Source organism: Frankia sp. RB5 (assembly GCF_059816245.1).
Map to the genome: position 1 here is coordinate 1 of NZ_JCBATA010000065.1, position 44,758 is coordinate 44,758.

Below are 44,758 nucleotides of genomic sequence, written 5' to 3' on the forward strand. Positions count from 1 at the left end.
CTTCGGGCTCGCCTTCGGCTTCGGGCTCGCCTTCGGCTTCGGGCTCGCCTTCGGCTTCGGGCTCGCCTTCGGCTTCGGGCTCGCCTTCGGCTTCGGGCTCGCCTTCGGCTTCGGGCTCGCCTTCGGCCCCGAGCCCAGCTTCGGGCCTGGGCTTGCCTTCGGCTTCGGGCCGGGGTCGGCTTGGGGGGTGGGGGTCAGCTTGGGGGTGGCCGCCGGAGGTGTCAGATGAGTGACGACCTGCGCCAGCCCGAAGGACTGGTGGGGTTGTGGCCTGGGTCGCTTATGGGTGATCTTTGTGGCCGCCTTGCGAGGGCGTCTTCAACCTCTCGTCAGCATGGCGCGGCCGTTCGTTGCCTGCGCCGACTTGGTGCCGCGGGTGGACGTCTGTCGCTGAGCCGGTATCCACGGCCTCGGTGAAGGGCGTTGCCACGGAGGGTTGAGCGGTTATGTGCCGTGCGTGGGAAAAGGTTGTTCTGAGTCGTTGTTTAGGGACGAAACGGGCGCCGCACCCTGCGGAACGAAGCAGTTTCCCCTCAGCCCCGCAACGCCGGCGAGCGACCTCACGCACAGCGACCTGGCGCGCGAATCGATGATCACCGATGGTGTCTGCCTCGACCGGAAGGCCGAGCATGGGGCGGACTTCCCGTGGGTGGGAAGCGTGTGCGGGGGACGGCGGCACCGTGTCGCGAACTCAGCGCTTCCTGTCCGATCTGTCCCCCAGTTCGCGATACGGACCGGCGTGACGTTGCCACAAGGCTGCCACGATCCGCTGCGGGACGGCGACCGCGGAGATCACGATCCCATGCGCGGGCTACTGGGCGGGGGCCAGGCCGAGGGGGGGTTGGGTGGGGCATTTCTGCAGGATCTGGCGCATGGCGGTGGCCTCGGCCGCCACCACCCACAGGTGGTAGCGGGACTTGAGTCCGATCTGGCGGGCGATGTAGGGGCACTGGGCACCGGGGCTCGGTGGAAGCCACTCGGAGGCGTCCTGGTCGCTCTTACGCTGGTTGGTGGGGCCGTCGACAGCCAGCAGGTTCTCCGGGTCGTTCGCGAACTGCAGGCGCTGGGCGTCGGTCCAGTCCAACGCGCCGGTTCGCCAGGCGTCCGCCAGCGGGACGACGTGGTCGATCTGCACCGCCGAGGCGTTGCGGGAGCGGTCGAAGCGGATGATCCGCGTCGTGTATGGGTCGGTGAGCTGGCCGGTCAGCACGGTGCAGTGGTCCGACCTGCGTAGCGTCGTGCTCCGCATGTCCCGGGTCAGGATGTCGTTGCGGGTGTCGCAGCCGTTGTGGTCGACATCCGACCAGGGCGTTCCGAAGGCGTCGCGCCTGTACTTCGGCGAGTTGTCCTCGACGCGGACGGGCAGCGTCGCGAGCAGCGCCAGGGCCGTCCCCGAACCGCCGGACGAGCCCGCTGTCAGTCCCGTTTCCGCCCCGGCCCCCGCCTCGCCGCCGGCGTTGCCCGAGCCCGCCTGGTCGCCGAGGCTGTCGCAGCCCGTCAGCGTCAGGCTCAGCGCCAGCAGTACCAGCATCGCGGCAAACCCGATGGCGCCCACCGGCCTGCCGCGGCCCGATCCACCGCTCGTACCCACGACCGCGCCTCGCGCCTGACGCCTGCCTCGCACCTGACCCCTGCCCTGGTGATCCGCTACTGCCCTGGTGATCCGCTACCGGCGGGCGACCACGCAGCCGACCCGCCCTGTGCCCCTTCGGGCAAACAGTCACGTTAGCGGCCTGTCATGCGTCTTGTGCTGCGGGCACGCTGGCACGGAGGATGATTTGCCGCGAAACATCGGACTGTAGCGGCACAATCCCCTACAGTGTGCTCCCATGTTTGGATCCGCCAGCGCCCAGGCCGGTGCGATCGCCACCGACATCGCCCCGGCGGTGTCGGCGCGGCCGCTGCGGCGGGACGCGGAACTCAACCGCGCCCGCATCCTCGAGGCCGCGCGGGAGCTGTTCGTCGAACGTGGGGTCGACGTCGGCGTGGAGGAGATCGCCCGCCGCGCCGGGGTCGGGATGGGCACCCTGTACCGGCGTTTCTCCAACAAGGACGCGCTGGTCGAGGCGATCCTGCTGGCCGCGGCGGACGGCATCCGGGACCTGGCGGTGGAGGTCGCCGCGGCGGAGCCGCCCGAGCGTGCCCTGCGGGTCTACCTGTCCCGGGTCCTGCTGGCCGATCCCTGCCATCGGCTGTTCCTGACACCGCGGATGTGGCAGGGCGCCGCTGGGCGGGCGCTGGTCGCCGAGGTGCTCCCGCTGGTGGCGGAGATGCTGCGGTCGGCGCAGCGGGCCGGCTCCGTGCGCGCCGACGTGGTGGTCGCGGACCTGCTCGTCCTGATGTGGTCCCTGCGTACGGTGACGGAGTTCACCGAGACGGTGGCGCCGGGTTCGTGGTGGCGGTCCCTGGAGATCGCGCTGGCGGGCTTCCGGCCGGATGACCGCAACGGCGAGCTGCCGGCACCATCCGCGGCGTTCGCCGCCCTGGCGGAGGACACGGCGGCCCGGGAGGGACCGGCGCCGATCGGCTGAGGCCGGGGCGCGGCGGCGGGGTCAGCGGACGGAGATCTTCACCCCGGGGCTCTGAGGGCTCTCGTGCAGCTCGAGGACCTGGGGCACGGCGTCCTGGGGAACGTCGAAGACCAGGGTGCCCTGTTTCGTGTCCCCGGGGTCGATCGCGTCCCACAGGTCCTCGTGCCGTTTGAAACGGGCCAGGAAGTTCGCCTCGTGTCGCTCGCCGCGGTTGTCCCACAGCAGCTGGGCCGTGTTGTCCAGGGCGACGCTCGTGCCGCTGGTGTTGCGCACCGTCACGCGAGCCTGGCAGAACCGCCCGTTCGCCCGCAGCGCCAGCAGGCCGTCGCCGATCTGGGTCGCCGAGCAGTCGAGACCGGCCACGACGAACTGCAGCCCGCCGTCGGTCACCGTGCTGCCGAAGCCCGCCATGGTGCTGGGTTGCGCGGAGCCCGGGGCGGTCGTCGACGCCGCGCCGGTGCCGCCGGACTGCGAGCCGGCGTGCTGGCCGTCGTCGCCCCGGTCCGGCAGGAGGACGACGATCGCGATGCCGATGATCGCTGCCAGCAGGACTCCGGCGATCAGGGCGAGCTGTCGGCGGTCCGGTCCGCGGCGCGCCGGCGCCGGCTGCGCGTAGGGCGGATACCCGGCACCCGTCGCGCCACCGGGGACCGGCCCCGGACCGGGCATTGGTAGCGGTCCGGTCCCCGGGGCGCCCTGGCCCCCCGGGGCGATCCACGGTCCGGCCGCGCCGCGGGGGCGTCCTCCCGGCGGCCCGGCGTCCCGGGGCCCGGCCGGGCTCGGTACGCCGGTCGGCCCGCGCGCGCCGAGCGGTCCCGGACCCGCCGTCGCCGGGCGCCCCGCGTAGGGCGCCTGACCAGGCCCGCCGACGGGAGCACCCCGACCACCGGTCGGATCGACGCCCGGCGGATAGGGCACGCCGCGGGGACGCGCCGCGCCCGGAGGGGCACCCGCCGCGGCGCCGCCGGGGCCCAAGGCCGTGCGGCCGGGTCCCAGAGTGGTGCCGCCCGGGCCGCGGTTGCCTCCTGGCCCGAGGGTGCTCCCCGCGCCGAGCGTGGTGCCAGGCCCGAGGGCGGCACCCGGGCCCATCGGGGCGCCGCCCGGCGGACCGGGGCGGGCCATGCCGGGCGAGCGGCCCGGTGGGCCGGCCTGCTCGGGCCGGGCGGGGGGAACGGCGCCGCCGTTCCACGGCGGGCGGCGCGCCGGTGCCGAGGTGGCCGGGCCGATCCGGGTCGGCGCGGGGCGGGGCACCTCTCCGGTGCGGCTGAGCAGCTCCTCGACCTGGCCGATCGCCGGGCCGTGGGAGCCGCCGCCGCGGGCCGGCGGCTGGGCGATGAGCCGCAGCAGCAGCTCCCGGGCGCTCGGCCGGTCGTCGGGGTGTTTCGCGAGGGCGGCGCTCACCAGGCTGACCAGCGGTTCGCGCAGGCCACCCAGATCAGGCGGGGCCCCGACGATGCGCATGCCGAGATCGATGTCCGAGCCGTCGCCGAACGGGTGCCGGCCGGTGCCGGCGTAGGCGATGAGGATGCCCCAGGCGAACACGTCCGCCTCCGGGCCGATCGGCTGGCCGTGGACCTGCTCGGGCGCCATCCAGCCCGCGGAGCCGAAACCCCAGGCCGTCGGTTTGGCCTTCGCGCCGTCGAGGGCCTGGGCGATGCCGAAGTCGATCACCCGGGGGCCGGACAGCGACAACATCACGTTGCTGGGCTTGAGGTCGCGGTGGACGAGCCCGGCGCTGTGGATGGCGGTCAGCGCCGTCGCCACGCCGACGGCGAGGCCCGTCAGCGTCGACGAGGCGAGCGGCCCCTGGTCGACCTGCTCGTCCAGCCGGACCCCGTCGATGAACTCGGTGACCAGGTAGGGCGCGGGTGCGTTGGGGTCGGCGTCGAGGACCTCGGCGGTGCAGAAGGGGGCGACCCGGCGCGCGGCCTCGACCTCGGCCCGGAACCTGCGCCGGAACTCCTCGTCGGCCGCCAGGTCAGGCCGGATGACCTTGACGGCGACCCGTCGGTCGGCGGCGTTACGAGCGAGATAGACGGTGCCCATCCCACCCACGCCCAGGCGGCTGATCAGGGTGTAGGGGCCGATGGACCGCGGCTCGTGGGGGTTGAGCGGGTCGCCCGGCTCGCGGCGGCGGGGAGTACGGCCCGCGGCGTCGTCGACCATGGTCAGCACCGTACGGTTGTGATCACGATCGCTGCCCACTGCTCGTCACACGAATGCCTCTCAGCTCCTGATCTGACCCAGGGTCCTGCCGCCGCCGTCACCGTCCATGCCGACGTTCCGCGCTGTCTCTGTCGTTCGCAGTCTGCCGCACGATCGGTGCTGCCCGGCACGCGCGGGCACCTCGGCGGGCGCTTGGGTCGGCAGAACGACAATGTGTTGCGGTCGCGGGTCACCTGCGGTCCGAAATGGGGCATCGTAGGTGGATGGACGTGGGCGGCGTGGGCGCGGAGTCCGAATGCTCCACGGCGGGCGCGGCGGTGGGCGGTTGACCGGCGACGACGGCGTCGGCGCCCGGCGGGTCGACGGCCCGTGGCTGCTGTGTCCATGGTGTGACGGGCCGGTCCCCCTGACCCACCTCGTCGCCTCGGACGACGAGCCAGGCGCGCAGGTGGCCGTGTGCACCGGCTGCGGCCGCCGGGTGAGCTTCCTGCCGCCGACACCGCCGTGAGCGCCGGCTCCCGGGCGCCTACGCCTCCAGCTCATTCGCCACGGCATGCACGACCTTGGCGACCCGCTGCGCGATGCGCCGGTCCGGGTAGCGCCCGCGGCGCAGGTCACGCTGTACGTCGTCCAGCACCTTGATCATGTCCTCGACCATGCTGTGCAGCTCGTCCGGGCTGCGCCGGGCCGCCTGTGCGGCCGCCTTGGAGACGGACGGCGGCGCGGACAGCAGCCGGACCGACAACGCCTGGTCCCCCCGCCGACCGGCGGCGACGCCGAACTCCACCCGGTCGCCGGGCTTGAGCCGGTCGACACCGGGCGGAAGCGCGGCCTTGTGCACGAAGACATCGCCGCCGTCGTCACGGCTGAGAAAGCCGAAGCCCTTGTCGACGTCGAACCACTTGACTTTGCCGGTGGGCACGGGCGACCTCGTTCTGAGTAACGACAGGACAACGCGACGAAAGCGCGGGGAATCCCAGGCTATCCGCCGACCGCACCACGCGTGGGCCTTCGGTAGCGATCGGCTGTCGGACAGACCTCGCCCGTGACCGTCGCCGCGCCCGTGTTATCGCCGCGAGACCGCGGGCATGCCTGGTCCTGACCCTGGGCCGGGCATCCGGCCCCTCCCCGATGACAGGAGGCGAACCGATGGCGATTCCCGAGCACGACGACGTGCGTATCCCGGAGGACTTCCGTACCCGGGACGACCTCGAAGCGGCCGAGCGCGGCCGGGCCCGGGACGAGGCGGTGCTCGGCGCCGACAGCGGCCCGGACGACCCGCGGGCGCGTCGAGCCGCCGACGGGCTCACCGTCAGCGAGCGTGACGCGGCGAGCTACCGCGAGCACGTGGAACGAGGCGCCAACCAGCAGGGCGAGGGCGCCCCGATCGTCTGAGCACCGCAGCCCGAGGCGGGCGCGGGCGGCGGCCCGCGGCGGTGACCATCGCCGCCGGTGACCATCGCCGCCGGTGACCGCCGGCGTCAGCGGTGTCGCCGTCAGCGGTTGTCGTCGCCGGTGGTCGTCATCGACGTGGTCAGCGGCGCCGCGCCGCCTCGGCGGCCAGCCACGGCGGGAACTGGTGGAGATCGGCGAGCACGATGGCCGCGCCGGCGGCGCGCAGCTCGTCCGCCGCGTGCGGGCCGGTGGCGACGCCGACGGCGAGGGCGCCGCCGTGGCGTGCCCCGAGCATGTCGCCGGCGTGGTCGCCGACGAACACGTCGACCTGGTGCGCGAGCACGGAGACGCCCTTGGTGTCGGCGAACCGGTCGCCCTCGATCACGTCGGCGTGGATGCCGATGTGCCGCAGGCTCGCCCGGGCGAGCGCGGTGGCCTTGGCGGTCACGACGACCACCCGCCCGGACAGGGCACGAACGGCGGCGACCGCCTCGGTGGCGCCGGGCATCGGTGCGGAGGCGGGCAGCGCGTGCACCGCGTACAGCTGGCGGTAGCGGGCCGCGGCGGCGGGCACGTCGGCGGCCGGGAACCAGTTGGCGAGTTCCGTCTCCAGCGGCGGACCGAGCCGGGAGACGACGAGCTCGGCGTCGACCGCCACGCCGGTCTCGGCGGACAGCGCGGCGAGGCTCGCCCGGATGCCGTCGCGCGCGTCCAACAGGGTCAGGTCGAGGTCGAAGCCGATCACCGGGGACGCCGCGCGCCAGGACACCACCGTCCGAGCCTAGGCGCCGGCGCAGGGAGCCGGTGGGCGGTCGGCAATAGTTCCGCGCGGCACCGCGGTGGTGTCCGCCGCACTGGCCGCCGCCGCGGGCAGCATGGCCACGACCGCGAGCCCGCCGTGAGACCGACCGCTGTGAGACCGACCGCCGCGCCGGCCGGGAAAGCGCACCCGCCGGGCCGCCGGGCCGGTAGTGTCCGCGGATGTGACCAGGGTTGTGGTGGATGTGATGCTCAAGCCGGAGATCCTCGACCCCCAGGGGCAGGCCGTGCTCAGCGCGCTGCCCCGGCTCGGGGTGAGCGGGATCGTCGGCGTCCGCCAGGGCAAGCGGTTCGAGCTGGAGCTGGCGGACGGCGTCGAGGCCGATGGCGCGGTCCTCGCGCGGGTGGAGCACCTCGCCGCGACGCTGCTGGCGAACCCGGTGATCGAGGACTATCAGGTGCGGGTCGAGGAGCCGGCGGCAGAGGCCGCCGGCTGACCGGCACCGGTCACAGGACGGTGGGGGCGCTGCCGGCCTCGCTGATCATCGGTCGGCCGCGGGCCGCCCAGGCCACCATCCCGTCGGTCAGGTTGCGAACCTGCCAGCCACCCTGCGCGAGGTAGGTGGTGACGGCCGCGGAGCGGCGCCCGGATCGGCACACGACCACGACGTCCTGCTCGCGGGGAACCTCGTCGAGCCGGGCGGCGAGCTCGCCCATGGGGATGTGCAGCGCGCCGGCGATGTGACCGGCGGACCACTCGTCGGGCTCGCGGACGTCCACAAGCAGGGGTGCGCCGGCCGCGGACAGGTCGGCAGGCAGGTCGTCGACGTTGACGGCCGGGATCTGGTCAGAACTCACGCCACCATCCTGCCACCTACTTGAGCAGTCGGGACAGTCTGCGGTCGGCGAGGGGGCGCCCGCCGGTCTGGCAGGTCGGGCAGTACTGCAGCGACCGGTCGGCGAACGACACCTCGCGGATCGTGTCGCCGCAGCGCGGGCAGGGCAGCCCGGTTCGGCCGTGCACGGACAGGTTGGCCTTCTTCTCCGCCTTCAGCTCGCCCGCGCCAAGACCGCGCGCCGTGTCGCGGGCCTCGGTGAGCACACCGACGAGCCCCTCGTGCAGCGTCGCCACCTCCGCGGGGCCCAGGCCGCCGGCCGGCCGGAACGGGGACAGGTGCGCCGCCCACAGCGCCTCGTCGGAGTAGGCGTTGCCGACGCCCGCGATCCGCGACTGGTCGGTGAGCACCCCCTTGAGCTGGCCTCGGCCCGCCGCCGTGAGGATCTCCGCCAGTGCTGCCACCGTGAACTCGGGGGCGAACGGGTCGACGCCGAGCCGGGCGATCCCCGGCACCTCCGCCGGCTCGCGGACCAGGTAGACGGCCAGCCGCTTCTGGGTGCCGGCCTCGGTGAGGTCGAAGCCGCCGCGGTCGTCGAACACCACCCGCAGCGCGAGCGGACCGCGGCCCGGCCGGGCCGGCGCGGAGGGCTGGGTCTCCCGCCAGCGCAGCCAGCCGGCGCGGGCCAGGTGGGTGACGAGGTCGATCCGTTCCCCGTCCGGGGTGGCGAACACGAGGTCGAGGAACTTGCCGTGCCGTTCCACCGCGGCCAGCGTGGCCCCGCGCAGCGCCGACGGCGGCGGGTCGAACGTCTTCAGGGCACTGACGGCGACGGGTTCGACCCGCTCGACGACCCGGCCGAGCGCCGTGTCACGCAGGAAGGCGGCGAGCGCGTCGACCTCCGGCAGCTCCGGCATGACCGCAGTGTCGCAGCTCAGATGCCCTGGCGCCTACCGCCAGGACCGCGGGTCCCGCCAGCGACCCGGGACGCCGCCGAGACACGGACCTCGCCGCCGCGCGCCGCCCGCGGGTGGTCGGGTCAGCGCAGGGGCTGGGCGAGGCGGGGGACGAGGTCGGCGTCGGCGGCCTGGGTAAGCAGCGTCTCGATGGCGGAGAAGCCCTCGTCACCGAGGTCGAGGCTGAACTCGTTCACGTACAGCTTGATGTGCGCGTCGACGACGTCCGGTGCCAGCTCCTGGGAGTGGGCGAGGACGTAGTCGGCGCTGGCGGCCGGATCCGCGAACGCGGCGGCGACGCTGGCCCGCACCGCGGCGGACAGCGCGGCGCCGTCCAGCTCGCGACGGGCGAGGATCGCGCCGAGCGGGATCGGCAGCGAGGTCCGTGCCTCCCACCAGTCGCCGAGGTCCGCGAGCGCGGTCAGGCCGTACGACGGGTAGGTGAAGCGCGACTCGTGGATGACCAGGCCGGCGTCGTACCGCCCGTCGCGGACCGCCGGCATGATCTTTTCGAACGGCAGCACGTCGATGCTCGCGACGCCCTGGTCGACCGCCCACAGGCGGAAGAGCAGGTAGGCGGTGGTGCGGGTGCCGGGGATGGCGACGCGGGCGCCGCGCAGGTCGGCGCGCCCGGCGGTGAGCACCAGCGGGCCGCAGCCCCGGCCGAGCGCGCCGCCGGCGGTGAGCAGCTGGTAGTCGGCGAGCAGCCACGGCAGCGCGGCGTAGGACACCTTGACGAGGTCGTCGCGCCGCTGCGCGGCCCGCCCGTTGAGCACGTCGATGTCGGCGAAGGTGACCTCGACGGCGGGCGCGCCCGGTACCAGCCCGTGCGCGAGGGCGTGGAAGGCGAACGTGTCGTTGGGGCAGGGGGAGATCGCCAGCGACAGCGCGCCCCAGCCCGCGGCCGCCGTCGTCTCCGCCGCGTCGCCCGCGTCGCCTGCCTGGTGTCCGCTCATCCGTGCCCCTTCCCGGGCCGTGTCGGTCAGTGCGCGCCTCCGCTGCCGTTCACGGTGGCGCCGCCGCCGGAGGACGCCACCGGCTCGGCGGCGACGAGACCCTCGGGGTGGGCGACCAGCGCCGCCGCGGCGGTGCGCAGGCTCGCGAGCGCCGCCGGCAGGTTCCAGCCGGCCCGGTCCCGACGGCCCACCGGGTTGCTGACGGCCCGGATCTCCGCGGCGGCCACGCCGAACGCCCGCGCGGCCAGGGCCACGGAGTATCCCTCCATCGCCTCGGCGACCGGATCGAGCCACTCGGTGAGCGCGGCGGCCCGCCGCTCGGTCCCGGTCACGGTCGACACGCTGGCCACGGTACCCGTGACGATGCGCCGGCCGGTCGCCTCGAGCACCGTCCCCAGCCGGGACACCAGCTCCGGCTCGGGGCGGGCGGTGGACGAGCCGAGCCCCAGGTCATCGAGGGTGAGGAAGGCGGCGTCGGCCACGGGCCGGCCGTCGCCCGCGCGGTGGGTCGGCGCGCCGCCGCTGTGGAAGCCGAGGTTGCGGTCCATCTCGCTGACGCGGCCGACGGGCTGCGGCGGCTCCTCGTCGAGGCCGGACTCGGCGCCCAGGTCCGCGGCGATCATCCGATCGGCGATGACGAGGTCGCCGATCTCCGCCCAGCCGCGGAAGCCACCGGCGACACCCATGGTGAGTACCAGGTCGAACGGCTGGCCGGCCGCGTTCGCCACGGTCAGCGCCGTCGCGGCGCCGGCGGCGGCGGCGGGGCCGCCGGTGCCGGCGGCGAGGACCGTGACTGGCCCGCGCCGCCGGCCCACATACGGGCCGAGCGTGGAGGTGGTGAGCAGCTGGCGGTCCCAGTCCGGGGACACCAGGTTGCCGGGTCCGGCCGGCAGCCGGGTCCGGCCTCGGGACCAGCTGCCCATCAACCCCGCGCACACCGCGTCCGCCTCCGCGGTCACCGCGGTGACGATCAGGGTGCGGCTCACGACCGGGTCCGGATCATCGTGTGGAGTGTCCTCCTCGGCCGTCCTGCGCTGATAGTCGTGCTGCGCTGTCGGTCGATCTGCCCGAATGCCACCGCGCCGGACGGCCAGGTAACGGCACGGGGTTTTCTATGTGGTGCAAATCGGACTAGTTGCCGGACCATAGCATCACGGGCGACGCTGCGTGGCGCCGATGGCGGTGCGCGGCCCCCCGTGCGCGTTGCGTGGGCTGCACACGGGACAACGGGGGTACTCGCGTTGATATGCCCGCAAGGCCCAGCCCACAGGTGTCGGACCGGCGCGCGCCACGCCCGGAGGTTACCGCCGCCGACCCTGCCCGGCTCAGCCCCGGTGTCGCCGGCCCAGTCCGCGGCGCCCGCGGGGCGCGCCCGGCAGTGTGGCGTCTGGCCCGGCGGCCTCGGGCACGGTCCGCCCCGGCGGCGTCGGTTGAGCCGGGGGCGCCGGGTCCTCGAGGGTCGCCGGGACGGCCTCGGGTGCGGCCCGCCACGGCTGGGAGGGCGGCATCGGGCTGGCGACGGCGACCGCGGGATCACTCCACACCGCCGGCATGGCGGCCTGCCCGACGAGCGGGTATCCGCTCTGGCCGGCCGGCGGTCCCTGCTGCCAGTCGGGCGCGGCGGCCTGCGCAGGGGTGTGGGCGCGCACCCGGGCGGCCAGCCGGGCCCGGCGCAGGGAGCCGGCCTGGAGGAACAGGGTGGCGCACACGGCGGCCGCCGCCAGCGCGAATCCCACTGTCCCGGGCATCTCGACGAGCCCGATCGCGCCGCCGGCGACCCACGCGAGCTGCAGCGCCGTCTCGGACCGCGCGAACGCCGAGTTACGGGTCGCCTCGGGGATGTCGCGCTGGACGATCGCGTCCAGCGCCAGCTTGCCCATCGACCCGGCCATGCTGGCCAGCAGCGCCGCGACCAGCGAGGTGAGCCGGGTGTAGGTGACGGCGGCCCCCAGGCAGCCGCCGGCGGCCATCACCAGGGCGAGCATGAGGATGCCCTCCGGCCGGCGCCGGCCGAGCCGCCCGCCGATGAACACCCCAAGCCCGCTGCCGACGCCCGCCGCGACCGCCAGACCACCGAGCCACAGGTTGTTGCCACCCTTGGTGCGCAACAGGAACGCCAGGTAGAAGGTGAGGAAACCGACAAGACCCCGCAGGACGAGGGTGGCCCGCAGCGCGAGCGGCAGCGCTCCGAGCGCCCCCCGCAGCCGGGCGCGCAGGCCCGGCCGGCCATCGCCGGCGACCGCGGCGCGCAGCGGCAGCTCACCGGCGGCCGAGTCGACGTGCCCCGGCAGGTTGAAGGCCAGCAGCACGCCGGCCATGTAGACGACCGCGCACAGCCGCAGCACCCATGGATAGCCGACGAAGGGGGCGTTCGCGATCCCCAGCCCCACCGGCGCCATGATCGCCCCAGCGATGATGTTCACCAGGGAGATACGCGAGTTGACCTTGACGAGGGTGATCTCGGGCGGCGCGACCCGCGGCGTCACCGCGCTGCGGGCGACGCCGAAGCCGCGGGAGAGCACCAACAGGCCAAGTGCCAGCGGGTAGACGGCCAGCCCGTCCAGCGCCCCGGCGAGCTGCCAGGCGAGCAGGCCGCGACCCAGGCACAGCGCGGCGAGCGCGGTGCGCCGCCCGTGCGCGACCCGGTCCAGCAGCGGCCCGATGACCGGCGCCAGCAGCGCGAACGGCACCATCGTGATGAGCAGGTAGAGCGCGACCTTCGACCGGGCCTCGGCGGAGGGCACCGAGAAGAACAGCGAGCCGGCGAGGGCCACGGTGACGAGCGCGTCACCGGCGGCGTTGACGAAGGACAGTTCGGTGAGCGAGGACAGCCCGGTCCGGCCGGAGTCGTCGCCGCGCACGCGTGACCGCAGGCCGCGCAGGTTGCCCGAGATGGCTCTGCCCACGTTCACCATGCCGAGTGTCCTCGTCCCTGGCCTCGCTGTCCCTGGCCTGCGCTGTCCCTGGCCTGCGCTGTCTCTGGCCTGTGCTCCTGCGACCACGTCGGGCGGTGCGGGTGTCCGTGGGAGAGAATACGTTGCGTGGATGCTCCAGAGCTTCGTTCCGCCACGACCGAGCTGCCCCGGGAGGAGGCGGCCGACACCTCGCCGGCCGACATGTCGCCGGGGGAGGCCTCGGCCGTGGGCGTGATGCCGGCCACGCGGTCGCGGGCCGGCCGGACGGTCCGGGAACCGGTGGCCGACCCAACCTGCGCCGCCGCGGTGGACTTGGCGCGGGCGGCCGCGATCGTCGAAGCCGGGGACGAGGCGGCGGTTGGTGAGCATCTCGGCTGCGACGCCGAGGGCGACCGCATAGTGCTGCACCGGTTCGCCTGCCGATCCGCGTCCTACCCGGGCTGGACGTGGACGGTCGTGGTGACGCGCGCCTCGCGGGTGCGCAAGGTCACGGTCGATGATGTGGTGCTCATGCCGGGTGACGGGGCGTTGCTGGCCCCGGCCTGGGTTCCGTGGTCGGAGCGGCTGCGGCCGGGTGACGTCGGCGTCGGCGATCTGCTGCCGACGGCGATCGACGATCCGCGCCTCACGTTGCGGGCGGAGGATGTCGAGGAGCTCGTCGACACCGACAACTTCGTCGAGCTCGGGCTCGGCCGGCCCCGGGTGCTGTCCGCCGCCGGCCGGGAGGAAGCCGTCGAACGCTGGTACGCGGGTGACGCGGGGCCGTCCGCCTCGATCGCCAAGGTCGCGCCGGCGTCCTGCCTGACCTGCGGTTTCCATGTGCGTCTCGCCGGTGCGCTGGGCCGGTTGTTCGGGGTCTGCGCCAACGAGCTCGCCCCCGACGACGGCCGGGTCACCGCCATCGACCATGGCTGCGGCGCGCACTCGGAGGCGCTGGTGGCGCCGTCGGCCCACCCGGAGTCGGTGGTGTTCGACGAGGACCCGTCCGACCTCGAGCCGACGGACGTCGAGCTGGTCGCGGTGACGGCCCATCCGCCGGGCTCGGTGTCCGACACCGAGCCCGACGAGCAGTCCGCCGACGCCATCGGTCCGGAGCCCTACGGCCACTCCTGAATCACCCCCGCCCCGCGCCGCCGCCGCCCCGCCGACCGCCCGGCGAGGCGGCAAGGCGTCAGCGTCGACCAGAAGGCCGAGGACGGGGCGGACTTCCCGTGGAGGGGAAGTGTGCGCGGCGGACGGCGGCGCCGTGTCGCGAACACGGCGTGTCGTGTCGGGTTTGTCCCCCAGTTCGCGACACGGGCCGCAGTGAAACTGCCATCACGCTGCCACGGCCCGCCGCGCGACGCGACAACCAGGAAGATCGCAACCCGAGACGGCGACCTAGCGGACCTGGCCGAACAGGGCGGGCAGGGTGCCCTCGTGCGCGGTGCGCAGCTCGGCGAGGCCGACGTCGAACGCGCCCGCGACGTCGAGCGTGTCGCCGTCGACGGATCCGATCCGCCGCCACGGCAGCCCGCGGGCCGTGCACAGGTCGACGAACCGCGCCTCCTCGGCGGGGGGCACGGCGACGACCGCGCGCCCCGCGGACTCGCTGAACAGCTCGACGAACAGGTCGTCCGACCCGGTGCCCAGCTCGATCCGCGCGCCCTGGCCGCCGCGCAGGCAGGACTCCACCAGCGCCTGCGCGAGGCCGCCGTCGGACAGGTCATGCGCCGCGCGCAGCATCCCCTCGCGGGAGCCGGCGACGAGGATCTCGCCAAGCAGCTGCTCACGGGCGAGGTCGACCGCCGGCGGCGTCCCACCGAGGTGACGGTGGGTCACCCAGGCCCATTCCGAGCCGCCGAACTCGTCGGCGGTCTCGCCGAGCAGGATCAGCGTGTCGCCCGCGGTGCTGAAACCGATCGGGGTGCGCCGGGCGACGTCGTCGAACAGGCCGAGCACGCCAATGACCGGCGTCGGGTGGATCGGCGTGGCGCCGGTCTGGTTGTAGAACGAGACGTTGCCGCCGGTGACCGGCAGGCCGAGGCGCCGGCAGCCGTCGGCGAGCCCCGCGCAGGCCTCGGCGAACTGCCACATCACCTCCGGGTCCTCGGGGGAGCCGAAGTTCAGGCAGTTGGTGACGGCGATCGGGACGGCGCCGGCGGCGCTGACGTTGCGGCACGCCTCGGCGAGTGCCAGCTGCGCGCCGGCGAACGGGTCAAGACGGGCGTAGCGGCCGTTGCCGTCGGTGGCCAGCGCGATCCCGAGGCCGGTGGACTCCGACAGCCGCAGGACGCCCGCGTCCTCCGGCTGGGCGAGCACCGTGTTCGCCTGGACGTACCGGTCGTACTGGTCGGTGACCCAGGCCCGGGAGCACAGGTTCGGCGACGCGACCATCCGCAGCAGCGTCTCGCGCAGCTCGGTGCCGGTGGCCGGGCGGGCCAACCGGGCGGCGCTCGGCGTGTCGGCCCGGACGAGGTCGAGGTCGGCGGGGCGGCGCAGCGGGCGCTCGTAGACGGGTCCGTCGTCGGCCAGGGAGCCGGGCGGCACGTCCACGACCACCTCGCCGTGCCAGCGCACGACGAGCCGGCCGGTGTCGGTGACCGTGCCGATCCGGGTCGCGAGCACCCCCCAGCGCTCGGCGAGCGCGAGCACCTCGGGCAGCACGGCCGGGGTGACGATCGCGAGCATCCGCTCCTGCGACTCGCTGGCCAGCACCTCCGGCGCGCTCATCGACGCCTCGCGCAGCGGGACGAGGTCGAGGTCGACGTCCATGCCGCCGGGCTGGCCGGTGGCGAGGCCGGCGGCCGTGGTCTCGGTGAGAGCGCAGGTCAGGCCGGCGCCGCCGAGGTCCTGGATGCCGGTGACGAGGCCGCGGTCGAACAGCTCCAGGCAGCTCTCGATGAGGATCTTCTCGGTGAACGGGTCGCCGACCTGCACCGACGGGCGCCGCGCCGGGCCGCCGCCCTCGTCGAAGGTGGCCGACGCCAGCACCGACACCCCGCCGATGCCGTCCCGCCCGGTCTTCGCGCCGAGCAGGACCACCGCGTTGCCGACCCCGGTCGCCGCGGACGTCTGCACCCGCCCGACCGGCATCACCCCGACGCACAGCGCGTTGACCAGTGGATTTCCGGCGTAGGTGGGGTCGAAGACGACCTCGCCGCCGATGTTCGGCAGACCGAGGCAGTTGCCGTAGCCGCCGACGCCGGCGACGATCCCGGGCAGCGTCCGCGCCGTGTCGGGCGCGTCCGCGTCACCGAAGCGCAGCGGGTCGAGCACGGCGATCGGCCGCGCGCCCATCGTCAGGATGTCGCGGACGATGCCGCCGACGCCGGTGGCGGCGCCCTGGTAGGGCTCGACGAAGCTCGGGTGGTTGTGCGACTCGATCTTGAAGGTGACGGCCAGGCCCTCGCCGACGTCGACGACGCCCGCGTTCTCGCCCATGCCGACCAGCAGCCGGTCAGTGGACGGCGTGTCCCGGAACTGCCGCAGATGGACCTTGGAGGACTTGTAGGAGCAGTGCTCGCTCCACATCACCGAGTACATCGCGAGCTCGGCGTCGCTGGGGCGGCGGCCGAGGGTGGCGACGATCCGGGCGTACTCGTCGTCGGTCAGGCCCAGTTCGCGGTAGGGCTGCTCGGCGGGGCCGGTGCCCACCGTCGTCTCGGGGGTGGCCGCCGGGGCGGTCGGGTTGCCGGTCACCCCCCCATCCTCGCGGATTTCGCCAGCGTGTGGCCCCGGTGCCCGGATCGGCGGCGCGCGCGTGGCGTAGGCCACGCCTGCGCGCTGCCGACGCCGGCCCGTCCACCGCGCCGGTCCGGCCCGCCTCGCCGCTGCCGCGAGGCGGGCCGGACCCGGCGCCGGCTCAGCTCAGCAGGCCCTTGTCCTTGAGGAAGTCCTTCGCGACGTCGGCCGGCTTCTGGCGCTGCGCGTCGACCTTCTTGTTGAGCTGGGCCAGGTCGGCGGTGGTCAGCGCCGGGGCCAGCGCGTTCAGCGCGGCGGAGACCTTCGGCGTGAGCGACTTCGTGGTCACGATCGGCACGAGGTTGTCGGCGTTCTGGAGCTTCTTGTCGTCGGTCAGGGCCACGAGGTCGTAGTCGGTGACGGTGGCGTCGGTGGTGAGGACGAGACCGAGCTGGGCGGTGCCGTCCTTGACCGCGGCCTTCGTCTGCGGGGTGTCCACGCCGGTCCGCACGATCTCACTGACCTTGATGCCGTACGTCTTCTCCAGCCCCGGCTGGCAGAAGGGCCGGGTGGCGCACTCCGGACCGGCGGCGAGCTTCACGGTGAGCCCGCTGCGCCCCAGGTCGGACAGCGTCCGCAGGTGGTGCTGCGCGGCGAAGGACCTGCTCACCGCGAAGGCGTTCTGGTCGACCGCGGCGGCGGGCTCCAGCACGCTCAGGCCGAGGCCCTCGGCGAGCGGGCGCAGCGCGGCCAGCGACTTCTGCAGGTCGGGTGAGGAGACCGAGGCCGCCTGCGCGCCGTGGACCTTGGAGTTGAGCAGGTCGGCGTAGGTCGCGACATACTGCGGCATCGCGTCGACCGTGCCGTCCTCGAGCGACGACTGGGCCAGTTCCGTCTGCTGCACCGACGTCCGCTCGACCTTGTAGCCGGCCTTCTCCAGCACGGCCGCGTACATCTCCGCGAGGATCTTGCTCTCGGTGAAGCCGGCGTCGGCCACGGTGAGCGTGCCCGCCGACTGCGCCGAGCCGCCGCCGCTGCCGCCGCCGTTCCCGCTGGCCCCGCTGGTGTCGGAACCGCACGCGGCCGCTCCCAGCACGACCGCGAGCAGCGCCGCGAGGCCCGCCACCAGCGCGCGCGGCCGGCGCCGCCCGCCCGTCGACCCTGCCCACCGACGCCCCTGGGGACGCCGCCCCACCACCTGGCGTCGCCCTGGCCGCGACGCCGGCCGCGGATCACTCGGTGCTGCTGCGTCCCTCACGATGACCCCACTGTCTCTCGTCGGCTGAACCCGCCTGCTCCGCGGATGCGCACCGGCGCGCCACCGCGCTCTCCGGCTGTCCCACCCTCGCACCCTGATCCGACAACTTTCGGACGTGCCGGACAGCCTGACCACACCCCGACGCCCCCGCAACCGAAAAAGGCACAAAACACAGCGCCAAGGTCGACATTCCGGCGAGGTGGCGGGACGACGCGCGGCGCTGGAACGAGCGGGCTGGCCTGGTCAGAGATCGAGGTGCCGCACGGTGGCGCCGACCGCTTCGTAGGTCGCGGTGGCGCGTCGATCGAGGCTGAGCAACGTGACGTCATGCTCGGCGGCGGTGAAGGCGATCAGCGCGTCGTAGGCCTGTCCGCCCAGGATCGGACCCGTCGCGACAGTGGCCAGCAGTTCCTGATAGCCGGTCTCCGACAGGGCCAGATATGGCTCGGTGAAGCGTTCGGTGAGGAAGGTGTGCACGATCGATGGCTGCGCACGGTGTGGTGGTGGCAGCCGCGTCAGGACGGAGTACGACTCGATGGCGGCGTGCGCGATCAGGCGAGGCCGGTCGGACATCGCCTTCATGGCGAGGGTGTGATGCGCATGCCAACTGGCGAAGGCGGCCACCACCACACTGGTGTCGAGGGCGTTCACCGCCTGGTTCGCTCCAGCGTCTCGCGTACCAGATCGGCCGTCAGGATCGGCATCTCGATGTCCGCGACCGCTGCCAGCCCGTCACCGTCGTCGACCAACCTCATCGGCGTGGGGGCTGGGACGATCTCCAACCTGCCGTCCCTTTCCGTGATCTCCAGCGGCTGGCCGGGGAGGAGACTCAGGGCATCACGCAGTGCCTTGGGGACGACGATCCGACCGGCGGCGTCGATGGCAGTCCGCATGCCAGAAAAATACCATCCCCGCTTCCGTTCGGCCAGGATCCGGTGATGGGGCAGACGCCGTCGGTGACCGATGTGGGTCGCCTGGTCAGCGGGGGCAGGAGGCGGGCCGGGCGGCGGCGGGGAGCAGGCGGGACAGGGCGATCAGAGCGCCCTCGACGAGCAGGGCGAGGGCGGCGACCAGGATGGCGCCACCGACGACCTGGTCGCGGTGGTTGTTGGCCAGGCCGTCGACGACGAAGCGGCCGAGGCCACCACCGCCGATCAGGGCGGCGATCGTCGCCGTGGCGACCACCTGCACCGCCGCGAGCCGCAGGCCGAGCAGGATCATCGGCAGCGCCAGCGGAAGTTCCACCCGCCGCAGGACCTGGACGCCGGACATGCCCATCCCACGGGCGGCCTCCTTCGCGCCCGGATCGACCTCGCGCATCCCGATGTAGCTGTTGGTCACCAGCGGGGCGATCGCGAACAGGGTGAGGGCGACGACCGTGGTGGTGTCGCCGATGCCGAGGGGGCCGATCGCCAGCAGCACCAGGACGGCGAACGTCGGCACCGCCCGCCCCGCGTTCGAGATGTTGATCGCGAGCGTGCCGCCGCGACCCACATGCCCGAGCCCGATGCCCACCGGCAGCGCCACGGCGCACGCGATGCCCACCGAGGCTCCGGTGAGCATCAGATGCTGCCCCAGCCGGGTGGCGATGCCCTCGCCGCCGCGCCAGCTCGCGCCGGTCGTCAGCCAGTCGAACGCGCTGGTCAGCGTGCTCACGCCGTCGTCCCCTCCGTCTTTGCCGCAACCGTTCGCGCCGAGACGGACTGCTCTGCGGCGGCGTGCGTGGCGACCGCCCACTCCGTGGCGGCCTGCTCCCGCGTGGCGGCCTGCTCCCGCGTGGCGGCCTGCTCCCGCGTGGCGGGCCCGCCGCGTCCGCGCCGTCCGCCTCGCCGGCCGTGACGCCAGGGGGTGACCAGCCACTGCAGGGCGACGAGCAGCAGGTCGGCGACCACGGCGAGCGCCACGCAGAGCACCGAGGACGTGAGCACCTCGGCCTTGAACGTGCTGGTCAGGCCGTCGTAGATGAGGTTGCCGAGGCCGCCGTGGCCGATCATCGCCCCCACGGTGACGAGCGCGATCGTCGAGACCGTGGCCAGCCGGATGGCGGCGATGATCGCCGGGAGGGCGAGCGGGAGCTCGACCCTCAGTAGCAGTCGGACCGGGCCGTAGCCCATCCCGCGGGCGGCGTCGCGGGCGCTGGCGGGCACCGCGTCGAGACCGGCGAGCAGGCCGCGGAACAGGATGACCAGCGTGTATGTGACCAACCCGATGCGCACCGTCGTGGCCGACAGGCCCGTCACCGGCAGCAGCAGGGCGAAGAACGCCAGCGACGGCACCGTGTAGAGCACGCTGGCCAGCCCGCCGATCCAGGGCACGGTGAAGCGCCAGCGCCGGGCGAGCAGCACCAGCGGGATGGCGATCGCGAGGCCGATCAGCACCGCGCTCACGGTCAGCCCGATGTGCTCGCGCAGCGCCGCGGTCAGCTCGTCCGACCTGGTCTCGACGTAGTCTCCGCAGATCCAGGCATTCCGTTCGAGACAGTTGCCTGACGCGACGATGGCCACCGAAGCACGGTAACCGGTGAGAGGACGCACCGCCCATGACCGCGCAGACCACGCAACCGCCCGCTCCGGCGTCCGCGGATCCGATGATCTCGCTGGTCGGGGTCGGCAAGCGGTACCCGGACGGCACGGTCGCGGTGGCCGACCTGTCCTTCGACGTGCCGGCGGGCGAGCTGCTGTGCCTGGTGGGGCCGTCCGGGTGCGGCAAGACCACGACGATGAAGATGATCAATAGGCTGGTCGAGCCGACCAGCGGTCGCATCCTCGTCGACGGCGAGGACGTCGCCCACACCGACCCGACGCGGCTGCGCCGGCGGATCGGTTATGTCATCCAGCAGATCGGCCTGTTCCCGCATCTGACGGTGCGCGCGAACGTCGCGACCGTGCCGAGGCTGCTCGGCTGGGACCGGGCGCGTATCCGGGCCCGGGTGGCGGAGATGCTGGAACTGGTCGGGCTCGATCCGGCGGCGATGGGCGGTCGCTACCCGCACGAGCTGTCCGGCGGGCAGCAGCAGCGGGTCGGCGTCGCCCGGGCGCTCGCCGCCGATCCCCCGGTGCTGCTCATGGACGAGCCGTTCTCCGCGATCGACCCGGTCGCCCGCGACCGGCTGCAGGGGGAGTTCCGCCGGTTGCAGCGGGAGATCCGCAAGACCGTGGTGTTCGTCACCCACGACCTGGACGAGGCGATCCGGCTCGGCGACCGGATCGCGGTGTTCCGCCAGGGTGGCCGGCTGGAGCAGATCGACCCGCCGGCCCGGGTCCTCGGTCGCCCGGCCACCGACTTCGTCGCCGACTTCACCGGGGCTGACCGGGCCCTGCGGCGACTGTCCGTGACACCACTGCGCCGCGACGACCTGGCCCCGCCCCGCCAGGCCGGCCCGGTCGGCGGCGCTACGGACCTGGCTGGGAAATCCGGGACCCAGGCGGGGACGGCGGTCGCCAGCGACGCCGCGGCGACCGGTGCGGTCCGGTCCGCGCCGGTGCCGGTCCAGGTGGGGGCGTCGTTGCGGGAGGCGCTGTCGGCGCTGCTCGCGCAGGACGGGGAGGCGATCGACGTCTACGCGGGCGACATGCCGGCGGGCGTGCTGACCCCGGCGGCGCTGCACGCGGCGCTGCGCCGCTCCGTAGCCGCGGACACCGCTGGGGCGGGGGCCGGCGTTTCAGGCGCGGGTGAGCAGGCCTGAGAGCACGGAGGTGAACATCGGCAGGCCGTCGAGCCCCGCGCCGACCAGGCCGTCCACGGCGTGCTCGGGGTGGGGCATCAGGCCGACGACCGTCCGGCGCGCGTCGCACACCCCGGCGATGTCGTCCGCGGAGCCGTTCGGGTTGCCACCGAGGTATCGGGCGATGACCCGGTCCTCGCCGAGGAGCTCGGCGAGCAGATCGGGTCCGGCGACATACCGGCCCTCGCCGTGCTTCACCGGGATGACGATCTCCTGACCAGCGGTGTAGTCACGGGTCCAGGCCGTGCTCGCGGTCTCGATCCGCAGCCGCTGGTCACGGCAGACGAAGTGGAGCCCGACGTTGCGGGTCAGCGCCCCCGGCAACAGGCCGGCCTCACACAGCACCTGGAAGCCGTTGCAGATGCCCAGCGTGGGAAGACCGTCGGCGGCGGCGGCCACCAGGGCGGCGACCATCGGGGAGAACCGGGCGATCGCGCCGGCGCGCAGGTAGTCGCCGTAGGAGAAGCCGCCCGGGAGGATCACCGCGTCGACGCCGGCGAGGTCGTCGTCGTCGTGCCAGAGGGCGACGGGCTCGGCACCGGCGGCGCGGACCGCGAGCGCCGCGTCACGATCGTCGAGGGATCCGGGGAAGGTCACGACGCCAATCCGGGGAACCGACCCGGTCAGATCGTCACTCACGGCACTCAACTTCCGGCACCCCACCCACCGTCCGGCACCCGTCGGGTGCGCGACCTGCCCGTCCGTCGTCCGTCGTCCGTCGAATCCCGAACTCCCTGCCAGCGTAGCCGTTGTCAGACGGGCTCGTCGGCGGCCCGGGGCGAGGGCCGGTCGGAGCGCCATGGCCCGAGCGGATTGCGGGGACGGCTGAGCCTGGCGCCCGGTGCGCTCTCCTCCCAGACAAGGGCCTTCTCGAGGTGTACCCGGGTGCCGCTGTATGGACCGTCCACCCGCTGGAAGCGCACCTGGTCCATGAGCGCCCGCATGAGGAAGATCCCCCGGCCCCGCTCGGGAACGCTCTCCGGCGGCGAGCCGTCGCCGATGACGCCCGGCGCCGGGTCCGGGTCGAAATCGCCGTCGAAACCGCCCCCGCGGTCGCTCACCTCGATGACGGCGACACCGTTGTCCACGCCAACCGAAACCTCGTACTCGTCATCGTCCTGGGCATGGAGAAGAACATTCACGCAAGCCTCGGTCAACGCAATCTCAACGTCGTCGATGCATTCCTGTGCAACGCCGAGAACCTTCAGCGATTGCGTACAGATTCGCCGGACCACTGGAATGGAGATCTCATCGCGGGGCAACGACAGGCTCAGTTTGATCTCCATATCGGCAGGTGTACCCCCCTCCGGCAGCATCAATCGAACCAGTTGGGCGGACACTTGCGGGACTCCGTCACACAGGGGTTGATCAGCCCCGCGGCAGGTGGTGCGGACGTCGCCGGGTTCAGCGAAGTCGCGCGACGATCGCCCGGCCGAGCGCGGTTCCCGACAGCCACGCATTCTCGATCTTCGGTTCTCCCCAGCCGTCACCGGTGAGGCCGATGTGATTGTCGGACAGGAAGTAACGGCGCGCGTGCGGCCGCTCCGGCCGGGCGAAGGTCCACCGCTGGACATACACCCAGCGGGGTGGTTCGGGGATCGCGAGCAGCCGGCGCAGCGCCGCGACCAGCCCCGGCCCGGCCGCCGACGGCTCGGCCAGCCGTGGCCGGGCGAAGTCCGCGGTCGAGTGCGCGACCAGCACCGGGGCGTTGTCGCCGCGGCGGCGCCCGTCGTCGGCGATCCACGCGATCGTGTCGTCGTCGTGGACGAACGCGCCGTCCAACGGTGCCCAGCAGCGGTGCTGCCAGCCCGCGAGCAGCGCCAGCGCCGGCGCCCACGGACGGCCGGCGACCAGCGCCCGCTCCGCGCCGAGGCTCTCGTCGAGGTGGCGGATGGCCTGCGGATCGGGCATGGCCAGCACGGCCGCGTCCACCGGTTCGCCGTCGACGAGCGGGCCCGGGGCTATCCGCGCGATCGGCGCCGACTGGGTCACGCTCACCCCGGCTCGGGAGGCGAGGTCCGCCACCAGGGAACGCAGGCCACGGGGAGCGGCGTAGCGCAGCGGCCCGGGCTCGCCGGGGATGAGCACCGCCTCCGGCCCCTTGATCACCGCCATCCGCCGGGTCCACGGCCGGGCCATCCCGCGTGCCGTCCAGTCGGCCACCACCTCGGCGAACTGCGGCGAGCTGACAGTGAAGTAGGACGCGCCGGAGTCCACGATCCGGCCGTCGATCCAGCGGGACGCCATCCGGCCACCGATCACCCGGCCCCGGTCGCGGACATGCACTGCGATTCCCTCGGCCCGAAGCGCGCTGGCACAGGCGATTCCCGCAATTCCTCCGCCGGCGACGACGACCTTTGCCACCAACCCCCCATTGTCTCCACATGGCTACCGCCCGGCCGGCCGATCGGCTGTGTGAAACGCCGACCGACGTCAACACCTTCACCGGATCCACGCCCCGGCCGGTCGGGGCCGCGGCCCCGGCCCGCCCGTCGTGCGCCGGACCCGTGGCCGCGCTTCCATCATCGTGCCTGCCGCCGTTCCCGACGGTGCATGGCCGTGACATGACGGTGGGACACCATGGAGGTGTTTGGGGGTTCTCCCGCATTCCCCGGCGGGGATGCCGACGCGACGACGCCACCATCGGCACCGCCCGGCGTCCGCACGGCGGGCCGGCCATGGCCTAGCCTTACCCCGGACCGGGCTCGTCCCGAAACCGGGAAGCCGACCGGTCGGGGACGAGCCGACCGACCTCGAGATCCAGGAGTCCGCGATCGCACGCCGACCCGCCCCCCAGCGTCCGGGCGCCCGCTCCGCCCGCCTCACCGCGCCCACGCCCGGGCGCCGTCATCGCGCCGCGGTGGCGCCGACCGCCGACGGCGAGATCCCCGTGGTCGGGCCGCGTGAGCCGTGCCCCTGCGGGTCCGGACGCCGCTACAAGGCCTGCCACGGCGAGCGGCACCGGCCGGCGCCCGTGCTGCGTCCCTTCCTCGGCCGCCGGGACGAGGCCGACCTCGTCGCGCTGCGCGAGCTGGTGCCCAGCGCCACCGCGCCCCTCACCCTGTCCGCCGAGCACCTGGCCGCCCACCCCGAGCACGCGGACCGGCGGATCACCCTCGGCACGATGCTGCCCCAGGCCGCGCCGGCCCTGGTCCGTGAGGACGGCGAGATCCTCGTCGCCATGCAGACCACCGTGCCCGGCCTGGACGCCGCCCGGGACATCGCCGGCGCGCTGCTCACCGCCCTCGACGCCGAGCCGGGCAGCGTGATCGACGCGCCGGCCGCCTCCTCGCCCCGCCTCGTCGAGCAGCTCCCCGGCGGACTCGCCGACCTGCCGGGTCTCGTCGACCTGCTCGACCCGGCCCCCCTCGAGATCACCGTCCATCCCGGCTTCGGGTGGTGGCTGCCGTCGTCGGACGGCGAGACCGGCCCGAACCAGGAGGTCGCGGCCATGCTGGAGCGAGCCAACGCCACGGTGGTGCCCACGGCACGGCTGTCGTCCGTGCCCGCGGCGTACTGGTGCCATCCGGGGGATCGGTGGCACCTGCGCTGGGCGTTGCCCCTCGCCGCCCCCGGCGCGGGCGCGGGCGACGCCGACGCCGGAAAGGCGGCCGACGCGGGGGATGTGGCCGGCTCGGAGGAGAAGCTGCTCGACGCCCTCGCACGGCTGGCGGCGGCGGAGCGGCTCACCGTGGGCGCCGGCTCCCGTTTCGTCGGTTTCTTCCGCGCGGACGGCCTCGTCGTCCCGGTCTGGGATCTGGCCGCGGACACCGAGCCGCAGCAGGTCGAGGAGCCGGTCGCCGCGCTGGGGACCGCCTACCGAGAGGCGCTGGCGGACACCACCTCCCTGGACCCGGCGCAGCGTCGCGTCCGCGCCGGCCTCGTCGGACGCAGCCTCACGCTGCGCTGACGGCGACGGCGGATCACCGACGGCGGATCACCGACGGCGGATGGCGGGCGGCGACGGCGCCCCGCCGTGACGGGCTGCCGATGACACGCGGCGCACAGTGGAGGGAGAACGCGGTGGAGGCGACCGGCGGACCGGTCGACCCGGGCACGGACTACGACGCCATCGTCGTCGGCGCCGGGCCGGCGGGCGGCAGTGCGGCCCAGGCGGCAGCCGCCGCGGGCGCCCGGGTCTGCGTGCTCGAACGGTCGTCGATGCCCCGGTACAAGACCTGCGGTGGCGGCCTGGTCGGTCTGTCCACCGACCACGTCGGCATCGACCTGTCCGGCCTGGTCCGGTCCACGGTGAGTTCGCTGACGATGACCCTGGACGGGCGGTACCAGGTCAGCCGAGGCCGGGTCGACGCGGCGCCGTGGCTGTCGATGGTCATGCGCGCCGACCTGGACGCCGCCCTGCTCGCGGCGGCCCGGGCGGCGGGGGCGAGCGTGCGCACCGGCGTGCAGGTGCTCGGGCTGCGGGAGACAGCCGACGGCTGGGTCCAGGTGCGGGTCCGCGACGGCGCGGAGCTGCGGGCCCGCGTCGTGATCGGGGCGGACGGCACGTCCGGGCGCTGCGGGACCCACGTCGGCGTGCACTGCGATCAGGTCGACGTCGGCCTGGAAGGCGAGTTCGTGGCCGATCAGGCCCTCGCCGATCGGTGGGCCGGGCGGATGCTGCTCGACTGGGGACCGGTGCCGGGCTCCTACGGCTGGGTGTTCCCCAAGGGGCGGGTGCTCACCGTCGGCGTGATCGGAGATCGGGCGCAGGGCGGCGCGCTGCGCGGCTACTACCGCCGGTTCGTCGAGCGTCTTGGCCTGACGGACGTCCCCCGTCAGCACGATTCCGGGCATCTGACCCGGGTACGGGCGGTCGGCTCGCCGCTGCGCCGCGGGCGTGTCCTCGTCGCGGGCGACGCCGCCGGGCTGCTGGACCCGTGGACGCGGGAGGGTATCTCCTTCGCGCTGCGTTCCGGTCGGCTCGCCGGAGAGGCCGCCGCCGCGGCGGTCGGCGCGGCCCGGGCGACCGGGCCGTCGGGCCTCGCGGCGCTCGACGGCTACCCCGACCGGGTCGAGACCATCCTCGGGCCGGAGATGGTCGCCGGCCGCGAGGTCCTCGGCGCCTTCATTCGCCGGCCCGCGGTCATGCACGCCATTCTGGCGAGTCCCGGCACGTTCGGCCTGTTCACCCGGCTCATCGAGGGCCGCACGACGGTCGCCCGCCAGCTGCGCCGCCCCGGCGTGCGGGCGGTGGTCGCGGCTCTGGCCCGCTGAGCCGCGCCGGCCAGCCTGGACCCAGCCTCGCCTCCGTCCCGGCTCAGCGGGGCGCGCCGCCGCGTTCCTGGCCGAAACGCTCGGCCACCGCGCCGGCGATCTCGCGATAGGCCTCGCGGGTCTCGCGCCGCAGGTCCGACAGCACGATGCGACCGCCGTCGGCCAGGTGCGGGTCGAACGGCACCCGTACCACCCGCCGGGTGCGGGACTCGAAGTGCTGGGAGAGCGCGTCGACGTCGACCCGTTCCCCGTGCTCGTGAAACATCGAGATCACCGCGACGGCCTCGCGGACCTGCTCGGCGTAGCCGTGGGCGTCCAACCAGTCGAGCGTCGCGCTCGCGCTGGAGCCGCCGTCCGCCGTCGCCGAGGAGACGATCACCAGGGTGTCGGCGAGTTCCAGCACACCGTGCATGGCACTGTGCAGGATGCCCGTGCCGCAGTCGGTGAGCAGGATCGAATAGTGCCGTTGCAGCAGGTCGTCGACGGCGCGGTACTCGGCGTCGCCGAAGGCGTCCGACAGTTCCGGGTCGTTCGCCGACGCCAGCACCTCCAGCCGCGAGTCGGCCTGCGACAGGTACTTGCGGACGTCGACGTAGCGGTGCAGCCGCGGCGCGTCCTCGAGCAGCTCGCGCACCGTGTGGGCGGACGTGCGGGGCACCTTGGAGCCGAGCGTGCCCCGGTCCGGGTTGGCGTCGATCGCCACCACCCGGTCGCCGCGCAGGCTCGCGAGGGTCGAGCCGACGGCGACCGTCGTCGTGGTCTTGCCGACCCCACCCTTGATCGACATCACCGCGATCCGGTGGCAGTCCAGCAGCGGCGTGCGAATCCGGGCAGCCAGCCGCAGGTCACGGACCTCGTCCGGGGACGGCCCGGGATTCACGGCCCCGGCGGAGACCTGATACACGAGCTTGCGCCAACCACGGGACGCCGTCTGCGGTGGCGGGGGCAGCAGCGCGCTGGTGAGCAGAGCCCGGCCAGGCTCGCGCGCGCCGGTCGTGGGCGCCGCGGGCGGGCGCGGCGGCGCCGACTGACGCGCGGCGCCCGTCGGATACGGGCTGGCGGGTGGGTGAGGCGTGCCGGATGGATGCTGCGAGCCGGATGGACGCGGCGCCGCCGGTCGGTACGGGTCGGCCGGCGGGTGAACACGGGGATCCTGGTACCGCGCGGTCGCGGCCGGATCGCCCCCGTCCGGGTACCGCTCGTGCGGGTGCGGCGCCCAGTACGGATCGGCACCGGGCTGCGGGCCCGGATCATCGCCGGGGTACGGCGGGTAGGGCACCACGGTGCGGCCCGACCGTCCGGTGCGCTCCTGCGGGCGTGGCTCGCGGTTCGGGGGCTGCGCCCGGTGCCGCCCGGTGCCGCCCGCCGGTCCGGAACGCGACGACGCGTCGGCCGGATCCCGGTAGCCCGGCTCGCCGGAATCGGTCCGGTACAGCGCTCCCGGCGGCGGGAGCTCGGGCCCGGGCGGCGTGTTGGGCGGGTGCACCGTCGGCGGTGGGGGCACGGGCGGCGCCGGGACGGCCGCACCGCGGCTCAGCGCCTCGTGCGGGATGATTCGGTGATGGCGGGCGCCGGTGGCCCCGCCCTCGCCCGGGGCGCTGCGCTGGTCGGGGTCGCGCAGCCACGAGGGGACGCGCGTCGAACCGGTGCCTTCCCGTCCCGGCCCGGTCAACGGGGAACCGATGACCAGCGCCTGTGTCGACACGCTGCCGGGCGGCGGGGGCGGGGCGGGGTACTCGACGGACGGGTGGTAGCCGTCGCGGTGTGGCGGCTCGGCGGCACCCGGACGCGGTGGCGCCGGCATCGGCTCGGTCCAACGCGGATCGACGGGCCTGGACCGCTGGTCGGGCCGCGCTGGCGCCCCGGGCGGCGGCTGGTGGGGCGGCGGGCCCTGCGGCGCCGGCACCGGCCGCGCCGCCGGGTGCGCCGGCGGTGCCGAATGCGGGGGAGGCGCGGAGCGCGGAGGAGGCGCCGGGTGCACCGGTGGTGCGGAGCGCGGGGGAGGTGCCGGCTGCGCCGGTGGTGTGGAGCGCGAGTGCGGAGCCGGGTGCGCAGGCATCGAACGGGAGGGAGGTGCCTGGTGCGCGGGCGGGGGCGCCGGGTGCGGCCCGGCGGGCTCCCCGTGCCAGTTCCGGGTCTGCGCCGAAGGCGGGGGTGGCGGGTAGGCCTGGCCGAAGCCGACCTGGGTCGTCAGGGGGTACTGGTCGAGCAGCGGGTCGAAGGTGCGTGTCTCGATCGGCAGCATCCGGCCGCCGCCGCTGCCCTCGTGCCGGCCGGCCGGCGCCGGGGCCGGGTCCAGCTCCGGCTGGCGGATCGACGGCCAGGTGTCCGAGACGCCCGGGACGGTCCCGCCCGGCTGGACAGGTCCGCCCGGCTGGGCGGCGGCCCCGGGATGGGCGTGGTCCCACTGCTGGACGGAGTGGGCCGGCCGGGACGCTCCGTCCGGACCGTGTGCCGCGGTGCCTGGACGAACGCCGCCGAACGGCGGCGCGTCGGTACCAGGTTTGTGGGGGCGGGGGGTGTTGTCGACCGACCAGCCCGGGCCGGTGGCGGGAGCTGGACGCCCGGCCTCGCCATCCGTCCAGCCCGTGGCCTCGCCATCCGTCCAGCTCCAGCCCGCGGCGGCGGGATGGCGGCGGGGTGCGGGCCGCTCGTGGTCCGCGACGTCGCCGACCCTGATGGCGCCGAGATCGTGCCCGTCGCCGCTCATGTGCTGACTCCCGGCCCGCCGGCGGGCACGGGAAACGGATCTCCCGGTACGGGCATTCCCTCCGTGATGTCCAAGGGTCTCCCCTCCGATCGGGCGACCCGGGCCCTGGGGCCGGGGCGGGCGGTACGACCGTGCGCGCTGGCCGGTCCGCCGATGGCGTACGGGCGGGATCCGACCGTCAGCTACGCGGGCGGCGCGAGGCCGGTCGCGGCCCGCCGGAGCGCCCCGACGGGTCCGACCAGAATGACACGCGCCCGCATGGACCGCACGGCCCGGCCGTCCGAACCGCTGTGACCTGCCATGGCCGTTCGCGTCCGGACGCTGTCGGCGACGGCCGCCGTCCCGGTCGGACCGCGCTCCGGCGGGCTCGGCACGGGCACGGCGCGGCGGGGACGATCAACGGTAGAGGGACCAGCGGGCGGCGTCGTCGCCGCGGCGCAGGCTGTCGAGGCGGACGCGGAACTGCGCGGCGACCGTCGCGCTGCTGCCCAGCACGGGCAGCACGCTGGTGACCAGCTTGAGCTCGCGGACGGCACGCAGGACCGGGAATCCCGCCCAGGCGGTGACGTCGAAGCCGTACTGGTCGGCGAGTGCGCGGTGAGACCGGGGATCACGACCGAAGCGGAGGTGGCCGACGGCGACGGGAACGAGGTCCCACTCGGCCGGCCCAAGGCAGGTGGCGTCGAAGTCACACAGCAGCACGCCCTGGTCGGCGGTTCGGATCAGGTTGCCGAGGTGGGCGTCGCCGTGGATCAACGTCGGCGGAAGGGCGTAGCGGACGGCTCCGAGCGCCGTGCCGACCCGCTCGGCGAGGTCCTCGAGGAAGCGGTGGTCGTCGGCGGGCAGCGCCTCGGCGTCGGATAATCGCCGGCGGACGTCGTCCAGCGGATCCCACGGGGGTAGCGGTGGATGCGGTGGCCCGAGACCGTGCAGCACGCGCAGGAGGCCGGCGAGGTCACCGGTGTGGGGGAGCGGGTTGGTCGCGGGCCCGCCGAGGGGCGTCGCGTCGACCCAGACGGTCGCGACACGGCCGGCGGCCTCGACCGGAGCGGCCACCCCGGGCATCAGCCGGACGGCCGGGACGTCCCGCTCGGCGAGCCAGCGCGCGACCCGCACGACCTTCGCCACCCGGTGCGCCATCGCCGCCGAGCCGGTGATGCGGACGATCGCGCCCGCCCGGGGCAACCGGTAGACGGCGTTCACCGTCCGTTTGACCAGGACCGCGTCGGCGTCGTCCAGTCCGGCGCGAGCACAGATCTCGCCAAGCGCGCGGCGGGTGGCCGCCGCGGTGAAGCGGGCAGCCATCGCCGTGCGCCGGCCGTCCGCTCAGACGGGCAGGGCCGGCGCCGTGACCGCGCCGGGGGCGGGCCGCTGGCTGGCCGCCGAGCGCTGCCACTCCCGCACCAGCAGGGCGAGCTCCCGCACCTGGCGGACCTCGCTGTGCGGGCTGGTGGCGGTCAGCAGCTGGTCCGCCCGCCCGGAGACGGACGCCACCGTGCGTCCCCAGGAGATCTGGATCGCCTCGGTGGCCAGGTCGCACACCCGGTCGAGCTCGAGGCGCCCCTGGCGGGCGAGAGCGAGGGCGAGGTCGAGCCGGATCACCGAGCGGAAGCCGGGGGCATCCATCGCGTCGAGCTTCGGCAGCGCCAGCTCCGCGTGCTCCTCCGCGGCCCGCGGCCGGCCGAGCAGGCACAGCGCGGTGGTGGCGTTGTACGACACCTCGACCGGGTTGAAGTTCTCGAAGCTCGGACCGGGCCGGCCCCACTGGTCGGGGGGGATCAGATCCGCGAGGTCGTAGGCCTCGTCGAGGGCCTGGGCCGCGCCGCGCACATCGCCGAGGGCCGCCAGGGAACGCGCCACCTGGCAGACCAGCCGGGCGCGCACCGGGCCGTCACCGACGTGGGTGAGCCCGTCACGGGCCAGCCGCAGCGCCTCGTCCGGCCGGCCGGCGTAGAACTCGTTGACGGCGGCGACCTCCCGGGCGGAGCCGCGCAGCGGCCCCTCGCCGGCCAGGTCACCGGCCTGGAAGCCGAGCGTGGTCAGCGCGCGGGCCTGCTCGATGTCGCCGAGTTTGAACGCCGCGTCTGCGCCGAGGACGGCCACCCGGCCGGTGAGCAGGTCACGGCGGCGGGCGTCGCCGCCGGGCATCGAGCGGCGGCCGAGGCGCTCGAGGCCGCGGCGCAGCCGGGAGGTCTGGGCGAGGATGTGCGCGGGCGGGGTGCGCTCGTGCGCGTCGAGCAGATCGCCGAGCATGTCGTCGGCGCGTTCCAGCGCGAGCTGGATCGGGCTCGCGGCGAGCATGTCGGAGACTTCCATGATCTGGCCCTCGGCCAGCAGCGCGGTCATCATCGCCGCCCCGGCGTAGCGGTGGAACTGCCGACGATCGGACAGGGCCGCCGCGAGTTCGGGGACGGCGGCCGCCATGGTGCCCTCGGATGCCGAGGCGCCGGGCGGTCCCGCGACCCCGGCCGGTGCGGTGGTGCTGGCCGGTGTGGTGGTGCTGGCCGGGGCCGCGGTGGCGTGGCAGGCGGGGGCGAGGTCGAAGGGGGAGCGCCCGCCGAGCATCGCGAGTGACAGTGCGGCGGGATGGGTGTCGGGGGCGGCGCACGAGGGGGCGGGGCCGTGCGGACCCCGGCCGAACAGCGCCGTGCGGCGCAGCAGGGCCGAGGCGCGGGCCAGCTCGGCGAGGCCGTCGGGGACCTGCAGCCGCGGGGCCGTGCCGGGGCCGGTGGGGCCTCGGTCGCACCGGTCGACCGGAGGCTGGGCAGGTGGCTCCGCGGGGTAGTCCTCGGGGCGGTCGTCCGGCGGGGTCCGCGCCGGCGGGATGTTGATCGACTCGCCCGCCGTCGACGGGGCGTGCCTGGCTGGTGAAGGGCCGGATCGGCCGGACGGGGACGGACCCCCTGGGTCGGGGCGACGGTCTGGCGAGGATCCGCTTGACTGCGGCATGCCGCGCGTCCTTCCTTCCGAAAACACCACGGTCTGCGACCGTGCCGACAACGTAGCGATGGGCAGGGCTCGCTGCGAGGGGCGACCCGATGGGAGCGCACGGTGAGACCACTCGACCGTGCGAGGTCCCAGGGCCGTCGGCGACGGTGGCGACGGCGGCGGCGATCCGGACCGGCGGTCGGCGGTCCGGCCTTGCCGGTGGACTGGGCGCGGCGGCGACGTTGCCGCCGGTCGGTCCCGACCGCACCAGCCGGAATCCACCGGTTTCCCCGCTGTCGATAGTAGAAGGTGCCTTGCGCCGGAAGGTGACGATCAGGGGGCCGCCATGTGCAGGCCACTGTTGCTCTACGTGTTGTTTCTCCGCGGTTTCCAAGCTCGATCTTGCCTCCTGGAGGGCCTGTCGATCAACTTTCCGCCGGGTATGAAGCCGGTCGCGGGGCACACGGACGAAGGAAGTCCCGTCCTCGGCGCGCCGGACGGGGAAGGCTTGTGCGGATGCGCCCGGAATCGGGCGGACGTGTCCGGGCGTGCCGCGTCCGCATCGGTGGCGATCGGAGGAGGCGCGCGGCAGAATGGGAACATATCCGCAATAAACCGGAAATTATGACATTCGTTCATGGTGCCCGCTGGTGGGCGCGGTGCTGGCACCACCGGTCCGAGCGATGCCGTCGGCCACCCCTGCTGTCCGGTCGGTAGCCTCGGCATGGTGGCTGATGCGGCCCAGCAGTTCCGTCAGACCCGTCCGGCGCGCCGTGGGCGCGCGGGTGTCGGGCCGTTCGTGGTGCCTCGCGGTGGGTGAGCGCGCGGCGGCGAGCCCACCCGACCCGCTGTTCGGTCCGCGGTGCGGGCTCTCCGGCGCGCACGCGTCGCTGGCCCGCGAGCTTGAGCTGGTCGCGCACCGGGCGTGGCCGCCGCTGGCCGTCCGCGAGCACCGTGGGTGGCTGCTGCGGGCCTCGGCCGGATCGTCGCGGCGCGGCAACTCGGTGTGGGCGCGCGGCGACGTCCCGGATCTCGCCGCCGGGCTCGCGGCCGTCGAGACCTTCTACCGCTCCGCCGGGTTGCCCCCCACCTTTCAGCTGACGCCGGTCAGCCGGCCATCGGGTCTGCCCGCCGCGCTCGACGACGCCGGCTATGACGACACCGGGCCGACCGACGTCTGCTCCGCGCCGCTGGCCGGGCTCACCCGCGCGGACGCCGGCTCCGCCCCGGCGGGCGGCACCGCCGTCGACCTCCGGGCCGGCCCCGTCGCGGACGAGGGCTGGCTGAGGGTGGCGGGGCAGGTCTTCACCACCTTCGACGGGCAGCGCGTCGGCACCCTGGCCGTGCTCGCGAGACTGCGGCTGCCGACCACCTATGTGACGCTGACCGCCGACGGCGTGCCGGTGGCCGTCGGCCGTGGCGTCACCGACGGTCGCTGGCTGGGCATCTACAGCATGGCCACGCTGCCCGCGGCGCGCGGTCGCGGCGCGGCCCGGCGCGTCCTCGGCGCGCTCGCCCGGTGGGCGGCGCACCAGGGCGCCACCCACGCCTATCTCCAGGTTGAGGAGGTCAGCACCGTGGCCAGGCGTCTGTACGCCGAGCTCGGCTTCCGACCGGTCTACCGGTACTCCTACCGCCGGGCGGCGACCCCGGCCCCGGCGCCTGTCGGGGAGGGCGCCGCGTGAGCCGGGCCGGCGGCGACCTGCTGCGGCCGGGCGGCCTCACCAGGGTGATGGGTGTCGTCAACGTCACCCCGGACTCCTTCTCCGATGGGGGCACCTTCCTCGACCCGGTCGACGCGGTGCGCGCCGGGCTGCGCATGGTGGACGAGGGCGCCGACCTCATCGACGTCGGCGGCGAGTCGACGCGCCCAGGGGCGTCCCGGGTGGCGGCCTCCGAGGAGATGCGCCGGGTGCTGCCGGTGGTCGCCGAGCTCGCCGCCGCCGGCGTGACGGTCAGCGTGGACACGACCCGGGTGTCGGTGGCCGCCGCAGCGGTGGACGCCGGCGCCGTGCTGGTCAACGACGTCTCCGGCGGCGTCGACCCCGACCTGCTGGCCATGGTCGCCGACCGTGGCGTGTACTACGTGCTCATGCACGCCCGCGGCCCGAGCGCCGACATGACCACCCGCGCCGTCTACGGCGACGTGGTCGCCGAGGTGGTCGCCGAGCTGCGCGCCCGGCTGGAGGTCGTGACGGCCGCCGGGATCGCCGAGGACCGGGTCATCCTCGACCCCGGCATCGGGTTCGCCAAGGCCTCGGCGCACAACTGGGCGCTGCTCAACCGGCTCGACGCGATCGCCGCCCTCGGCCGGCCGCTGCTGGTCGGAACGTCCCGCAAGTCCTTCCTCGGCTCGGTGCTGGCCGACCCGCGCGGCGCGGTGCGCCCCAGCGACGAGCGCGACGACGCCACCCAGGCCACCACCGCGCTGCTGGCCGCGGCCGGGGTGTGGGGGGTACGGGTGCACGCGGTGCGCCCGGCGGCCGACGCCGTGCGGGTCGTGCGCGCCTGGCGGCAGGGCAGCTGCGACGATCCGGCCCCCGACAGCCAGGCCGGCGTCGACGCGCCCGCCACCGGTACCCCGCCGTCGCCGGCCGGCCCCGGGCTGCCGCCACTGTTGCTGCCGGGCCTGGCCGCGAGGCCCCCGCGTGGCACGCAGCGGCCGGCCTCGGTGCCCGGCCGTGCCGGCGCGCAGGAAGCGCCGCGGTTCCCCCGGTGACGGCGGCGGACGCGGGCGGACGCCCGCTGGACCGGATCACGCTCACCGGCCTGCGGGTGCGCGGCCGGCACGGCGTGCTGGCGGCCGAGCGCGAGCTGGGGCAGGAGTTCGTCGTGGACGCGGTGCTCTGGCTGGACGCGGCGGAGGCGGCGCGGACGGACGACGTCACCCGCACGGTGCACTACGGCGAGCTCGCCGAGGAGCTCGCCGCGATCGTCGCCGGCCCGCCCGTCGATCTGATCGAGACGCTCGCGCACCAGCTCGCCGCGGCGTGCGCCCGCCGGGAGCGGGTGGCGCGCGCCGAGGTCACCGTGCACAAGCCGGCGGCACCGATCCCCCTCGTCTTCGCCGACGTGGCCGTGACCGTGACCCTGCCGGGCGACGGCGGGCCGCCCCGATGACGCCCGCCCCGGTGACGACGGCGGAGGGCGGGCGATGACGAGCGGCGGCGCGCCGGGCGGACCGGTCCCCGCGGATCGTCCAGCCCCCGCGGATCGCTCAGCCCCCGCGGACCGTCCGGCCCACGCGGTGCTCGCCCTCGGCTCCAACCTCGGTGACCGGTGGGCACTGCTGCGCGGCGCGGTGCGCAGCCTCGACAAGCTGCTCGGGGTATCAGCCTGCTCACCCGTGTACGAGACGGCGCCGGTCGGCGGCCCCGAGCAGGACGACTATCTCAACGCCGTCGTGCTGACGGCACCCGCGCCGCCGCGGGAGCTGCTCGCGGCGGCGCGGGCGGCGGAGGAGCAGGCGCTGCGGGTCCGCACGGTGCGCTGGGGCCCGCGCACGCTCGACGTGGACGTCATCGCCCTCGGCATGCGGCGCAGCGACGACCCGGAGATCCTCCTCCCGCACCCCCGCGCGCATCTGCGGGCGTTCGTCTGCGTGCCCTGGCTGGACGTGGAGCCGGACGCCGTCCTGCCCGGGCACGGCCGGGTCGCCGACCTTGTCGCCCGGATGTCGCGCGACGGCGAGCTCGCCGGCCTGCGGCGCGGCGCGAGCATGCTGCTGGACGAGGGGGGAACGGCGGGGTGAGGCCGACGCGCGCCCGTGACCTCGTCGTGGTGGCGGTCGTCTTCGGCGTGCTCGGATATCTGCTGTTGTGGTGGGCGTACCGGTCGATCCCGACACTGCCGCGCACGGCGCCGCTGTCGGTCGTCCTGATCGGGATCATCGAGCTGCAGGTCGCCGGGCAGACGCGGCGCAGGCTGGCGGGCCGGCCGGGCACCCGGCCGATTCTGCCGCTGACGGTCGCCCGGCTGGCCGCGCTCGCCAAGGCGAGCTCGGTGACGGGGTCGGCCCTCGCCGGGGGCTGGGCGGGTGTGCTCGGCTACACCATTCCGCGCACTGATGAGTTCCCCACGGCCGGCAGCGACGCGATCACCGCTGGCCTCGGGCTCGCCGCCGCGGTGGTGCTGCTCGTCGGGGGGCTCGTCCTCGAACGGGTCTGCCGGGTCCGCAGACCGTGATGCTCGCGGCCCGCGAGGGCGTCGGCCTCGGCCTTCGGTAGGGCGGGCGGAACGGGTCGCGTCCCGGCCGGGGCGGCATGGGGGCCCTTTTTGTCCGGGGTGGGAGCTAGTCTGGGCTGGATCGCCGCAGATGACCGTGATCAGCGTCAGGGTTGTGCCTGTCAACCCGCAGTCGTGTGGTGATGTGCCGGTGTTGCGTGTGCCGGTGACCCGAGGGCGCGGCGGCGCGGTGGCGCGACGCGGAAGCGGAAGGTGCGGGCGGTGGTCGCAGAGGGCCGGAACCGCGAGAGAGCGGGGGACGAGCCGCCGGAAGCGGGCGGCCGCCGTCCGGCGGCCGGTTTCGGGCCGTCCGGTCCACCCACGGGCGGCGGCCGGATCGTCGCGTTCGGGACGCTGCCGGCCCTCCCGCCATCCGGCCAGGCGCCCCGGGCGGACCGGCGTCCCGCGGTGGGCCCCGAGCCTGGCCGGGCGGCGGCGTTCGATCCCGCCGACATGGAGACCGACCCGGCGCCCGAACGGCGGCAGCCGCCCCGGGAACGGCGGCCCCCGGCGGGGGGCCGGCCGGCGGGGGCCGCGGCCGCGGGTCCCCGCCAGACCTTTCGGGCGGTCGCGTTCGGCAACCCGACCGCGGGCGGTGCCGAGGTCATCGCGGTCGATCCCGCCGACGATCCCGCCGACGATCCAGCCGGTCCGGCCCACGAGGCCGCCGGGGGAACGCCTCCCGCCGGCCCGCGGGCGGGTTTCGCGGCACCGGCGGCGTGGCCGTCGGATCCCGATGCCCATCCCGCCAGCGCTCGGTACACGGACGATCGCGGTGTTCCCGCACCCGCACGCTCCGCACCGACAGGCTTTCCTGGCGACGGCCCTCCTGCGGGGTCGGGATTCCGTCAGCCCGACACCGCGGATCCGCGCGCATTTCGCAATGGTGGTCAGGAACCGGCCAGTGGCGCGTCATCCGCGCGCCGCGACCCGCAACGGCCCGGGGACCGTCCGCGCCGGCCCGCGTCGCCGGCGCGGAAGCCGCGCCCGGCCGGCCACGAGGCGGGCACCGCCGGTTCCGGGCCGCTGGAGAAGGTCAGCACCACCGGCGTGCGCCCGGCCCTTCCGGGCGTCGGCCCGCCCCCGCCCGGCGGGCCGGGGCGCTCGGCGGGACGGCCGGCGCTGGACGACGTCAGCTTCACCGGCCGGCAGGCGCCCGTGCGGCTGGACGGGCCCCCGCCGCGGGCGCCCGGCGTGTCTCGCCCCGGCGGCGACCCGGCCGCGTCCGCCGGACGATGGGACGACCCGCCCCCAGCCGTCGGCCGGTGGGACGACCACCCGCCGGCCGCCGGGCAGGATGGCCCTGGCGTGCGGCGCGACCGGCGGGGTCAGGGAGCCCGGCGCGGCCGCGGGGGCGTGCTGGCCGTGCTGCGGGCCGCCATCGTGGTCTCGGTGATCGTTGTCGGCGTGTCGATCGGCCGGACGCTCGCCCTGCCCGGCGATGCCGGCGTCCTGACCCGGCTCGCGGACTGGGGTCGGGCCAACCACCTTTCGTTCCTCGTCGACCGGGTCGACCGGGTCGACCGGGTCGACCGGGGCCACTGACGTCGACCGGGCCGGACGGCGTCGACCGGAGACGACCGGGGGCGGCGGGTGCGCCGATACGTGGTGCCGCTTTGGGGGCGCGGAGAAAGTGGTCGCGCGCCGTGACGTAACTGATGGTTTGTCTCGCCGAGAGTGGGCGTTGTCGCCTGTTGTTGTGCTTGTCGCTTTATGGTCGTCCTTGCGTGTGATCGAATCAATGTCCGGGTAACCTGGGATCTCCTGGTGCGAGCGGAGTTCCCGAGCGCGTTGGCGAGCGAGGCGGACCGGGCAAAATTGGCGTGTTCCAGTTCGTCGATTCCCCTTGCGCCCTGCCGTCTCGGGCGTGTCCAATCAGGTATTGGTAGGTCTGTCGCATTCCGTCGACCTCGTCTTGCCGTGACGCCCCTCGCGTGCGGCGCCTCACCGGAGGCGGCCGCGCGCGGTGTCTCCAGGGCGTCCGGGTCGCCGACGGTCGACCGAACGCGTGCCCCGGCCCGCCAGGAAGGCATCCAAGGAGGCCACGTGCGTCCGAGATCCGCAGCAGCCCACGCGGTCCCGCTGGCAGGTGCGGCCGGTCAGGGCGCCCCGCGGCGTGACTGGACGGCGTCGGGCCGCTCCGGTGCGGGCGCCATGGCGTCCGACGTCGCCGACGGGCCGGGCCGGCCGGCGACGGAGGCCGAGGCCGTCGCGATCGCCGGCGCGATCCTGGACAGCCCGCTGGTGTCCGCCGCCTCGGCGGAGGATCTGCGCATCACCGGCATCCGCACGTCGACGGGCGCGCCCGACTGGGCGTTCGCCGTCCTGCGCCCGCTCGGCGGTACCGACCCGTCCATCGCCGTGCTGCGCTGGGACACCTGCTGCGGCTGGGTGCTCGACCAGGTGGGCATCGTCCGGTTCACCCGGGGCGCGGGCGGCGGCGGGCCGGCCGTGCGCGGCGCGGAGCTGTCGGTCGCGGGAGCGCCGGGAATCCGCCGGCACGAGGCCGGATCGAGGCGCGGTTGCGAGTCGCCGGCGCGCTCCGGCGGGGCGGCGCGCCCGGGGTAGCGACCGCCGCCCTGCCCACCGGGCGGTCCGCCGGCTACCGTCATGAGGATGTCGATACCGGCCGACGACGAGGTGCGAGACGAGCCCGTGACCCTGGCGGGCTGGTTGCGCGCGAGGCCGGACGACGCGCTGGTCCGGCTCTTCCTGCTGCGACCGGACCTCGCCACCCCGCCGCCGCCCGATTTCGACATCCTCGCCGCGCGGCTGGAGGTCAGGGTCAGTGTCGCCCGGGCCATGGAGCGGCTCGACACGGGCGCCTGCGAGGTGCTGGAGGCGCTGACCCTCCTGCCGGGCGGCGTGTCGCTCGACCGGCTGGCCACGTTGTGCGGCGTCGACGGCGAGGCGGTGGCGGGGCTCGCCGCCGTGGTGGATCGGCTGCGCGAGCTGGGCCTGGTCTGGGGAGACGGGGACGGGCTGCGCGTCGTCGGCATGGTGGTCGATCTGGTCGGGTCGCGCCCGCTCGGCCTCGGCCGGCCGGTGCGGGAGTGTCTCGGCGCCTACCGGCAGAACCAGCTTGCCCGCATCGCCGGCGTGCTCGGCGAGCCCGTCGCGGCCCGCGCGGAGCTGATCGAGACCCTCGGCCGGAGGTTCGACGATCCGGCCGCCGTCCGCGGCTGGCTCGACGACTGCTCGCCCCGGGCCCGCGCGCTGCTCGACCGGCTGGCCGCGGGCCCCGCGCTCGGGACCTCCGCGGAGGCCGGCCGGGTGCCGGTCCTCGCCGGGGCTCGCGGCCCGGTCGAGGAGCTGCTGGCCCGCGGGCTGGTCATCGGGATCGACGAGGAGACCGTCGAGCTGCCCCGGGAGGTGGGCCTTGCCGCGCGGGGCGAGCGGCCTGCCGGCCCGCTGCATCCGCGTCCACCCGCGCTGACCGGCACCGAGATCGGCGTGCCGGCCGCCGACGGCGCGGCGGCCCTCGCCGCGGGCACGGTGGTGCGCTGGGTCGCCACCATCCTGGACGCCTGGGGCGCGGCGCCGGTGACGCCGCTGCGCACCGGCGGCCTGAGCGTGCGCGACCTGCGGGCCGCCGCCCGGCTGCTCGACACCGATGAGCGGACGGCCGCGTTCGTCGTCGAACTCGCCGCGGCCGCCGGGCTCGTCGACGCGACGGCCGGCGTCGACGTCCAGTACATGCCCACCGCCACCTATGACCGCTGGGGCACCGAGCTGGTGCCCGCCCGCTGGGCGGCGCTCGTCGAGGGCTGGCTGCGCGCACCGGTCGCCTCCTGGCTGGTCGGCGAGCGCGACGAGCGGGGCCGGCAGATCGCCGCCATGTCGCTGGACGTGCGCCGCCCCGCCGCCGTCGAGGTCCGCGCCGAGGTGCTGCGCGCGCTCGCGGCCGCGCCGCCGGGTGTGGCACCGGACGACGCCTCGCTGCGCGCCCTGCTGGCCTGGCGGTCGCCGCGCCGGTCGGGGTCGCTGCTGGCGGCGATGATCGACGGCACGCTGGCCGAGGCGGAGCTGCTCGGCCTGATCGGCCGCGGCGCGCCGACCACGGTGGGCCGGCTGCTCGCCGCGCGGCTGGAGGCGGAACGCGCGGACCCGGCGCGCCTGGCCGGCCCGCCGAGCCGGCCGTCGGGCGGCGACGCGGCGCTGTGCGCGCAGCTCGCCGACGCGCTGGCGCCGCTGCTGCCGGCTCCGGTAGAGGAACTACTGCTGCAGGCCGACCTGACCGCGGTCGCGCCGGGGCCGCTCACGCCCACGGCGGCGGCGCGGGTCGCCCGGATGGCGGACGTCGAGTCGACCGGCGCCGCGACCGTCTACCGCTTCTCCGAGGACTCGCTGCGCCGGGCGCTGGACTCCGGCCTGACGGCCGAGGAGATCCACGCCGAGCTGGACCGGCTGGCCCGCACCGGCGTCCCGCAGGGCCTGAGCTACCTGATCGACGACACCGCCCGCCGCCACGGCCGGCTGCGAGCCGGCCCGGCGGCGAGCTATCTGCGCTGCGACGACACCGCGCTGCTCGCCGAGGTCGTCGCGAGCCGGCGCACCCAGGCGCTCGGGCTGCGCCGCATCGCGCCGACGATCGTCATCTCCCCGCTGCCGACCGCCGAGGTGCTCGTCGGCCTGCGCGACGCGGGCTACTCGCCGGTCGCGGAGGCGGCCGACGGCCGGGTGCTGCTGAGCCGCCCGACCGTGCACCGCACGCCGGCCCGCTCGCGCCCGGCCTCGAACGACGTCGCCGACTCCCGGCTCGCGCAGGCCCGGGACGTGCTGCGGCTGGTGCGCCGCGGCGACGACGGCGCGCGGGAGGTGCGGGCGGCGGTCGATGCCGCCCGCGGGGTGGGCGTCGGGTTCACCCGGTCGGCCCCGCTCATCCTGGTGATGCTGCAGGGCGCGGTGCGGGAGCGGCGGCGGGTCCTGCTCGGCTATGTCGATCAGCAGGGCACCCCCCGGGACCGGATCGTGCGCCCGACCGCCGTCGACGGCGGGTGGCTGAGCGCGTGGGACGAGATCAGTGCCGCCTCGCGCCGCTTCGCGCTGCACCGGGTGACCGGCGTCGCCGAGGTCGACGACACCTTCGGCGTGCCGTCGGTGGGCGGCGCCACCCAACGCTGACGCCTCGTTCGTCCGCCTCGCTGGCCTCGTTCGTCCGCCTCGTTCGTCCGGCCCGCGCGTCCGGCCCGCGCGCCCGCGCCGGCCGTCCGTCCGTTCCGTCGGTGGCCGCCTGTACCGTCGATGCATGGTGGACGGCCCGTTGATCGTGCAGTCGGACAAGACCCTCCTGCTGGAGGTCGACCATGCGGGCGCGGCCGAGGCGCGGGCGGCGATCGCCCCGTTCGCCGAGCTGGAGCGCTCCCCGGAGCATGTGCACACCTACCGGATCACCCCGCTGGCGCTGTGGAACGCGCGCGCCGCCGGGCACGACGCCGAGCAGGTCGTCGACGCCCTGGTGCGCCACTCCCGCTACGCGGTGCCGCACGCGCTGCTCGTCGACGTCGCCGACACGATGGACCGGTACGGCCGGCTTCGGCTGGAGAACGACCCGGTCCACGGCCTGGTGCTGCGCGCGCTCGACCGGGCGGTGCTCGTCGAGGTGGCGCGGGCCAAGCGGGTCGCGCCCATGCTGGGCGAGCGCCTCGACGATGACACCATCCTCGTGCATCCCTCCGAGCGGGGGCGGCTCAAGCAGGCGCTGCTCAAGCTCGGCTGGCCGGCGGAGGACCTCGCCGGCTACGTCGACGGCGAGAAGCACCCCATCGAGCTGGTGCAGGACGGCTGGGAGCTGCGCGAGTACCAGAAGGGCGCGGTCGCGGGCTTCTGGGAGGGCGGCTCCGGGGTGGTCGTGCTGCCGTCGGGGGCGGGCAAGACGATCGTCGGCGCGGCGGCGATGGCCCAGGCCGGGGCGACCACGCTGATCCTGGTGACGAACACGGTCGCCGGCCGCCAGTGGCGCCACGAGCTGCTGCGCCGCACCACGCTCACCGAGGACGAGATCGGCGAGTACTCCGGCGAGCGCAAGGAGATCCGCCCGGTCACCATCGCGACCTACCAGGTGATGACGGCCCGCCGCAAGGGCGAGTACCTGCATCTGGAGCTGTTCGGCGCGCGCGACTGGGGCCTGATCGTCTACGACGAGGTGCACCTGCTGCCGGCGCCGGTGTTCCGGATGACCGCGGACATCCAGTCCCGGCGCCGCCTGGGGCTCACCGCGACCCTGGTGCGCGAGGACGGTCGGGAGGGTGACGTCTTCAGTCTGATCGGGCCGAAGCGGTACGACGCGCCGTGGCGGGAGATCGAGGCGCAGGGCTGGATCGCGCCCGCCGAATGCACCGAGGTGCGGGTCACCCTCACCGACGACGAGCGGATGGCCTACGCGGTCGCCGAGCCGGAGGAGCGCTACCGCATGTGCGCCACGGCCTACAGCAAGCGGGCGGTGGTGCGCCGGCTCGTCCAGCGCCACGCCGACGACCGGGTGCTGGTGATCGGGGCGTACCTCGACCAGCTCGACGAGCTCGGCGAGATGCTGGACGCGCCCGTCATCCAGGGCTCGACGCGCAACAGGGAGCGCGAGCGGCTGTTCGAGGCGTTCCGGACCGGTGAGATCACCACCCTGGTCGTCTCCAAGGTCGCGAACGTCTCCATCGACCTGCCGGAGGCCGGGGTCGCGGTGCAGGTGTCGGGCACGTTCGGGTCCCGTCAGGAGGAGGCACAGCGCCTGGGCCGGGTGCTGCGGCCCAAGGCGGACGGCCGGACCGCGCACTTCTACACCGTCGTCGCCCGCGACACCCTCGACCAGGAGTACGCCGCCCACCGGCAGCGGTTCCTCGCCGAGCAGGGCTACGCCTACACGATCGTCGACGCCGACGACATCCCCGACCCCGACCAGACCTCCGGTCAGGCTTAGGCGCGGGCACCGGCGGCGGGCCGGCTCACTCCGCGTCGGGCGGGTCGATCAGCTCCGCGGTCCGGACGGTCACCGGGAAGGGCCGGGTGGTGGTGAAGACGCCGTCCGGCCCGGTGGCGCTGGTGGCCACGTAGGAGCCGGCGACCAGCTCGTACGCCTCCAGGGTCGTGGTGTCCGGATCGATCAGCCAGCAGGACACGACGCCGTGCTCGCGGTAGAGGTCGAGCTTGAGGGTCCGGTCGTAGCGGCGGGTGCTCGCGTCGGCCACCTCGACGACCAGGAACGGGGTCTCCCGCAGCCGGCGATCCTCGCCCGCCGGGCTCGCGGCGACCACGAGGTCGGGGACGAGCAGGCAGCGCGGCGACAGCTCCACCCCCACGCCGGCCGGCAGCACATGCGCGCCGGAGGTGGCGGCCTCGGTCAGCAGGTGGGTGAGCCGACTGGTGACGCGGGCCCGCAGCGGCGTTGGCCAGGGCCGCAGGACGCAGAGCCCGTCCAGCAGTTCGAGGCGTGCGTCGCCGGGACCGGCGGCGTCGAGATCCTCCACCCGCACCGGAGGTGTGGGGATCGTCACCGAGGGGCGGCGGGAGCGGGAGTGCGGGGCTGCCTGGACCACGATGCCTATCGTGCCCTCCCGCACCGGCCCTGTCGAAAGGCTCGGCGCGTTAATTGTCCGTGTCGCCCAATTCGTCGATGGCTAACGATCGACCGTCCATGAATTGTCGAAAATAAGTGACATAAAACTCTTGTCTGCCGCAATACACGATGGTATCTTGATCGCCGTTGAGGATGGCCGCGCGGACTTTGCCCGGCATACGGCCGTCTCGGGGAGTGCCTCCCTGCGTCCGCTCCGTCCCGAGTGTGGCGCCTGCTCCCAGGCTGAAGAGCCGTCTCCGCGGAACCTCCCGTCCGCGGAGACGGCTCTTTCCACGTCTACCAGGAAAGTTTACCCCATTCGGGGTAGATCCCCGCGTGAATCGGTCATAAACGGCGAAAGGCGGCCCCGCCGAAGCGGAGCCGCCTTCGTTGCCGCGGCTGGACTCAGAAGTCCATGTCGCCGCCGCCGCCCGGGACGGCGGGAGCCGGGTTCTTCTCCGGCTTGTCGGCGATGACGGCCTCGGTGGTGAGGAAGAGGCCGGCGATCGACGCGGCGTTCTGCAGGGCGGAGCGGGTGACCTTGGCGGGGTCGATGATGCCGGTGGCGATGAGGTCGACGTACTCGCCGGTGGCGGCGTTGAGGCCGTGGCCGGTGGGGAGGTTGCGGACCTTGTCGACGACGACGCCGCCCTCGAGACCGCTGTTGAAGGCGATCTGCTTGATGGGGGCTTCGAGGGCGAGGCGGACGATGTTGGCGCCGGTGGCCTCGTCGCCGGAGAGGTCGAGTTTCTCGAAGGCGGTGATCGACGCTTGGAGGAGGGCGACGCCGCCACCGGCGACGATGCCTTCTTCGACGGCGGCCTTGGCGTTGGACACCGCGTCTTCGATGCGGTGCTTCTTCTCCTTGAGTTCGACTTCGGTGGCGGCGCCGACCTTGATGACGGCGACGCCGCCGGCGAGCTTCGCGAGCCGTTCCTGGAGCTTTTCGCGGTCGTAGTCGGAGTCGGACT

41 protein-coding genes are annotated in these 44,758 nt (G+C 74.8%); 18 read left to right on the forward strand and 23 right to left on the reverse strand.

The genetic code is table 11. The features are described 5' to 3' along the window. On the forward strand, positions 1-229 hold a 229-nt coding region (locus tag AC6EXY_RS26580), incomplete at its 5' end, for a hypothetical protein (protein ID WP_499818399.1). A gap of 582 nt (positions 230-811) precedes the next feature. On the opposite strand, the gene AC6EXY_RS26585 is transcribed toward AC6EXY_RS26580, so the two are convergent. Next, entirely contained in the window at positions 812-1,531 is a 720-nt protein-coding gene (locus AC6EXY_RS26585; RefSeq protein ID WP_499818400.1) for an HNH endonuclease family protein, read from the reverse strand. 298 nt (positions 1,532-1,829) lie between these two features. On the opposite strand from AC6EXY_RS26585, the gene AC6EXY_RS26590 reads away from it, so the two are divergent. Continuing rightward, a complete protein-coding gene (locus tag AC6EXY_RS26590) occupies positions 1,830-2,531 on the forward strand; it encodes a TetR/AcrR family transcriptional regulator (RefSeq protein WP_101835427.1) in 702 nt (233 codons plus the stop codon). A gap of 21 nt (positions 2,532-2,552) precedes the next feature. Here AC6EXY_RS26590 and AC6EXY_RS26595 read toward each other — a convergent pair whose 3' ends face one another. Continuing rightward, positions 2,553-4,697: a protein kinase domain-containing protein gene (locus AC6EXY_RS26595; RefSeq protein WP_101835436.1), complete on the reverse strand. Its 2,145-nt coding sequence runs from the start codon at positions 4,695-4,697 to the stop codon at positions 2,553-2,555. Positions 4,698-4,992: 295 nt separating this feature from the next. Here AC6EXY_RS26595 and AC6EXY_RS26600 point away from each other — a divergent pair, with 295 nt between their 5' ends. Further along, positions 4,993-5,205, forward strand: a complete 213-nt coding sequence (locus AC6EXY_RS26600) for a hypothetical protein (RefSeq protein WP_101835425.1) — start codon at positions 4,993-4,995, stop codon at positions 5,203-5,205. An 18-nt stretch (positions 5,206-5,223) separates the two neighbouring features. On the opposite strand, the gene AC6EXY_RS26605 is transcribed toward AC6EXY_RS26600, so the two are convergent. Further along, on the reverse strand, positions 5,224-5,619 hold the full coding sequence (locus AC6EXY_RS26605) for a cold-shock protein (RefSeq protein ID WP_101835423.1): 396 nt from the start codon (positions 5,617-5,619) through the stop codon (positions 5,224-5,226). A 227-nt stretch (positions 5,620-5,846) separates the two neighbouring features. Between AC6EXY_RS26605 and AC6EXY_RS26610 the strand changes: the two genes are divergently transcribed. Beyond that, a complete protein-coding gene (locus tag AC6EXY_RS26610; protein ID WP_101835421.1) occupies positions 5,847-6,092 on the forward strand; it encodes a hypothetical protein in 246 nt (81 codons plus the stop codon). Positions 6,093-6,231: 139 nt separating this feature from the next. Here the strand turns inward: AC6EXY_RS26610 and AC6EXY_RS26615 are convergent, their stop codons facing one another. Beyond that, positions 6,232-6,864, reverse strand: coding sequence for an HAD family hydrolase (locus tag AC6EXY_RS26615; protein ID WP_101835419.1), 633 nt, complete (start codon positions 6,862-6,864; stop codon positions 6,232-6,234). Between the two features lie 211 nt (positions 6,865-7,075). Here AC6EXY_RS26615 and purS point away from each other — a divergent pair, with 211 nt between their 5' ends. Continuing rightward, on the forward strand, positions 7,076-7,348 hold the full coding sequence (purS, locus tag AC6EXY_RS26620) for a phosphoribosylformylglycinamidine synthase subunit PurS (RefSeq protein WP_101835417.1): 273 nt from the start codon (positions 7,076-7,078) through the stop codon (positions 7,346-7,348). Between the two features lie 10 nt (positions 7,349-7,358). On the opposite strand, the gene AC6EXY_RS26625 is transcribed toward purS, so the two are convergent. The 5 genes from AC6EXY_RS26625 to AC6EXY_RS26645 form a co-directional block, all read right to left on the reverse strand. Then, positions 7,359-7,709, reverse strand: coding sequence for a rhodanese-like domain-containing protein (locus AC6EXY_RS26625; protein ID WP_101835415.1), 351 nt, complete (start codon positions 7,707-7,709; stop codon positions 7,359-7,361). Positions 7,710-7,725: 16 nt separating this feature from the next. Beyond that, on the reverse strand, positions 7,726-8,604 hold the full coding sequence (locus tag AC6EXY_RS26630) for an Fpg/Nei family DNA glycosylase (protein WP_101835413.1): 879 nt from the start codon (positions 8,602-8,604) through the stop codon (positions 7,726-7,728). A gap of 122 nt (positions 8,605-8,726) precedes the next feature. Next, the gene (locus AC6EXY_RS26635; RefSeq protein WP_243408069.1) at positions 8,727-9,599 is read right to left on the reverse strand and encodes a 1,4-dihydroxy-6-naphtoate synthase; all 873 of its coding nucleotides are present in this window, start codon (positions 9,597-9,599) and stop codon (positions 8,727-8,729) included. A gap of 26 nt (positions 9,600-9,625) precedes the next feature. Further along, complete coding sequence (mqnB, locus tag AC6EXY_RS26640) at positions 9,626-10,585, reverse strand: futalosine hydrolase (RefSeq protein WP_101835412.1); 960 nt, start codon at positions 10,583-10,585, stop codon at positions 9,626-9,628. A gap of 339 nt (positions 10,586-10,924) precedes the next feature. Then, the gene (locus tag AC6EXY_RS26645; RefSeq protein ID WP_101835410.1) at positions 10,925-12,514 is read right to left on the reverse strand and encodes an MFS transporter; all 1,590 of its coding nucleotides are present in this window, start codon (positions 12,512-12,514) and stop codon (positions 10,925-10,927) included. 201 nt (positions 12,515-12,715) lie between these two features. Here AC6EXY_RS26645 and AC6EXY_RS26650 point away from each other — a divergent pair, with 201 nt between their 5' ends. After that, complete coding sequence (locus tag AC6EXY_RS26650; protein WP_101835434.1) at positions 12,716-13,627, forward strand: DUF3027 domain-containing protein; 912 nt, start codon at positions 12,716-12,718, stop codon at positions 13,625-13,627. Between the two features lie 267 nt (positions 13,628-13,894). Here AC6EXY_RS26650 and purL read toward each other — a convergent pair whose 3' ends face one another. From purL to AC6EXY_RS26680, 6 genes are all read right to left on the reverse strand, one after another. Further along, complete coding sequence (gene purL, locus AC6EXY_RS26655; RefSeq protein ID WP_101835408.1) at positions 13,895-16,195, reverse strand: phosphoribosylformylglycinamidine synthase subunit PurL; 2,301 nt, start codon at positions 16,193-16,195, stop codon at positions 13,895-13,897. Between the two features lie 163 nt (positions 16,196-16,358). After that, positions 16,359-17,306 (reverse strand): ABC transporter substrate-binding protein, encoded by a 948-nt coding sequence (locus AC6EXY_RS26660; protein ID WP_101835432.1) that lies wholly within the window; start codon positions 17,304-17,306, stop codon positions 16,359-16,361. Between the two features lie 372 nt (positions 17,307-17,678). Beyond that, entirely contained in the window at positions 17,679-18,086 is a 408-nt protein-coding gene (locus AC6EXY_RS26665; RefSeq protein ID WP_101835406.1) for a type II toxin-antitoxin system VapC family toxin, read from the reverse strand. Beyond that, entirely contained in the window at positions 18,083-18,328 is a 246-nt protein-coding gene (locus tag AC6EXY_RS26670) for an AbrB/MazE/SpoVT family DNA-binding domain-containing protein (protein WP_101835404.1), read from the reverse strand. The genes AC6EXY_RS26665 and AC6EXY_RS26670 overlap by 4 nt, the downstream gene beginning before the upstream one ends. An 85-nt stretch (positions 18,329-18,413) precedes the next feature. Next, on the reverse strand, positions 18,414-19,091 hold the full coding sequence (locus AC6EXY_RS26675; RefSeq protein ID WP_101835402.1) for an ABC transporter permease: 678 nt from the start codon (positions 19,089-19,091) through the stop codon (positions 18,414-18,416). Continuing rightward, positions 19,088-19,939, reverse strand: coding sequence for an ABC transporter permease (locus AC6EXY_RS26680; protein WP_101835400.1), 852 nt, complete (start codon positions 19,937-19,939; stop codon positions 19,088-19,090). Before AC6EXY_RS26680 ends, AC6EXY_RS26675 begins: the two co-directional genes overlap by 4 nt. Positions 19,940-19,974: 35 nt before the next feature. Between AC6EXY_RS26680 and AC6EXY_RS26685 the strand changes: the two genes are divergently transcribed. Then, positions 19,975-21,120, forward strand: coding sequence for an ABC transporter ATP-binding protein (locus AC6EXY_RS26685; RefSeq protein WP_279354719.1), 1,146 nt, complete (start codon positions 19,975-19,977; stop codon positions 21,118-21,120). On the opposite strand, the gene purQ is transcribed toward AC6EXY_RS26685, so the two are convergent. From purQ to AC6EXY_RS26700, 3 genes are all read right to left on the reverse strand, one after another. Beyond that, entirely contained in the window at positions 21,097-21,807 is a 711-nt protein-coding gene (purQ, locus tag AC6EXY_RS26690; protein ID WP_423748165.1) for a phosphoribosylformylglycinamidine synthase subunit PurQ, read from the reverse strand. The genes AC6EXY_RS26685 and purQ overlap by 24 nt on opposite strands. Positions 21,808-21,911: 104 nt before the next feature. Beyond that, positions 21,912-22,499 carry an ATP-binding protein gene (locus AC6EXY_RS26695; RefSeq protein ID WP_499818401.1) on the reverse strand — a complete coding sequence of 196 codons (588 nt, stop codon included), beginning with the start codon at positions 22,497-22,499 and terminating at the stop codon, positions 21,912-21,914. A 64-nt stretch (positions 22,500-22,563) separates the two neighbouring features. Continuing rightward, entirely contained in the window at positions 22,564-23,523 is a 960-nt protein-coding gene (locus tag AC6EXY_RS26700) for an NAD(P)/FAD-dependent oxidoreductase (protein WP_101835394.1), read from the reverse strand. 496 nt (positions 23,524-24,019) lie between these two features. Here AC6EXY_RS26700 and AC6EXY_RS26705 point away from each other — a divergent pair, with 496 nt between their 5' ends. Both AC6EXY_RS26705 and AC6EXY_RS26710 read left to right on the forward strand, forming a co-directional pair. Continuing rightward, positions 24,020-25,069, forward strand: coding sequence for a DUF5926 family protein (locus tag AC6EXY_RS26705; protein WP_165818646.1), 1,050 nt, complete (start codon positions 24,020-24,022; stop codon positions 25,067-25,069). 113 nt (positions 25,070-25,182) lie between these two features. Then, positions 25,183-26,376 (forward strand): geranylgeranyl reductase family protein, encoded by a 1,194-nt coding sequence (locus tag AC6EXY_RS26710; protein ID WP_499818402.1) that lies wholly within the window; start codon positions 25,183-25,185, stop codon positions 26,374-26,376. A 43-nt stretch (positions 26,377-26,419) separates the two neighbouring features. On the opposite strand, the gene AC6EXY_RS26715 is transcribed toward AC6EXY_RS26710, so the two are convergent. The 3 genes from AC6EXY_RS26715 to AC6EXY_RS26725 all read right to left on the reverse strand — a co-directional run bounded on the left by AC6EXY_RS26715 (position 26,420) and on the right by AC6EXY_RS26725 (position 32,035). Next, a complete protein-coding gene (locus AC6EXY_RS26715) occupies positions 26,420-29,086 on the reverse strand; it encodes a MinD/ParA family ATP-binding protein (protein ID WP_101835390.1) in 2,667 nt (888 codons plus the stop codon). 396 nt (positions 29,087-29,482) lie between these two features. Next, positions 29,483-30,391 (reverse strand): phosphotransferase, encoded by a 909-nt coding sequence (locus tag AC6EXY_RS26720; protein WP_499818403.1) that lies wholly within the window; start codon positions 30,389-30,391, stop codon positions 29,483-29,485. Between the two features lie 21 nt (positions 30,392-30,412). After that, entirely contained in the window at positions 30,413-32,035 is a 1,623-nt protein-coding gene (locus AC6EXY_RS26725; protein ID WP_499818404.1) for an NsdA family TPR-like regulatory protein, read from the reverse strand. Between the two features lie 791 nt (positions 32,036-32,826). Between AC6EXY_RS26725 and AC6EXY_RS26730 the strand changes: the two genes are divergently transcribed. From AC6EXY_RS26730 to AC6EXY_RS26770, 9 genes are all read left to right on the forward strand, one after another. Then, on the forward strand, positions 32,827-33,699 hold the full coding sequence (locus AC6EXY_RS26730) for a GNAT family N-acetyltransferase (protein ID WP_243407408.1): 873 nt from the start codon (positions 32,827-32,829) through the stop codon (positions 33,697-33,699). 47 nt (positions 33,700-33,746) lie between these two features. Then, positions 33,747-34,733, forward strand: coding sequence for a dihydropteroate synthase (gene folP / locus AC6EXY_RS26735; protein ID WP_101831377.1), 987 nt, complete (start codon positions 33,747-33,749; stop codon positions 34,731-34,733). Continuing rightward, complete coding sequence (folB, locus tag AC6EXY_RS26740) at positions 34,730-35,134, forward strand: dihydroneopterin aldolase (RefSeq protein WP_101831369.1); 405 nt, start codon at positions 34,730-34,732, stop codon at positions 35,132-35,134. Before folP ends, folB begins: the two co-directional genes overlap by 4 nt. A gap of 34 nt (positions 35,135-35,168) precedes the next feature. Continuing rightward, positions 35,169-35,765, forward strand: coding sequence for a 2-amino-4-hydroxy-6-hydroxymethyldihydropteridine diphosphokinase (folK, locus tag AC6EXY_RS26745; RefSeq protein WP_101831370.1), 597 nt, complete (start codon positions 35,169-35,171; stop codon positions 35,763-35,765). Continuing rightward, on the forward strand, positions 35,762-36,199 hold the full coding sequence (locus AC6EXY_RS26750; RefSeq protein WP_101831371.1) for a DUF3180 domain-containing protein: 438 nt from the start codon (positions 35,762-35,764) through the stop codon (positions 36,197-36,199). The genes folK and AC6EXY_RS26750 overlap by 4 nt, the downstream gene beginning before the upstream one ends. Before the next feature lie 261 nt (positions 36,200-36,460). Next, complete coding sequence (locus AC6EXY_RS26755) at positions 36,461-37,783, forward strand: hypothetical protein (RefSeq protein WP_499818405.1); 1,323 nt, start codon at positions 36,461-36,463, stop codon at positions 37,781-37,783. A 501-nt stretch (positions 37,784-38,284) separates the two neighbouring features. Further along, positions 38,285-38,806, forward strand: a complete 522-nt coding sequence (locus AC6EXY_RS26760) for a hypothetical protein (protein WP_101831373.1) — start codon at positions 38,285-38,287, stop codon at positions 38,804-38,806. Positions 38,807-38,848: 42 nt separating this feature from the next. Beyond that, positions 38,849-41,362 carry a helicase-associated domain-containing protein gene (locus tag AC6EXY_RS26765; protein ID WP_499818406.1) on the forward strand — a complete coding sequence of 838 codons (2,514 nt, stop codon included), beginning with the start codon at positions 38,849-38,851 and terminating at the stop codon, positions 41,360-41,362. A gap of 124 nt (positions 41,363-41,486) precedes the next feature. Next, entirely contained in the window at positions 41,487-43,151 is a 1,665-nt protein-coding gene (locus AC6EXY_RS26770) for a DNA repair helicase XPB (RefSeq protein WP_101831375.1), read from the forward strand. 25 nt (positions 43,152-43,176) lie between these two features. Here the strand turns inward: AC6EXY_RS26770 and AC6EXY_RS26775 are convergent, their stop codons facing one another. Beyond that, positions 43,177-43,767 carry a Uma2 family endonuclease gene (locus AC6EXY_RS26775; RefSeq protein ID WP_101831376.1) on the reverse strand — a complete coding sequence of 197 codons (591 nt, stop codon included), beginning with the start codon at positions 43,765-43,767 and terminating at the stop codon, positions 43,177-43,179. Positions 43,768-44,192: 425 nt separating this feature from the next. Next, a partial coding sequence (locus AC6EXY_RS26780; RefSeq protein WP_499818407.1) for a TCP-1/cpn60 chaperonin family protein occupies positions 44,193-44,758 on the reverse strand: 566 nt, incomplete at its 5' end.

Coding starts and splice junctions, on each gene's coding strand:
- AC6EXY_RS26585 (WP_499818400.1), bottom strand. CDS start 1,531: ATGCTGGTACTGCTGGCGCTGAGCCTGACGCTGACGGGCTGCGACAGC.
- AC6EXY_RS26685 (WP_279354719.1), top strand. CDS start 19,975: ATGACCGCGCAGACCACGCAACCGCCCGCTCCGGCGTCCGCGGATCCG.
- AC6EXY_RS26635 (WP_243408069.1), bottom strand. CDS start 9,599: ATGAGCGGACACCAGGCAGGCGACGCGGGCGACGCGGCGGAGACGACG.
- AC6EXY_RS26595 (WP_101835436.1), bottom strand. CDS start 4,697: ATGGTCGACGACGCCGCGGGCCGTACTCCCCGCCGCCGCGAGCCGGGC.
- AC6EXY_RS26630 (WP_101835413.1), bottom strand. CDS start 8,604: ATGCCGGAGCTGCCGGAGGTCGACGCGCTCGCCGCCTTCCTGCGTGAC.
- AC6EXY_RS26645 (WP_101835410.1), bottom strand. CDS start 12,514: ATGGTGAACGTGGGCAGAGCCATCTCGGGCAACCTGCGCGGCCTGCGG.
- AC6EXY_RS26765 (WP_499818406.1), top strand. CDS start 38,849: ATGAGGATGTCGATACCGGCCGACGACGAGGTGCGAGACGAGCCCGTG.
- folK (WP_101831370.1), top strand. CDS start 35,169: ATGACGAGCGGCGGCGCGCCGGGCGGACCGGTCCCCGCGGATCGTCCA.
- AC6EXY_RS26600 (WP_101835425.1), top strand. CDS start 4,993: ATGCTCCACGGCGGGCGCGGCGGTGGGCGGTTGACCGGCGACGACGGC.
- AC6EXY_RS26715 (WP_101835390.1), bottom strand. CDS start 29,086: ATGAGCGGCGACGGGCACGATCTCGGCGCCATCAGGGTCGGCGACGTC.
- AC6EXY_RS26725 (WP_499818404.1), bottom strand. CDS start 32,035: ATGCCGCAGTCAAGCGGATCCTCGCCAGACCGTCGCCCCGACCCAGGG.
- AC6EXY_RS26720 (WP_499818403.1), bottom strand. CDS start 30,391: ATGGCTGCCCGCTTCACCGCGGCGGCCACCCGCCGCGCGCTTGGCGAG.
- AC6EXY_RS26610 (WP_101835421.1), top strand. CDS start 5,847: ATGGCGATTCCCGAGCACGACGACGTGCGTATCCCGGAGGACTTCCGT.
- AC6EXY_RS26770 (WP_101831375.1), top strand. CDS start 41,487: ATGGTGGACGGCCCGTTGATCGTGCAGTCGGACAAGACCCTCCTGCTG.
- AC6EXY_RS26670 (WP_101835404.1), bottom strand. CDS start 18,328: ATGCGGACTGCCATCGACGCCGCCGGTCGGATCGTCGTCCCCAAGGCA.
- AC6EXY_RS26590 (WP_101835427.1), top strand. CDS start 1,830: ATGTTTGGATCCGCCAGCGCCCAGGCCGGTGCGATCGCCACCGACATC.
- AC6EXY_RS26650 (WP_101835434.1), top strand. CDS start 12,716: ATGTCGCCGGGGGAGGCCTCGGCCGTGGGCGTGATGCCGGCCACGCGG.
- folP (WP_101831377.1), top strand. CDS start 33,747: ATGGGTGTCGTCAACGTCACCCCGGACTCCTTCTCCGATGGGGGCACC.